The sequence below is a fragment of the Gallibacterium genomosp. 2 genome, assembly GCF_000771895.1.
Classification (GTDB): domain Bacteria; phylum Pseudomonadota; class Gammaproteobacteria; order Enterobacterales; family Pasteurellaceae; genus Gallibacterium.
Genome location: NZ_JPXY01000017.1, coordinates 1 through 57,671, shown reverse-complemented (window position 1 = coordinate 57,671; position 57,671 = coordinate 1). Strand labels below are relative to the sequence as shown.

At 38.0% G+C, this 57,671-nt stretch carries 52 protein-coding genes (1 of these 52 running past the window's edge); 33 read left to right on the top strand and 19 right to left on the bottom strand.

All coding sequences use genetic code 11. From position 1 onward, the window contains the following. The 3 genes in view from rlmM to P375_RS03905 are tightly spaced (at most 27 nt apart) and all read right to left on the bottom strand, a layout consistent with a single transcriptional unit that may run on beyond the window. On the bottom strand, positions 1-738 hold the 5' portion of the coding sequence (gene rlmM / locus P375_RS03915) for a 23S rRNA (cytidine(2498)-2'-O)-methyltransferase RlmM (protein ID WP_039134577.1). Its footprint begins 354 nt before the window's first position; the window shows 738 of its 1,092 coding nt (coding positions 1-738); its start codon is at positions 736-738; the stop codon falls past the left edge of the window. A 27-nt stretch (positions 739-765) separates the two neighbouring features. Continuing rightward, complete coding sequence (locus tag P375_RS03910) at positions 766-1,161, bottom strand: DUF423 domain-containing protein (RefSeq protein WP_039134574.1); 396 nt, start codon at positions 1,159-1,161, stop codon at positions 766-768. After that, positions 1,161-2,048: a transcriptional regulator GcvA gene (locus P375_RS03905; protein WP_039134571.1), complete on the bottom strand. Its 888-nt coding sequence runs from the start codon at positions 2,046-2,048 to the stop codon at positions 1,161-1,163. The genes P375_RS03910 and P375_RS03905 overlap by 1 nt, the downstream gene beginning before the upstream one ends. A gap of 538 nt (positions 2,049-2,586) precedes the next feature. Here P375_RS03905 and argG point away from each other — a divergent pair. The 15 genes from argG (at position 2,587) to artM (ending at position 20,511) form a co-directional block, all read left to right on the top strand. Then, a complete protein-coding gene (argG, locus tag P375_RS03900; protein ID WP_039134568.1) occupies positions 2,587-3,918 on the top strand; it encodes an argininosuccinate synthase in 1,332 nt (443 codons plus the stop codon). A 145-nt stretch (positions 3,919-4,063) separates the two neighbouring features. Then, positions 4,064-5,512 carry a replicative DNA helicase gene (dnaB, locus tag P375_RS03895; protein ID WP_039134566.1) on the top strand — a complete coding sequence of 483 codons (1,449 nt, stop codon included), beginning with the start codon at positions 4,064-4,066 and terminating at the stop codon, positions 5,510-5,512. 12 nt (positions 5,513-5,524) lie between these two features. Beyond that, complete coding sequence (gene alr, locus P375_RS03890) at positions 5,525-6,598, top strand: alanine racemase (RefSeq protein ID WP_018346843.1); 1,074 nt, start codon at positions 5,525-5,527, stop codon at positions 6,596-6,598. Between the two features lie 23 nt (positions 6,599-6,621). After that, entirely contained in the window at positions 6,622-8,268 is a 1,647-nt protein-coding gene (gene pgi, locus P375_RS03885) for a glucose-6-phosphate isomerase (protein WP_039134562.1), read from the top strand. 14 nt (positions 8,269-8,282) lie between these two features. Then, positions 8,283-10,013, top strand: a complete 1,731-nt coding sequence (locus P375_RS03880) for a phosphoethanolamine transferase (protein ID WP_230588735.1) — start codon at positions 8,283-8,285, stop codon at positions 10,011-10,013. Between the two features lie 127 nt (positions 10,014-10,140). Next, complete coding sequence (locus tag P375_RS03875; protein WP_013745512.1) at positions 10,141-10,539, top strand: YhcB family protein; 399 nt, start codon at positions 10,141-10,143, stop codon at positions 10,537-10,539. 163 nt (positions 10,540-10,702) lie between these two features. Beyond that, on the top strand, positions 10,703-12,304 hold the full coding sequence (gene purH, locus P375_RS03870; protein WP_039134559.1) for a bifunctional phosphoribosylaminoimidazolecarboxamide formyltransferase/IMP cyclohydrolase: 1,602 nt from the start codon (positions 10,703-10,705) through the stop codon (positions 12,302-12,304). A gap of 14 nt (positions 12,305-12,318) precedes the next feature. Beyond that, a complete protein-coding gene (gene purD / locus P375_RS03865) occupies positions 12,319-13,605 on the top strand; it encodes a phosphoribosylamine--glycine ligase (protein WP_039134557.1) in 1,287 nt (428 codons plus the stop codon). Positions 13,606-13,775: 170 nt separating this feature from the next. Continuing rightward, positions 13,776-15,038: a serine hydroxymethyltransferase gene (glyA, locus tag P375_RS03860; protein WP_039134555.1), complete on the top strand. Its 1,263-nt coding sequence runs from the start codon at positions 13,776-13,778 to the stop codon at positions 15,036-15,038. A gap of 217 nt (positions 15,039-15,255) precedes the next feature. Next, entirely contained in the window at positions 15,256-16,395 is a 1,140-nt protein-coding gene (locus P375_RS03855; RefSeq protein WP_039134553.1) for a hypothetical protein, read from the top strand. Next, a complete protein-coding gene (locus tag P375_RS03850; RefSeq protein ID WP_052121787.1) occupies positions 16,388-17,608 on the top strand; it encodes an ATP-grasp domain-containing protein in 1,221 nt (406 codons plus the stop codon). The genes P375_RS03855 and P375_RS03850 overlap by 8 nt, the downstream gene beginning before the upstream one ends. Positions 17,609-17,681: 73 nt before the next feature. After that, positions 17,682-18,410, top strand: coding sequence for an arginine ABC transporter ATP-binding protein ArtP (gene artP / locus P375_RS03845; RefSeq protein ID WP_039134742.1), 729 nt, complete (start codon positions 17,682-17,684; stop codon positions 18,408-18,410). A 21-nt stretch (positions 18,411-18,431) separates the two neighbouring features. Then, a complete protein-coding gene (locus P375_RS03840) occupies positions 18,432-19,154 on the top strand; it encodes an arginine ABC transporter substrate-binding protein (RefSeq protein WP_039134550.1) in 723 nt (240 codons plus the stop codon). A gap of 5 nt (positions 19,155-19,159) precedes the next feature. Further along, complete coding sequence (artQ, locus tag P375_RS03835) at positions 19,160-19,831, top strand: arginine ABC transporter permease ArtQ (protein ID WP_013745503.1); 672 nt, start codon at positions 19,160-19,162, stop codon at positions 19,829-19,831. Next, positions 19,831-20,511, top strand: a complete 681-nt coding sequence (artM, locus tag P375_RS03830; protein WP_013745502.1) for an arginine ABC transporter permease ArtM — start codon at positions 19,831-19,833, stop codon at positions 20,509-20,511. The genes artQ and artM overlap by 1 nt, the downstream gene beginning before the upstream one ends. Positions 20,512-20,570: 59 nt before the next feature. Here the strand turns inward: artM and ruvX are convergent, their stop codons facing one another. From ruvX to rsmE, 3 genes are read right to left on the bottom strand one after another with little or no spacing between them, the layout of a single operon-like run. Then, positions 20,571-20,990, bottom strand: coding sequence for a Holliday junction resolvase RuvX (gene ruvX / locus P375_RS03825; RefSeq protein ID WP_013745501.1), 420 nt, complete (start codon positions 20,988-20,990; stop codon positions 20,571-20,573). Next, entirely contained in the window at positions 20,990-21,550 is a 561-nt protein-coding gene (locus P375_RS03820; protein WP_039134546.1) for a YqgE/AlgH family protein, read from the bottom strand. Before P375_RS03820 ends, ruvX begins: the two co-directional genes overlap by 1 nt. A 19-nt stretch (positions 21,551-21,569) precedes the next feature. Continuing rightward, entirely contained in the window at positions 21,570-22,301 is a 732-nt protein-coding gene (gene rsmE / locus P375_RS03815; RefSeq protein WP_039134544.1) for a 16S rRNA (uracil(1498)-N(3))-methyltransferase, read from the bottom strand. Positions 22,302-22,460: 159 nt separating this feature from the next. Here rsmE and tpiA point away from each other — a divergent pair, with 159 nt between their 5' ends. Together tpiA and gshAB are read left to right on the top strand one after the other, a co-directional pair. Continuing rightward, positions 22,461-23,228 (top strand): triose-phosphate isomerase, encoded by a 768-nt coding sequence (gene tpiA, locus P375_RS03810; protein ID WP_039134541.1) that lies wholly within the window; start codon positions 22,461-22,463, stop codon positions 23,226-23,228. Between the two features lie 183 nt (positions 23,229-23,411). Continuing rightward, entirely contained in the window at positions 23,412-25,685 is a 2,274-nt protein-coding gene (gene gshAB, locus P375_RS03805; protein ID WP_039134540.1) for a bifunctional glutamate--cysteine ligase GshA/glutathione synthetase GshB, read from the top strand. Between the two features lie 207 nt (positions 25,686-25,892). On the opposite strand, the gene P375_RS03800 is transcribed toward gshAB, so the two are convergent. Next, the gene (locus P375_RS03800) at positions 25,893-26,492 is read right to left on the bottom strand and encodes a protein-methionine-sulfoxide reductase heme-binding subunit MsrQ (protein WP_039083182.1); all 600 of its coding nucleotides are present in this window, start codon (positions 26,490-26,492) and stop codon (positions 25,893-25,895) included. 1 nt (position 26,493) lies between these two features. Beyond that, positions 26,494-27,447: a protein-methionine-sulfoxide reductase catalytic subunit MsrP gene (gene msrP, locus P375_RS03795; RefSeq protein WP_039083184.1), complete on the bottom strand. Its 954-nt coding sequence runs from the start codon at positions 27,445-27,447 to the stop codon at positions 26,494-26,496. 186 nt (positions 27,448-27,633) lie between these two features. Between msrP and P375_RS03790 the strand changes: the two genes are divergently transcribed. The 8 genes from P375_RS03790 to glnE all read left to right on the top strand — a co-directional run bounded on the left by P375_RS03790 (position 27,634) and on the right by glnE (position 39,478). Next, positions 27,634-28,722, top strand: a complete 1,089-nt coding sequence (locus tag P375_RS03790; RefSeq protein ID WP_039134538.1) for a PhoH family protein — start codon at positions 27,634-27,636, stop codon at positions 28,720-28,722. Then, positions 28,712-29,188 (top strand): rRNA maturation RNase YbeY, encoded by a 477-nt coding sequence (gene ybeY, locus P375_RS03785; RefSeq protein WP_245176416.1) that lies wholly within the window; start codon positions 28,712-28,714, stop codon positions 29,186-29,188. Before P375_RS03790 ends, ybeY begins: the two co-directional genes overlap by 11 nt. Beyond that, positions 29,189-31,141 carry a GNAT family N-acetyltransferase gene (locus P375_RS03780; protein WP_039134537.1) on the top strand — a complete coding sequence of 651 codons (1,953 nt, stop codon included), beginning with the start codon at positions 29,189-29,191 and terminating at the stop codon, positions 31,139-31,141. It begins immediately after the preceding gene. Positions 31,142-31,516: 375 nt separating this feature from the next. Continuing rightward, positions 31,517-33,070, top strand: coding sequence for a 2-isopropylmalate synthase (gene leuA, locus P375_RS03775; RefSeq protein WP_039134536.1), 1,554 nt, complete (start codon positions 31,517-31,519; stop codon positions 33,068-33,070). Positions 33,071-33,081: 11 nt separating this feature from the next. Next, positions 33,082-34,158, top strand: a complete 1,077-nt coding sequence (gene leuB, locus P375_RS03770) for a 3-isopropylmalate dehydrogenase (protein WP_039134535.1) — start codon at positions 33,082-33,084, stop codon at positions 34,156-34,158. A gap of 295 nt (positions 34,159-34,453) precedes the next feature. Continuing rightward, entirely contained in the window at positions 34,454-35,866 is a 1,413-nt protein-coding gene (gene leuC / locus P375_RS03765) for a 3-isopropylmalate dehydratase large subunit (protein WP_039134534.1), read from the top strand. A 9-nt stretch (positions 35,867-35,875) separates the two neighbouring features. Further along, positions 35,876-36,478, top strand: a complete 603-nt coding sequence (gene leuD / locus P375_RS03760) for a 3-isopropylmalate dehydratase small subunit (protein WP_039134533.1) — start codon at positions 35,876-35,878, stop codon at positions 36,476-36,478. A 93-nt stretch (positions 36,479-36,571) separates the two neighbouring features. Continuing rightward, entirely contained in the window at positions 36,572-39,478 is a 2,907-nt protein-coding gene (gene glnE, locus P375_RS03755; RefSeq protein ID WP_039134532.1) for a bifunctional [glutamate--ammonia ligase]-adenylyl-L-tyrosine phosphorylase/[glutamate--ammonia-ligase] adenylyltransferase, read from the top strand. 14 nt (positions 39,479-39,492) lie between these two features. On the opposite strand, the gene folK is transcribed toward glnE, so the two are convergent. The 3 genes from folK to dksA all read right to left on the bottom strand — a co-directional run bounded on the left by folK (position 39,493) and on the right by dksA (position 42,082). Then, positions 39,493-39,975, bottom strand: a complete 483-nt coding sequence (gene folK / locus P375_RS03750; protein WP_039134736.1) for a 2-amino-4-hydroxy-6-hydroxymethyldihydropteridine diphosphokinase — start codon at positions 39,973-39,975, stop codon at positions 39,493-39,495. After that, positions 39,975-41,453 (bottom strand): polynucleotide adenylyltransferase PcnB, encoded by a 1,479-nt coding sequence (gene pcnB / locus P375_RS03745; RefSeq protein WP_432430740.1) that lies wholly within the window; start codon positions 41,451-41,453, stop codon positions 39,975-39,977. The genes folK and pcnB overlap by 1 nt, the downstream gene beginning before the upstream one ends. Before the next feature lie 179 nt (positions 41,454-41,632). Beyond that, positions 41,633-42,082, bottom strand: a complete 450-nt coding sequence (gene dksA, locus P375_RS03740) for an RNA polymerase-binding protein DksA (protein WP_039134528.1) — start codon at positions 42,080-42,082, stop codon at positions 41,633-41,635. A gap of 329 nt (positions 42,083-42,411) precedes the next feature. Between dksA and P375_RS03735 the strand changes: the two genes are divergently transcribed. From P375_RS03735 to pgsA, 7 genes are all read left to right on the top strand, one after another. After that, positions 42,412-44,796 carry a DNA internalization-related competence protein ComEC/Rec2 gene (locus P375_RS03735; protein WP_039134527.1) on the top strand — a complete coding sequence of 795 codons (2,385 nt, stop codon included), beginning with the start codon at positions 42,412-42,414 and terminating at the stop codon, positions 44,794-44,796. A gap of 72 nt (positions 44,797-44,868) precedes the next feature. Then, on the top strand, positions 44,869-46,617 hold the full coding sequence (msbA, locus tag P375_RS03730; RefSeq protein WP_039134526.1) for a lipid A ABC transporter ATP-binding protein/permease MsbA: 1,749 nt from the start codon (positions 44,869-44,871) through the stop codon (positions 46,615-46,617). A 21-nt stretch (positions 46,618-46,638) separates the two neighbouring features. Next, on the top strand, positions 46,639-47,616 hold the full coding sequence (gene lpxK, locus P375_RS03725; RefSeq protein WP_039134525.1) for a tetraacyldisaccharide 4'-kinase: 978 nt from the start codon (positions 46,639-46,641) through the stop codon (positions 47,614-47,616). Continuing rightward, complete coding sequence (locus P375_RS03720) at positions 47,613-47,810, top strand: Trm112 family protein (protein WP_039089278.1); 198 nt, start codon at positions 47,613-47,615, stop codon at positions 47,808-47,810. The genes lpxK and P375_RS03720 overlap by 4 nt, the downstream gene beginning before the upstream one ends. 1 nt (position 47,811) lies before the next feature. Then, positions 47,812-48,588, top strand: a complete 777-nt coding sequence (kdsB, locus tag P375_RS03715; protein ID WP_039134524.1) for a 3-deoxy-manno-octulosonate cytidylyltransferase — start codon at positions 47,812-47,814, stop codon at positions 48,586-48,588. Between the two features lie 3 nt (positions 48,589-48,591). Beyond that, positions 48,592-50,415, top strand: a complete 1,824-nt coding sequence (gene uvrC / locus P375_RS03710) for an excinuclease ABC subunit UvrC (protein ID WP_039134523.1) — start codon at positions 48,592-48,594, stop codon at positions 50,413-50,415. A 75-nt stretch (positions 50,416-50,490) separates the two neighbouring features. Then, the gene (pgsA, locus tag P375_RS03705; protein WP_021461080.1) at positions 50,491-51,039 is read left to right on the top strand and encodes a CDP-diacylglycerol--glycerol-3-phosphate 3-phosphatidyltransferase; all 549 of its coding nucleotides are present in this window, start codon (positions 50,491-50,493) and stop codon (positions 51,037-51,039) included. Positions 51,040-51,099: 60 nt separating this feature from the next. On the opposite strand, the gene fabR is transcribed toward pgsA, so the two are convergent. The 8 genes from fabR to metN all read right to left on the bottom strand — a co-directional run bounded on the left by fabR (position 51,100) and on the right by metN (position 56,792). After that, positions 51,100-51,717 (bottom strand): HTH-type transcriptional repressor FabR, encoded by a 618-nt coding sequence (fabR, locus tag P375_RS03700; RefSeq protein ID WP_018346415.1) that lies wholly within the window; start codon positions 51,715-51,717, stop codon positions 51,100-51,102. A gap of 2 nt (positions 51,718-51,719) precedes the next feature. Next, positions 51,720-52,634, bottom strand: a complete 915-nt coding sequence (gene oxyR, locus P375_RS03695) for a DNA-binding transcriptional regulator OxyR (RefSeq protein WP_039134520.1) — start codon at positions 52,632-52,634, stop codon at positions 51,720-51,722. A gap of 65 nt (positions 52,635-52,699) precedes the next feature. Then, on the bottom strand, positions 52,700-53,128 hold the full coding sequence (locus tag P375_RS03690) for a DUF2251 domain-containing protein (protein WP_039084056.1): 429 nt from the start codon (positions 53,126-53,128) through the stop codon (positions 52,700-52,702). A gap of 11 nt (positions 53,129-53,139) precedes the next feature. After that, positions 53,140-53,616: a GAF domain-containing protein gene (locus P375_RS03685; RefSeq protein ID WP_039134518.1), complete on the bottom strand. Its 477-nt coding sequence runs from the start codon at positions 53,614-53,616 to the stop codon at positions 53,140-53,142. A gap of 85 nt (positions 53,617-53,701) precedes the next feature. Next, positions 53,702-53,785, bottom strand: coding sequence for an IS3 family transposase (locus P375_RS12970; protein ID WP_156962329.1), 84 nt, complete (start codon positions 53,783-53,785; stop codon positions 53,702-53,704). Positions 53,786-54,278: 493 nt separating this feature from the next. After that, complete coding sequence (locus tag P375_RS03680) at positions 54,279-55,079, bottom strand: MetQ/NlpA family lipoprotein (RefSeq protein ID WP_039134516.1); 801 nt, start codon at positions 55,077-55,079, stop codon at positions 54,279-54,281. A 20-nt stretch (positions 55,080-55,099) separates the two neighbouring features. Further along, complete coding sequence (locus tag P375_RS03675; RefSeq protein ID WP_039134513.1) at positions 55,100-55,765, bottom strand: methionine ABC transporter permease; 666 nt, start codon at positions 55,763-55,765, stop codon at positions 55,100-55,102. Further along, on the bottom strand, positions 55,758-56,792 hold the full coding sequence (gene metN, locus P375_RS03670) for a methionine ABC transporter ATP-binding protein MetN (protein WP_039134511.1): 1,035 nt from the start codon (positions 56,790-56,792) through the stop codon (positions 55,758-55,760). The genes P375_RS03675 and metN overlap by 8 nt, the downstream gene beginning before the upstream one ends. A 174-nt stretch (positions 56,793-56,966) precedes the next feature. Here metN and gmhB point away from each other — a divergent pair, with 174 nt between their 5' ends. Next, positions 56,967-57,530 (top strand): D-glycero-beta-D-manno-heptose 1,7-bisphosphate 7-phosphatase, encoded by a 564-nt coding sequence (gene gmhB, locus P375_RS03665; protein WP_039134510.1) that lies wholly within the window; start codon positions 56,967-56,969, stop codon positions 57,528-57,530. The last annotated feature ends 141 nt before the right edge of the window (positions 57,531-57,671 follow it).

Genomic DNA, 57,671 nt, shown 5'->3' with positions numbered 1-57,671 from the left:
GTGATCAACTGCATAGACAAAGAGTCCACGGCGCACAAGCTGATAGGTCCATCCACCCGGACAAGCTCCTAAATCGACTGCATAGTGATGATCTGTTAGACGTTCCGATTGCTCCTTCGGAGAGAGGAATGTCTTAATTGCTTCTTCCAATTTTAAGGTAGAACGACTAGGTGCAGAATGTGGGAAGCGTAAGCGTTTAATACCCATAAAATCAGGAGAGTGGTTGTTGTTATAAGAGTAACCGAGATAACAATTTTCTGAATCCGTAAAGAAGAGATGAAGTGTAATATTTTCCCAATGTTTGGCAGTATCGATATTGAAATAGCCTAGCGTTTTCATTTTTTGTCGTAGCGGTACGGTAAATTTGCGGCAGAATGTGAGCAATTCTTTTGCTTTATTGGTGTCCGCTGTTTCCACCCAAAGATCAGTAAATTGTTCCAATTTCAACGAAGACTCTTTCAGTGTTTTGATAATCGGTGTGATTCGATCTGAATTTTCTGTGAAATTCAATTTTTGAATAGCAGCAAACCATTGACGACAGAAAATCATAGAATGGAATGGAATTTCTCTTATTAATGTTTGTGCATCTTCTTTGTTATTACACTCAAAGATAACAAAGGCACTTTTATCTTCTGTTTTAGCAAATCCATAAATACCCAAATTAGCCGCTTTATCAGTGATTTCCGCAGCCAATTCTTTTTCAAAACCGGCACGACAATAGAGTATGATTTGATTCATAGCACTTTCCTGTAAGTTAGAACGATGTTATTTACTAAAAGGATAACGTATCCCAGTATAGATTAAATTACCCCATCCCAATAAAAAGCAGAGACCGCCGAATGGCGTAAGATGCGCTAAACTTTTATTACCAGTAATAGCTAAACAATATAAGCTAAAACAGAATAATACAATACCATAAAGCCAACAATAACCGCTAAAAGCAATTTTTTTGGTTAATTTTTTATCATTAAGAGGTAGTAATGAGAATATGGTAACACCGAATAAAGCGAGTGTATGAAAAACTTGATAATCCCATCCTATTTCTATCCACAGTAATGCTTGTTCGGAGAGTTGTGTACTTAGTATGTGAGACGAAAATGCACCAAAGGCAACACAAAAAAAGCCATTTAGTGCGGTGAAGATTAAAAAACGTTTAAACATTATTTTTCTTGCTCCATTACTGAAATCAACCAATCACGGAATGCCTTTACTTTATCATCATTTTCACGATCCGGGTGATAAACAACATAAAATGATTTCGGATCTTGGAGTTGTAGCTGCAATACTTCATGCAGGTTGCCCTGCTGAATTTCCTGTTCTGCTAATAATTCATTAGCTAAAACAACACCCTGTCCGTGAATGGCGGCCTGTAACGCCATAAATGTGTGGCTGAACACCGGATTATGCTGCAATTCAATATTTTCTAATTTCAATGTTTTCAATGCCATCTGCCAATTATCTCGGTTATGTACGTGTAATAAAGTGTGTTGTCGCAGATCTTCAGCCTGATTAATCGGATGAGAATGGAGCAGATCTGGCGAGGCGAGAATCAGTAATCTAGCCTCTTTCAATCGTTTAACGATTAAACTGTTCCAATCACCTTTACCATAATAAACAGCAATATCAATTTCTTGAGTCAATAAGCCCTCATCTTGATCAACGCCATTAATGCGTACATCAATATCGGGATAAAGTTGATTAAATTTGCTAAGTCTAGGAACCAACCATTGCATACCAAATGTTTGAGGAATATTGATCGAAATCACGTTTTGCTCTTTATTTCTTGTAAGGCGTTCGGTTGCATCCATTAATTTTTTTAATATATTAGCAACATCAAAAAAATAAATTTTGCCTGCTTCTGTAAGTTCAAGTGTGCGATTTTTGCGCAAGAAAAGAGCAGTACCTAAAAAATCTTCTAAAATTTTTATTTGGTGACTAATGGCGGCTTGAGTAACAAATAGCTCTTCTGCAGCTTTGGTGAAACTTAAATGTCTAGCAGCGGCATCAAAGGCTTTCAGGGCATTTAAGGGAGGCAAACGTTTAACCATAATTTCCAATCCATTATAAAAATTTTTCGTTAGTATTTATTTTATTTGTTATTAGTTTTTTTTATGCTAAAGATAAAAAAAAATTGTTTGTCTATTGTTAGGTTGACCCCTAGAATGGCGTCATACTTAATGATTGGTCATTCCTTACTAGTTAATGAGTTTCAGATTCTTAAGTATGATGTTGTGTTTGCATATTAGTCTAGATTTTCTAGACTGAGTAACTGAGAAGTTACTCATTTCACTTCCTGTATATTTTTATAAACTCTATTTAGTTTATATGCCACTTAAACTTTTAAGTGGCATTTTTTTCATTCGGATTTTAGCATAGCCGGATCATCTTCTCTATAATGTTTTTCTTGAATCGCACGGCTTTCGTTTAAAAAGATATTTTTATTCAAATAAATGAATTTTTATGCACATTTGCTGCATTTTTATTTTTAAATTTTATAGACAGTTGTCTGATTTTAGGGAATAATACCGACTCGGTAAATGTTCGTTTTATCACACTATCAAACACATCTCATTAATAGGAATTAATATGTCAACAACAATTCTCGAATCACTTCCAGTAGGTCAAAAGGTTGGTATTGCTTTCTCTGGCGGATTAGATACTAGCGCAGCATTGCTTTGGATGCGTCAAAAAGGTGCGGTTCCTTATGCTTATACCGCAAATTTAGGACAACCTGATGAAGATGACTACGATGCTATTCCGCGTAAAGCGAAAGAATACGGTGCGGAAAATGCTCGTTTAATTGACTGTCGTAGCCAATTAGCAAATGAAGGTATTGCGGCAATTCAATGTGGCGCATTCCATATTAGCACGGGTGGAGTGACTTATTTCAACACTACTCCGCTTGGACGTGCGGTAACAGGTACAATGTTAGTTACTGCAATGAAAGAGGATGATGTCAATATTTGGGGTGACGGCAGTACCTTTAAAGGCAATGACATTGAACGTTTCTACCGTTATGGTTTATTGACTAATCCAAAATTGAAAATTTATAAACCGTGGTTAGATCAACAATTTATTAATGAACTTGGCGGTCGTCACGAGATGTCCGAATTCTTAATTGCAAATGGCTTTAATTATAAAATGTCGGTAGAAAAAGCTTACTCTACTGATTCAAATATGCTTGGGGCAACTCACGAAGCAAAAGATCTGGAGTTTTTAAACAGTGGAATTCGTATCGTAAATCCTATTATGGGTGTTGCTTTCTGGAAAGATGACGTGGCAATTAAAGCGGAAGAAGTTACTATTCGTTTTGAAGAGGGGATTCCGGTAGCGTTAAACGGCAAAACTTTTGCTAATGCAGTTGATCTTTTCTTAGAAGCGAATCGTATCGGTGGACGCCACGGCTTAGGAATGTCGGATCAAATTGAAAACCGTATTATCGAAGCGAAAAGTCGCGGTATTTATGAAGCACCGGGAATGGCATTGTTGCATATCGCTTATGAACGTTTGGTCACAGGAATTCATAATGAAGATACTATTGAACAATATCGTATCAATGGTTTACGTTTAGGTCGCTTGCTTTATCAAGGTCGTTGGTTCGATCCACAGGCATTAATGTTGAGAGAAACTGCTCAGCGTTGGGTTGCTCGTGCTATTACTGGTGAAGTGACACTTGAATTACGTCGTGGTAATGATTATTCAATCCTTAACACTGAATCACCAAACTTAACTTATCAGCCGGAACGCTTAAGTATGGAAAAAATTGAAAATGCACCGTTTGATCCGAAAGACCGTATTGGGCAATTAACAATGCGTAATTTGGATATTACCGATACTCGTGACAAGCTAGGCATTTACACCGAAACAGGTTTGTTATTGAACAATTCTGCATTTCCTCAATTAGGTAAAAAAGAGTAATTTTTTAATCCCTACCAATCGCTAAAAATCGTTAAGGTTTTTAGCGATTTATTTCTTTAATCACGCTTTTGCGCTATTTTTGATCCACGTTTTATCGTTATTTTTGCTATACTTCTGCGCTTAGTACAGTTAAATGGTGAATAGTATGGCGTGGACTCCGACTCGAACATCTCAGCTTAAAAACTCAACGACAACATTGGCAAAAAATAACAAAGATTTAGAACAATTTACGCCACCACACTCATTGGAAGCGGAACAGTCAGTATTAGGAGCACTATTGTTGGATAACTCTTTATGGGACAGTGTTGCTGAAGCCGTGATAGCACAAGATTTTTACACTTATGCTCATCGTATTATTTTCCAAGAGATTGAAGCCTTATTAAGTTACGGCAAACCAGCAGATTTAATTACTTTAGAGCAGTCATTAAATAGTAAAGATTTAAGTGATTCAGTCGGTGGTTTTTCCTATTTGGTTGAGTTATCGCAGAAGACTCCGAATAGCGCTAATGCCTTAGCATATGCCAATATTATTCGAGAAAAAGCGATTTTGCGTGAGTTAATCGCTGCTAGCAATACCATATCTGAAAACTGTTATTCCACTAATGGGCAGGCTGTGAAAGATATTTTAGACACTGCTGAAAGTAAAATTTTGCAGATTTCTGAACAACGAATGGTAGGCACAGAAAGTGGACCGCAAAATGTGAATAAAATTCTTAAAGATACGGTCAATAAAATTGAGCTGTTGGCACAAAATCCGAATGGCGGTGTGACCGGAATTTCCACCGGCTTTACTGATTTGGATAAAAAAACGGCAGGTTTGCAACCCGGCGATTTGATTATTGTGGCTGCACGACCTTCAATGGGGAAAACCACTTTTGCGATGAATTTATGTGAAAATGCGGCATTACCGGCGGATCAGGATAAAGCGGTGTTGATCTTTAGCTTGGAAATGCCGGCGGAACAATTAATGATGAGGATGTTGGCTTCATTGGCAAGGGTGGATCAAACCAAATTGCGTACCGGTCAGATCGAATTTGACGGTGCGGAAGGCGATGCGTTGGCAAGCTGTATCGGGATGCTTAAACAAAAACAGAATATTTATATTGATGATACTTCCGGTTTGACCCCGACAGAATTACGTTCGCGTGCCAGACGTATTCATCGAGAAAGTCCGAACGGTTTGGCATTAATTATGGTCGATTATTTGCAGTTAATGCGAGTGCCAGGTTATGCTGAAAACAGAACATTAGAAATTGCAGAAATTTCACGTTCATTAAAGGCGCTGGCGAAAGAGTTGAAAGTGCCAGTGATCGCACTGTCACAGCTAAACCGAAGTTTGGAACAACGTGCCGATAAACGTCCGGTCAATTCGGATTTGCGTGAATCAGGTGCGATTGAGCAGGATGCGGACTTGATTATGTTTATTTATCGAGATGAGGTTTATAATCCTAATTCTGAATTTAAAGGTACGGCAGAGATTATTATCGGTAAACAGCGTAATGGGCCGATTGGTAGTGTTCGTTTGGCTTTCCAAGGTAATTTCTCTAAATTTACCAATCTTCAATATGATTCAGGATATGAAGATCATTATTAATAAGGCAGTTATATGAAAGCAGCAACGGCAAAGATTAGCTCTCTTGCCCTTAAACATAATATAGAAAAAATTCATTCGCTTGCGCCGAACAGTAAAATTATTGCGGTGGTGAAAGCGAATGCTTACGGACACGGTGTTGAGTTTGTTTCTCAGACTGTACAAGACAATGTAGATTGTTTCGGTGTCGCTCGCTTAGGTGAAGCGTTGCGTTTGCGCTCCAATGGAATTACCAAGCCTATCTTGTTATTAGAAGGCTTTTTTTCCGCCTCCGATTTGCCGATTTTGTCGGTTAATAATTTGGAAACAGTGGTACATTGTGATGAGCAGTTGGAAGCATTATTAGCGGCTAAATTACCGAATCCGATCAATGTTTGGATTAAAATTGATACCGGAATGCATCGTTTAGGGGTGCAGTTGGATGAAGTCGATCGTTATTATCAAGCGTTATCCGCTTCGCAAAATGTTAATCAAATCCGCTTTATCAGCCATTTCAGTCGTGCCGATGAGTTGGACAGCGATTACACCTTAAAACAGCTGGATCGTTTCCTAACCGCTTGCGCCGGTAAAGTGGGAGAAAAAAGTATTGCTGCGTCAGGTGGTATCTTGTTCTGGAAAGATTCCCATCTGGATTGGATTCGTCCGGGCATTATTATGTACGGCATTTCCGCCAATAACACACCGAGCAGTGCTTATGATTTAATTCCGGTGATGACGTTAACCTCATCATTGATTGCAGTGCGTAATCATAAAAAAGGCGAGCCGGTCGGCTATGGCGGTCGTTGGGTAAGCGAAAAAGATACTAAAATCGGCGTGGTGGCAATCGGTTATGGCGACGGTTACCCACGTGATGTGCCAACAGGAACACCTGTTTATATTAACGGCAGACGTGTGCCTATCGTTGGCAAAGTTTCAATGGATATGTTAACGGTTGATCTCGGTGCGGATGCACAGGACAAGGTCGGAGATGAAGTCATTTTATGGGGTAAAGAATTGCCGATAGAAGAAATAGCTGAAATTATTGGCGTAATCAGTTATGAATTAGTAACGAAACTTACTCCACGAGTATTAGTAGAATATATTGATTAATTTTTAATTAAGGGAAATTATGTATGAAAAATATTAATCCAACTTCAACAAAAGCGTGGCAAGCATTGTTGCAACATCAAAAAGCACAAAAAGATGTCACTATTCAACAATTGTTTGCACAGCAACCGGATCGTTTTGATCGTTATTCATTAAAATTCAATGATGATATTTTAGTCGATTTTTCTAAGAACCGTTTCACTGATGAAACTTTAACTTTATTGCGCCAACTTATTGATGAAACTGCTGTTAAAGACGCAATTGAAAGTATGTTCAACGGTGAAAAGATCAACCGTACTGAAAATCGTGCGGTGTTGCATACTGCATTGCGTAACCGTAGCAATACCCCGGTTTATGTGGATGGCAAAGATGTGATGCCGGAGGTAAATGCAGTATTGGCAAAAATGAAATCTTTCTGTGAGCGTGTGATTTCTGGAGAATGGAAAGGTTATAGCGGTAAAGCGATCACAGATGTGATTAATATCGGGATCGGCGGTTCAGATTTAGGGCCTTATATGGTCACTGAAGCGTTAAGACCATATAAAAATCACCTTACAATGCACTTTGTTTCCAATGTTGACGGCACTCATATTGCTGAAACATTGAAGAAAGTTGATCCGGAAACCACCTTAGTGTTGGTGGCATCAAAAACCTTTACCACACAGGAAACAATGACCAACGCACATTCGGCGCGTGAATGGTTTTTGGCAAAAGCGAAAGATGAAGCGCATATCGCAAAACATTTCGCAGCATTATCGACCAATGCAAAAGCGGTAGCGGAATTTGGTATTGATATCGACAATATGTTTGAGTTCTGGGATTGGGTTGGCGGACGTTATTCTCTTTGGTCTGCCATCGGTTTATCGATCGCACTTTCTATTGGTTTTGATAATTTTGAAGCGTTATTAAGCGGCGCACACGAAATGGATAAACATTTCAGAAATACAGCGGTAGAGAAAAATATTCCAATGACATTAGCGTTAATCGGTTTATGGAATACTAATTTCTTAGGCGCGCAGACAGAGGCGATCTTGCCATATGATCAGTATATGCACCGCTTTGCTGCCTATTTCCAACAAGGCAATATGGAATCTAACGGTAAATATGTCGATCGCAACGGCAATCCGGTCGATTATCAAACCGGTCCGATTATTTGGGGTGAACCGGGTACTAACGGTCAACACGCGTTTTATCAATTAATTCACCAAGGAACAACCTTGATTCCTTGTGATTTTATTGCTCCAGCAAAAACACATAATCCGTTAGGCGATCATCATCTTAAATTGCTTTCTAACTTCTTTGCACAAACCGAAGCATTGGCTTTTGGTAAAACAAAAGAAGAAGTGGAAGCGGAATTTGTGAAAGCGGGTAAAAACCTTGCAGATGTACAGCACATTGTGCCGTTTAAAGTCTTTACCGGCAACAAACCGACAAACTCTATTTTGGTGAGTGAAATTACACCATTTACATTAGGTGCATTGATTGCGATGTATGAACACAAAATCTTTGTACAAGGTGTTATCTTTAATATCTTCACTTTCGACCAATGGGGTGTGGAATTGGGTAAACAGTTGGCAAACCGTATTCTTCCGGAATTGGTGGGCGATGAAAAAGTGTCTTCCCACGACAGTTCAACCAATGGCTTAATTAATCAATATAAAGCGTGGCGTTAATATAGTCAGGCAGATTGAAGATTCGGAAAAGGCTTCGTCAAATTGGCGAAGCTTTTTTGTTTCTATTGACAGTCGTTTCTGATACACTTCGGCAATTTATAATAAAGCTTAGAATGAGCCGGGCTAATATGAACTTATCTGTTAAGAACAATTTAAAAAATTTTTTATTAATTGGAATATATAGTGTTATTTTACTTTTTAGCGAAATTTTATATAGAAATATATTTTCTATTCCCTCATTAACACGCTATTTTGAAAGTTATATTATTATATTTATTTTAGTATCTCTATTTTTCTTTTCTAAATATAGAATAACAAAGTTCTTAATCGCTTTTTTCTATTTTTTATGTGTTGTTGTTAATAATGTCCATTTTCAAATATATCAAAGTTGGATCAATGGAACTAATTATTTTTTAATGCTAAAAGAACTTTCTGAAGTCACTCATGCAGGTATGGGGATGTATGAGAAATGGTTTGGAAGTATGATCTGGGGAGTGGTTGATGTTTCTATATTTATCTCAATTTCCTATTTTAGAAAGAATAAGAGTAAATATGCAATTACCGATATTTTATTTTTGTTATCGATGATTTATATTTTTATTCGTTCTTTCTATACTAGTCAGGAACTGGGGATTTCTCCAAGCTCTAATTATTCAAGGATTAAAGCAAATTACTTTTCATTTGGCTATTTTATAGGTAGGGTATTACCGTATAATGTTCTTAAATTATCAGATATTCCGGAATATATTTACCCACAACCACCTATTAGCACAGAACCTAAAATTAAAAATATTGTGTTTATTATGGGAGAAAGTGAAGCCGCTTCTCACCTCTCTTATTTTGGTTATGATAGGGATACCACGCCATTTTTGAAAGAGTTGTCAAAACAACATCCAGATGCGGTTATTATGAAAACTTATTCAGCTGCATTTATGACAGCAGTTTCATTGCCAATATTATTTAATGCAATTCCTCATCCAAACGGAATGAACCAAATTATGAGAGGAGATACTAATTTATTTAATTTAGCCAAACAACAAAATTATCAAACTTATTTTTATTCTAGTCAGCCTGAGAATCAGATGATGATTATGAATTTAATTGGCAGAAAATGGATTGATATATTACGTTTCCCTACAGATGAAGGTTATAAAATCTCTGAATTAATGCCTGATAAAAATTTATTACCTCATTTATTTTCCTTAAATTTAGATAAAGGTAATAATTTTGTAGTATTACACCAGCGAGGTTCTCACAGTGTATATGGTGAAGCATTAACAGAAGATGAAAAAATATTTAAGGGAAAAACTCAGTTAGATGAGTATGATAATACAATTTTTAATACTGATAAAATTATTCAACAAACATATCATTATTTAAGTCAACGTGAAAAAGATGATTGGATATTAATTTATACTTCCGATCATGGACAAAATGTCACATCAAAAATACAAAATCAAGGAACACAAGCGACAGATAATTATGTTGTTCCATTGGTGATTTATTCTCCAAATAGAGAGATACAACAAAAGGTAAAAACAGTTTTCCAAAAATGTGAAATTGCTTTCCATCAACAGTTAGCTACTTTATTGATAGATTTGATGGGATATGATATGCCGATAGCCGGTTGTTCTTATGGCACAGTGACCGGAAACTTTATCACTGGGGATGTGGGGTATTTAAATATTAATGCGGATGGTCGTTCAGAGTATGTTTATCCTAAGCGAGGAGGGATTAAAAATTAAGCAACTCTTCTTTTTTAACAAAATTTTGTGAACTACAACAAATAATTGAAGATTGCTGCAAGACAAATTATGGTGAAGACATTATGATTAGAACATTGTTAATCATCGCTGCTATTAAGGAGTTTGTATGCAAAACTGGAGTGAAGAAATGTGGCACATTTTGTTAATTGGTTTGATTGCCGGCTTTTTTATTGGTTATTTGGTGGCTCGTTTTACCAACGGTAGCGTACGCAAACAAAAACAGGTCGAGCAGCAACTGCAACAAGCGAATGAAACCATCGCTGAACAGAAACAACAGCTTGAACAGCATTTCACTGAAGCGTCTGATTTAATGAAAAATTTAGCGCAAGATTATCACAAGTTGTATCAACATTTTGCGGCGACCTCTACCGCGTTGTTACCAAATTTGGATAAGGCGGTATTTACAGCAGTTGAAGAGGAGTCTTCAGTAAAAAATCTCAATCTCAAGGAACAACCGAAAGATTATTCTGAAGGTTCATCCGGTCTTTTTAAGCAAGAGAGTTAAATTTTTGTTTTAACCGTTTTAAATTTTTGGTTTAACGGTTTTAAAGTTTAGGTTTACTTTTTTTAAGAAAACCTAAACTTTTAATTTATAAAAGCAAACGTTTGCTTTATACTTATGCCCTCAAAAAATCTCATCTTTTTAATCATTAACAAAGGAAAAAATGATGCAACAACAACGTCCTATTCAACGTGCGTTAATTAGTGTTTCGGATAAAACCGGTATTGTCGAATTTGCCAAAGGTTTGATTGATCGTGGCGTACAAATTTTATCAACAGGCGGTACAGCAAAATTATTAGAAAAAAACGGTTTGGCAGTGACGGAAGTTTCTGATTATACACAGTTTCCTGAAATGATGGATGGACGTGTTAAAACATTACATCCAAAGGTTCACGGCGGTATTTTAGGGCGTCGCGGCATTGATGATGAAGTGATGGCGCAACATCAAATTGATCCGATTGATATGGTGGTGGTTAATTTATATCCATTTGCACAAACAGTTGCCAGAGCAGACTGCACTTTAGAATTAGCAGTAGAAAATATTGATATTGGTGGGCCGACAATGGTTCGTTCCGCCGCGAAGAATCATAAAGATGTTGCGATTGTTGTGAATAATAGCGATTTTGATGCGATCTTGGCGGAAATGGATCAAAATCAAAATAGTTTAACGTTTGAAACCCGTTTTGATTTAGCGATTAAAGCATTTGAACATACCGCACAATATGATGCGATGATTGCAAATTATTTTGGTCGTTTAGTCAAACCTTACCAAGCCGCAGATGAACAGGAATTAGCAGAACCTTGTGGGCAGTTTCCTCGCACATTAAATCTTAACTTTATTCGTAAGCAAACAATGCGCTACGGCGAAAACTCGCATCAAAACGCCGCTTTTTATGTGGAAAAAGAGTTGAAAGAGGCAAGTGTTTCGACAGCAACGCAATTACAAGGAAAAGCGCTTTCTTATAATAATATTGCAGATACTGATGCGGCATTGGAATGTGTAAAAGAGTTTTCAGAACCAGCCTGTGTTATTGTAAAACACGCTAATCCATGTGGCGTGGCTTTAGGCAAAGATTTATTAGAAGCCTATAATCGTGCGTATCAAACCGATCCAACTTCTGCTTTTGGAGGCATTATTGCATTTAATCGCGAGTTAGATGCAGAAACTGCGAAAGCGATTATTGATCGTCAATTTGTAGAAGTTATTATTGCGCCGATTATTTCTGCTACAGCAAAAGAAGTGCTTAAATCGAAGAAAAATGTTCGTGTTTTAGAATGTGGGGAATGGCAGCAACGTCAGCCACGTTTAGATTTTAAACGTGTAAATGGTGGTTTATTAGTTCAAGAAGCTGATCTGGGTATGGTTGAGTTAGCTGATTTGAAAGTTGTAAGTAAACGTCAACCAACACCACAAGAATTGCAAGATCTCTTATTCTGCTGGAAAGTAGCTAAATATGTGAAATCAAATGCGATTGTTTATGCGAAGAATAATCAAACAATTGGTATTGGGGCTGGTCAAATGAGCCGTGTTTATTCTGCAAAAATAGCTGGCATTAAAGCAGAAGATGAAGGATTAGAAGTTAAAGGCACTGTAATGGCATCCGATGCGTTCTTCCCATTCCGTGATGGTATTGATGCTGCTGCGAAAGTCGGTGTAACTTGTGTTATTCACCCAGGTGGTTCAATCCGTGATCAAGAAGTGATTGATGCCGCGGATGAACATAATATGGTGATGGTATTAACAGGTATGCGTCATTTTAGACACTAATTGAGGATTGCTAGATGAAAATTTTAATTATTGGAAATGGCGGACGTGAACACGCTTTAACCTGGAAAGTAGCACAATCACCATTAGTGGATAAGGTTTATGTTGCCCCTGGAAATGTTGGTACGGCACAAGAAGCAAAAGTTGAAAATGTTGCTATTAGTACAACCGATATTACGGCGTTAGTGGAGTTTGCTAAACAGCACCAAATTGATTTAACGATTGTTGGTCCAGAAGCACCATTAGTTATTGGCGTGGTTGATGCATTTCGTGCGGAAGGTTTAAAGATTTTTGGCCCAACCAAAGCAGCAGCACAATTAGAAGGTTCAAAAGCTTTTACTAAGAATTTTTTAGCTCGTCATCATATTCCAACAGCAGAATATCAAACTTTTACTCAAGTTGAACCTGCATTAGCTTATTTGCAAAAAAAAGGTGCACCAATCGTGATTAAAGCAGATGGTTTAGCAGCTGGTAAAGGCGTAATTGTTGCTATGACATTAGCTGAAGCGGAAGCTGCAGTGAAAGATATGCTTTCTGGCAATGCGTTTGGTGAAGCGGGAAGTCGTGTGGTAATTGAAGAGTACCTTGACGGTGAAGAAGCTAGTTTTATTGTGATGGTCGATGGTAAAAATGTTGAACCAATGGCAACTAGTCAGGATCACAAACGGGTCGGTGAAGGTGATACCGGTTTGAATACTGGCGGTATGGGGGCATATTCTCCAGCACCAGTGGTAACGCCAGAAATACATCAACGTATTATGCAGGAAGTGATCTATCCTACGGTAAATGGAATGGCATCTGAAAATAATGTCTACACCGGTTTTCTTTATGCCGGTTTGATGATTATGCCTAATGGTCAACCTAAAGTGATCGAGTTTAATTGCCGTTTTGGTGATCCGGAAACGCAACCGATTATGATGCGTTTGCAATCAGATCTAGTAGAACTATGTTTGGCAGCGTGTGATGGAAAATTAGATCAAGTGAAATCAAAATGGTGTGAACAAGTGGCGCTAGGTATTGTGTTGGCAGCGGAGGGCTATCCTAGTACACCAAGAAAAGGAGATGTGATTCGTGGTTTGGATGTGCCAACAGAATCGGACAAAAAAGTTTTCTATGCAGGCGTTGTTAAACAGGAGAATGAAATTGTTACCAATGGAGGTCGTGTTTTATGTGTGACTGCATTGGGTGATACAGTGCTTGAATCACAGCAAAAAGCAGTATGTTTAGCAGAATCTATTCATTGGAGTGGGCGTTTTTATCGCCATGATATTGGTTGGCGTGCTATTAAACGAGAACAGGTCTAATGTATTGGTTAAATGATCAAATTTAACCATATTTTATTTTTCGCTGATCAATATGAATAAAATTCATCAAAGAAATGAAAAAATTAATTTTAGATTTTTATGACAATAGTATCGATAAAAAGCTAAACTAAACGGGATGAGACCACCATTTAATTTAAGAGGAAATTTAAATGCTTAAAAGAAGTATGAACATCGCAGATTATGATAAAGAGTTATGGGATGCTATTTGTAACGAAGATCGTCGTCAGGAAGAACATATTGAATTAATTGCTTCCGAAAACTATGCGAGCCCACGTGTGATGCAAGCGCAAGGTTCGCAACTTACTAACAAATATGCAGAAGGTTATCCGGGTAAACGTTATTATGGTGGCTGTGAGTATGTTGATATTGTTGAACAATTAGCAATTGATCGTGCTAAAGCATTATTTGGTGCGGATTATGCCAACGTGCAGCCACACTCAGGTTCACAGGCAAATGCTGCGGTTTACATGGCATTGGCTGAACCGGGTGATACTATTTTAGGAATGAGCTTGGCTCATGGTGGTCACTTAACTCACGGTGCGGCGGTGAGCTTTTCAGGTAAGATTTATCACGCAGAACAATACGGTATTACCGATGACGGTGTAATTGATTATGACGCATTACGTGAACAAGCATTGCGCGTTAAACCGAAAGTGATTGTTGGCGGTTTTTCAGCCTATTCTCAAGTTGTTGATTGGAAAAAAATGCGTGAAATCGCCGATGAAGTCGGTGCTTATCTTTTTGTTGATATGGCACACGTTGCAGGATTAATTGCTGCTGGTGTCTATCCAAATCCATTGGAATATGCACACGTTGTTACTACTACTACTCATAAAACATTGGCAGGTCCACGTGGAGGTTTGATTTTAGCTAAAGGCGGTAACGAAGAGTTATATAAAAAATTAAACAGTGCTGTATTTCCAGCAGGGCAAGGTGGTCCATTAATGCACGTAATTGCAGCGAAAGCTGTTTGTTTTAAAGAGGCAATGGAACCCGAATTTAAAGCTTATCAACAACAAGTAGTGAAAAATGCGAAAGCAATGGTAGAAGTGTTTAAACAGCGTGGCTATAACGTGGTATCTAATGGTACAGAAAACCATTTATTCCTTGTTGATTTAGTTAGTCACGGTTTAACCGGTAAAGCTGCCGATGCTGCATTAGGCAAAGCCAATATTACTGTTAATAAAAATGCAGTGCCAAATGATCCTAAGAGTCCATTCGTCACTTCCGGTATTCGTGTCGGTACACCTTCCGTCACTCGTCGTGGCTTCCAAGAAGAAGATGTTAAAGCATTGGCAGGTTGGATGTGTGATGTACTTGATGCCGTAGGCAAAGAAAACGAAGAAGAAGTTATTGCTGCAACAAAAGAAAAAGTGCTGGAAATCTGTAAACGTTTACCGGTTTATGCATAAGTCTTAGAAAATCTAGTATTAAAAAATCCTTTTTCTTTATGAAAAAGGATTTTTATTAACGTTTTGTTTTATTTATGTTTTATTTTTGTTTAATTTTTGATATTTTATAGGTGAACAATAGTTAATAGGAGAGTTTATGTTAATTTTTTAAGATTTTCTCCTAATATAAAGTCCGCTTTTCTTTGTATTTCATTGCAATGTACCTTGAGGTTCAAAAATGATAAATAAAACTTTATTATTATTTTATAGCAACCTTATTTTTTTCTATTTCAGTGATATGGCGTTGCTTATGATTATTTTGTGGTTTTCTTATCAAGTAACGCAATCTTCTTTATTATTGGCAGTTATTTTAGCGATCAGTGCAATTTTCCCATTAATCATTAGAAAGTTCATTAAAAAATGGGATTTATTGCATCTTTCATTGAGATCATTACTTAAACTTCGTATTCTGGTTTATCTTGCGATTGCACTTATTGTACCATTTTTTAGTCAACATATTTTTACTTTTCTTCTTATTTCTTTATGTTTTGGGCTGCTTAGTTTGACGTTATTAAGTACTTATGAGAGTGAAAATACAAAATTGGTTTTACGGGGAACGTTGAGTGCGGCTTTAGCAGCCAGATTAATGCAGACTGTTATTCAGGTCGGGGCATTTGCCGGAGCAATGATAGGCACAGTTTTATTAGATAAATTTTCTTTTGTGTCAACGATGTTATTAATTGCCATTCTGGATATTTCAATATGTTCCATTTATTATTTTTTAGTAAAACCTACTAACGGAAATATAGAAAAAAACTTACTGATACATAGTGAAAAAATAACTGCTAAACAAATTGTTTTGATTTGTATTACTTTGGGGGTTATCGGTTTACATATTTCAACGTTTAATCTTACTGCGCCGATATTTTTTCAGGAAGTTCATCATTGGCTGGCAAGCGATTTCGGCAGAGCAAGCGGTTTTGCCGGTATAGGGGCTTTTCTGGCAGTTTTTGTTCCTACCATAAGACAAAGATGGATTTTGCCTATTGGATTAATCTTTTTTGACCTTTTGTTCGTAATGAATACGACACTTTATTTAATGCCGATTTTCTGTTTTTTGCTAGGATTTCATATTAATAGTTTACGTATTTTTCTGCGTGAGAAATTAATTCTTTTAGCAGAGAATGATCAGCAAGCATCTTATTTAGGTGGATTAAGTGCGTCTTATTATACTTTATTTCAATCAATTGGTAGTTTAATTATCGGTATTGTCATCAGTAAACAATTTGGTTTGGTGAGCTTGGCACAATGGGGGTTACCGTTTGTAGCGGTATTACTGTTAATTTCTTTTTTAATAATGGGAGCTTATGATGAATAATGTCATTTTAATTGTTGATCCATTTTCTACTGGGAAATTATACGCCCCTATTTTTAAGCAGAAAGGATTTGACTGTTATGCGGTCTTTTCCGGTGAAAATATTGCTTCATTTTATTTATCCTCTTTCAATATGAGAGATTTTAGTAATCAACAGCCACTTACACCACAACAGGCAAAACAGCAGTTTTCTCCATCGCAAATTCGAGCAGTGGTGATTGGATCTGAAAGTGGTGTAATTGTCGGCGAAGCGTTGGCAGACTATTTTGGTGTGAATAGCAATGATATATCCGATTCGGAGCTGAGAAGAAATAAATTTAAAATGCAACAGGCGTTATCTCAAGCAAATTTAAATGCAATAAAAACAATAAAAATAACCGAAAATAATAAAAATGTATCATTATTTGACAGTGAAAAAGGATATATTGTTAAACCTTTAAATTCGGCTGGCTCTGAAGATGTCGTATATTTAGTCAATAAAAATAAGGTTTTATTTGAAATCACGACTTTGAATTGGCATAAAAGAAATATTACTGGTGAAGTGAATAGTCACTATTTAATTCAAGAATATTTGGAAGGTATTGAATTTGTGGTGGATATGGTTGCATATCAAGGCAGTTACTTTGTTCTTTCATTATGTAGATATAAAAAGGGAATACACAATGGTAGTCGTTTTGTATATGAAAATATGACAATGTTATATTCGCAAGAAGGGGTATATCAAAATATTATTCAATATGCTAAAGCTGCCGCTGAGGCATTAGATTTTAAATTTGGACCTATTCATATGGAAATTATGTTGACAGCACGAGGTCCTGTTATGATTGAAGTAGGGGCAAGGTTACACGGAGGAATGGCCCCACAAATTTTTTCTCGTTGTTATCAACCACATTTGTTGGAAAGTGCTGTTTCAGCTTATTTAAGTCATCCAATATTGGAAGATGGTCATTTAATAAAACAGGCAAGAATTGTTTTTTTAATTAATGAAAAAATAAATTATAGGTTAGATAATGAAAAGTTTTTGCAAAAAATTTCGTTATGTCCCTCCTTTGTTGATGCCATATTTCCATACAAATCAGCTTCACCATTACCATTAACCGTTGATCTATTAAGTTGTGTCGGCTATATCAGTTTGGTTTCGGATAATTTATTACAAATTGAACGAGACGAGCGTTTAATTCGTCAGTTATTCAATGAGTTATTATATATAGAGTAAAACTTTATTGCATAAATATGCAGAAAATATTAATATATTTGCATTTTTAGCGTATCAAGTAGAGTTTAGCTCAATGACCATCAGCATTAAAAATGTAAACTTTTTTTATGGTTCCACCCAAGCATTATTCGATATCAATTTAACCGCAGAACAGGGCGACATTGTGGTATTGTTAGGTCCTAGTGGCGCAGGAAAAAGTACTTTTATTCGTACATTAAATTTATTGGAAGTTCCTAAAAGCGGTGAGTTGGTGATTGCCAATAATCGATTTGATCTTTCCACTAACAATGATCCTAAACAGATTCGTCAGTTACGGCAGGATGTTGGAATGGTATTTCAACAATACAATTTGTGGCCACATATGACAGTAATGCAGAATCTAATTGAAGCCCCGATGAAAGTGCTTAATCTGAATGAAGCAGAGGCAAAAGAGCAAGCATTTGGGTTGTTAAAGCGTTTACGTTTAGAGGCTCAAGCAGATCGCTTTCCACTTCATTTGTCTGGTGGACAGCAGCAACGTGTTGCCATTGCCAGAGCATTAATGATGAAGCCACAGGTTTTATTATTTGATGAACCAACAGCAGCATTGGATCCGGAAATTACCGCTCAAGTGGTTTCAATTATTCAAGAATTGCAACAAACTGGTATTACCCAGTTTATTGTGACTCATGAAGTAAATGTGGCGCGTAAAACCGCGACTAAAGTCGTGTATATGGAGCAAGGACACATTATTGAAGTTGGTGATGCCTCTTGTTTTGAAAATCCGAAAACACAACAATTTAAACAATATTTATCACACTAAATCCCATACAGGAGAAACAGAATGAAAAAAGTTTTATTAGCCAGTTTATTATTTGGTACAGCAGTAGCAGCAAATGCACAAACCATTACTTTTGCGATGGAACCGACTTATCCACCGTTTGAAAATACCAATGAAAAAGGTGAGATTGTTGGTTTTGATGTTGATGTTGCCAATGCGATTTGTAAAGAGATCAAGGCGGATTGCAAATTCAGCAGCCAATCTTTTGATAGTTTAATTGCAGGTCTAAAATTTAAACGTTTTGATGCTGCTATTTCGGCAATAGACATTACACCAGAACGTGCAAAACAGGTGAGTTTTTCTGATCCGTACTATGATAGTTCTGCTAGCTTTGTGGCAGCAAAAGAGGGCATTACTTTAGAAAATGCGAAAAACGTAGGTGTACAGAATGGAACAACATTCCAACAATATGTTGCTGCAAAAGCAAAACAGTACGATAGTAAACCGTATTCCACCTTGCAAAATGCGATTCTTGATTTAAAAAATGGCCGTATTGATATTATCTTTGGTGATACTGCAGTATTGGCTGAATGGATTAAAAGTGATAAAGCGGTGCATTTTGTAGGCGATAAAGTGACTGATCCGGAATATTTCGGTACAGGTTTAGGCATTGCCGTTAATAAGAAAAATACTGAATTATTGGGTCAACTTAATCAAGGCTTGAAAGCGATTAAAGCAAACGGTGAATACCAAAAAATTTATGACAAATGGATGTCTGGTAAATAATTAATATGTTTTCAGATTTTATCAATTTAATGTTTTCCGCTACCCTGGTTACGCTGGGGTTAGCGGTTTGTTCTTTGATACTCGGATTGATTTTAGCCATTATTTTTGTGGTGTTGGAAACCAATAAAATCCGTTGTATCCGACAACCTACATCAATAATCGTAACCCTATTGCGCGGTTTACCTGAAATTCTGGTGGTGTTATTGATTTTCTTCGGTTCAACGCAAGTATTGTTTTTGTTGACGGAAGAGTATATCGAATTCAGTGCATTTTGGTGTGGATCAGTAGCGTTAGCGATTATTTTTGCCGCTTATGCTTCGCAGTCGTTGCGTGGTGCAATTCAGGCAATTCCGGTGGGGCAATGGGAATCCGGTGCGGCATTGGGGTTAAGTCGTGCCCAAACTTTTGTCCGTATTATTATGCCGCAAGTGTGGCGACACGCATTGCCGGGTTTGAGCAACCAGTGGTTGGTTCTGTTGAAAGATACTGCGTTGGTATCATTAATCGGTGTCGATGATTTAATGCGTCAGGCGGAATTGGTCAACGCCAGTACACACCAACCGTTCACTTGGTATGGCATCGCGGCGTTGCTTTATTTGGTGATTACACTAATCAGCCAAGCGGGTATTAGAAAATTGGATCTCTATTTTACGCGTTTTGAACGGGAGAAAAGCTAATGGTTCAAGAGTATTTTGTAACTATTGCTCAAGGGATTCCTACCAGTTTATTGCTAACCGTAGTTGCACTGGTTATCGCTTTCTTTTTAGCAATTTTATTTACGTTCCTATTGGCGTTGGGCAATCCAATTATTAAAAAAATCATTGGTGTCTACATTACTTTATTTACCGGAACACCGCTGTTGGTGCAAATTTTCCTAATTTATAGCGGTCCTGGTCAATTTCAATGGATTGTAGATGGTCCATTGTGGAGTCTGTTATCAAATGCTTGGTTCTGTGCGATGTTGGCATTGGCATTAAATAGTGCCGCCTATTCAACACAGCTCTTTTATGGTGCAGTCAAAGCGATTTCCAAAGGGCAGTGGGAAAGTTGTGCCGCCTTGGGGTTATCGCGTGCGCAAACGTTGAAGATCTTGATTCCATATGCCCTTAAACGCGCATTGCCGTCTTATACCAATGAAATTATTTTAGTTTTCAAAGGGACTTCGTTGGCATCCACCATTACCATTATGGATATTATGGGTTATGCGCGTCAGCTATACGGCACCGAATATAATGCACTGTTGATTTACGGCTTGGCAGGGGTGATATATCTAGTGATTACCGGTGTTGCCACCTATTTCTTGCGTAAGCTGGAGCAACGTGTGTTGGTATTTGAGCGTTTGGAAGTGGCCAAATAGAAATCAAAGCAAGTGAGATAAAAAACTTGGGTTCTGCCCAAGTTTTTTATTATCTGTGGTTAAAGTTGATTTTCAAACCAGCTTTCCAGAATAAGACAAGCTGAAATAGAATCGATTTTTCCTTTGTTTAATGCTCGGTAGCCGCCACGAGAAAAAATTTCGGCGCGCGCTTCAGTGGTGGTTAAACGTTCATCCTGCAAGGCAATTTTGACACCGAAACGACCGTTTAAACGGTTAGCGAATTTTCGCGCTCTTTGTGTAATTTCCTGTTCCGTGCCGTCCATATTCAGTGGTAAGCCGACAACTACCAAATCCGGTTTCCATTCATCAAGGCATTTTTTTATCGCATCCCAATTTGGAATGCCGTCTTGTGCTTTGAATGCCGGCAAGGCTTGAGCAGTTTGTGTAATGCTTTGTCCTACGGCACAGCCAATACTTTGTGTGCCGAAATCAAAAGCGATAACGGTTAAATTGGACATTATGCTCTCCCCATTTCGTGGCTTAATTCATAGCTTTGATTAATACCTAAAAGTTTATTTGCTGCTTGCCAACGTTGATCAAAAGGGAGCTTAAACAAAATATTGTAATCTGCCGGCACGGTTAACCAGTCGTTATTCTTGATTTCATCAGCGAGTTGTTCCGGTTGCCATAAAGCACAACCAAGAGCAATAAAATAATTTTTCGGCGCGTCTTCACTGTTTAATGACAATAAAATATCGGACGATGTTGTCAGCATTAAATCATCATTGATGGCAAACGAGTAGCGATAGTTTTTATTAGTGATGGTATGTAGTACAAACCCTTGTTCAATATTGACTGGACCGCCGGCGAAGATCATCTTTTCCGGATATTGAGGCTCGGTTGGCATTAGATGATTCATTTTTGCCATCATCTCTGCCAGGCTTAAATCGGTCGGCTGATTAATCACTAATCCCATTGAACCCTGCTCGTTATCTTCACAGATATAAACCACAGAGCGTTGGAAAAAAGGATCGTCTAAATCGGGCATTGCTACAAGAAATTGATTTTGTAATGTCATACTGTTCCTTAAAACTAAACTACAAATCACCAAAACAGATCTGTAATGCACTGATTGCAACGAGCGAAGCAGTTTCGGTACGCAAAACACGTTTGCCGAGCAACACTTCGGTGAAGCCTTGTTGAACAGTTTGTTCAATCTCCTGTTCAGATAAGCCACCCTCTGAGCCGATTAATAAACGCACACCAGCTGCAGGTGGTGGAGGCAGTTGCTTAATTGATTGTGAGGCACGCGGATGGAGATTTAATTTCAACATTCCATCATTTTCTGCGCACCAATCTTGCAATTTCATCAATGGGCGAATTTCCGGAATGATATTACGTCCGCACTGTTCACACGCTGCAATGGCGATTTTTCTCCACTGTTGTATCTTTTTTTCCATTCTCTCTGCATCTAATTTTACACCGCAACGTTCAGACCATAATGGTGTAATTGTTGTTACACCGAGTTCTACTGATTTTTGAATGGTAAACTCCATTCGTTCGCCACGTGAGATGACTTGCCCAAGCTGAATATTTAACGGTGATTCACGATCGTCAAGAATTGAATGTTGTAGTGCAACCGAAATCTGTTTTTTGTTGATTTCCGTAATTATGGCAGGATAAATATGATTACTGCCATCAAATAATTCAAGGGCTTCCCCCACTTTCATTCTTAAAACTCGCCCTACGTGGTGCATCGCCTCTTCAGTTAATTGGCATTGAGAGAGATGAGCTAAGGATGTTGGATGATAGATTCGCGGTATTCTCATAATCTGTTTTGATTTGTTGATAATAAAAACTGGGTTAATTATTAAATTAACGGTTATTGTAAAAAATTATCGCTTTTTTTGATATATCTCTAATGATTTTTAGTGATTTTTGCTATAGTAAGCGCCGTTATTTTTTTGAATATAATCAAGGAGAAAATTATGGCTCGTCGTCCTTTAGTTATGGGCAACTGGAAATTAAACGGTAGCAAGGTATTTACTAAGGAATTGATCAATGGTTTGAAAGCTGAATTAGCAGGCGTTGAAGGCTGTGATGTGGCAATTGCTCCACCAGTAATGTATTTAGCAGAAGCGGAAGCAGCATTAGCTGGTAGCAAAATTGCACTAGGTTCACAAAATGTTGATCTTAAACAGTCTGGTGCGTTTACCGGTGATATTTCTGCAACAATGTTAAAAGATTTCGGTGCAAAATATATTATTATCGGTCACTCTGAACGCCGCGCATATCACCACGAAAGCGATGAATTTATTGCGCAAAAATTTGCAGTATTAAAAGAGCAAGGGTTGGTGCCTGTACTTTGTATTGGTGAAAGCGAAGCTGAGAATGAAGCAGGAAAAACAGAAGAAGTTTGTGCAAGACAAATTGATGCAGTATTAAATACATTAGGTGCGGAAGCCTTTTTAGGTGCAGTTATTGCTTATGAACCAATTTGGGCAATTGGTACAGGAAAATCTGCTACTCCGGCACAGGCTCAAGCGGTGCACGCTTTTATTCGTAGCCATATTGCGAAGAAAGATGCAAAAGTTGCAGAACAAGTGATTTTACAATACGGCGGTTCTGTTAATGACGGTAATGCGGCAGAATTATTTGCAATGCAGGATATCGATGGCGCATTGGTTGGTGGTGCATCATTAAAAGCACCTGCATTTGCTACTATTGTTAAAGCAGCGGCAAAAGCAAAAAATTAATTGATTTTAGTATAAAAATTTGAATAGACCCTTTCACCAAGTAGAAGGGTCTTTTTGTTGCTTGTTTTTCATAACAAAAGATTACTGAATCTATATAACATATAGTTAAAAGTTATTTGCATTTCTTGATGAAATTTCATATTAATGCTCGGTAAATTTAGAACTCGAGAAAGGCTAATAAATATGAATATCCAGCAACTGATTACACAACACCACCTTGAATTGTTATTCCAACAGGGTACGTTTGGCATTGAGAAAGAGAGCCAACGTATTGATGAAAAAGGAAAAATTGTTACCACACCACATCCTAAAGTTTTTGGAAACCGCTCCTATCACCCTTATATTCAGACTGATTTTGCAGAAAGTCAGTTAGAATTAATTACGCCGCCACAGCATAGTGTTAAAGATGCTTATCGTTGGTTGTCTGCGATTCACGAAGTAGTGTTGCGATCTTTGCCGGAAAATGAATATCTTTCACCGTTCAGTATGCCGTTGGCGTTACCGCCGGAAAGTGAAATTAAAGTGGCGCAGCTGGATAATGCGGATGATGTCGCTTATCGTGAGCATTTAGTCGAGAGTTACGGTAAATACAAACAGATGATCAGCGGTATTCACTACAATTTCCAATTGGCGGATGATCTGATCGAAAAATTGTTCCAATTACAAAAAACATATCAGGATCCAATCATTTTTCGTAATGATCTTTATCTAAAACTAGGAAAAAATTTCTTACGTTATCAATGGCTGTTGCTCTATTTATTTGCCGCTTCACCCAGTGTTGAAAATGCTTTCTTTAGAAAAGGACAACAAATCCCTCAACAATTTGTTCGTAGCTTACGCTCTAGCTATTATGGTTATGTTAATCACGAAGAAATTAAAGTTTCCTATGAAAACTTGCATCAATATGTAGAAACGTTGGAACATTGGGTAAACAATGGGAAATTGATTGCAGAAAAAGAGTTTTATTCCAATATCCGTTTCCGTGGTGCGAAAAAACAGGTGAGAGAATTATTGGAAAAAGGTATTCGTTACCTAGAATTCCGTTTATTTGATCTTAATCCTTTTGCTCAATATGGCATTGAATTGGAAGACGCGGAATTTATTCACTATTTTATATTATTAATGTTATGGCTGGAAAATACAGCAGATCAACGTGATGTTGAAAAAGGACGGGAAATGCTAGCGGAAGTGGCATTGGAACATCCTCTATCAATTACAGCTTATCAACAAGAAGGATTGGCTTTACTTGATCAATTTGAGCAGATGTTAGCACAGTTAAACGCACCTGAATCGGTGAAACAAACTTTAAAACAAAAACAGCAGCAATTATTATCGCCAGAAATGACACTTTGTGGACGCCTAGTGCAAAATATGCAAAAACCGACAGACTATCATCAGTTAGGATTGGCATTAGCAAAACAGAATAAGGCAGCAGCGACAGCACGTTATTATGCATTAACTGCTTTTGACAATATGGAACTTTCAACGCAAGCACTGATATTTGACCTAATCCAACAGGGTATTAAAACTGAGATCTTAGATGAAAATGATCAGTTCCTCTGTTTACAAGTCGGTGATCATATTGAATATGTGAAAAACGGCAATATGACCTCAAAAGATAGCTATATTTCACCATTAATTATGGAAAATAAAGTGGTGACGAAAAAGGTGTTGGCGAAAGCCGGTTTTAATGTGCCACAAAGCCTTGAGTTTAGAAATGTTGAAGATGCGGTGCGTGCCTATCCGTTATTTGAACATCGTGCGGTGGTGATTAAACCAAAATCAACCAATTTCGGTTTGGGAATTACCATTTTTAAACAAGGCGTAGAAAATCGGGAAGATTTCCGCCAAGCGGTAGAAATCGCTTTCCGAGAAGATAAAGAGGTTATGATTGAAGATTATTTAGTCGGTACCGAATATCGTTTCTTTGTATTAGGCGATGAAACTTTAGCGGTATTGTTGCGTGAACCGGCAAATGTGCTTGGTGATGGACAACATACCGTTGCTGAATTGGTTGCAGCAAAAAATGAACACCCATTGCGCGGTGACGGCAGCCGTACGCCATTGAAGAAGATTACATTAGGCGATATTGAAAAATTACAGTTAAAAGAGCAGGGATTAACGGTTGATTCAGTACCGGAAAAGGGAAGAAAAGTGCAATTACGGGCGAACTCCAATATCAGCACCGGCGGTGACTCAATCGATATGACCGACTTAATGCATCCAAGTTATAAAGCGTTGGCGGTAGGCATTACCAAAGCAATGGGCGCAGCGGTTTGCGGCGTGGATTTGATTGTGCCTGATTACACTAAACCGGCAGAGCCTAAATTAAGTTCTTGGGGCGTGATTGAAGCCAATTTTAACCCAATGATGATGATGCACATTTTCCCCTATCAAGGGACTTCAAGACGCGTCACAAAAAATGTGATTAAGATGTTATTTCCAGAGTTGTTTTAATTGAGAATTAGGAATTGGGCATCAAGGCAAGATTGCAGATTGGTCTCAATTTGGTCACAAATTTAATAAATGCTTAATCTATTCCCTCTCACACTTGTAAAAAATCTTATTAGAATGAGGATTAGCAAGTGTGCGAGGGGCGTGAAACCTAAATAACTGTTAACAGAAAAATGCGCTAACAAAATCTAAAATTAGGCTCACTTAATATTAACGGTAACACCAAGCCAAAACCCGCCTTGCAAAGGTTTTCCATAACACAAATACTCCACAAAGCGCTAAAAACAGTAACGAATCAATGTTATAGGCTTTTAGTGATAGGTAATAATGAATTGCTGCTAAAACAACGACCAATAAGGATAATTGGTGTAGCGAAAACCAACGCTTACCTAATCTTCTTTTGATATAAGGAATTGAAGATAAGGCAATCAAAACCAACAGAATCATTGCAATAAAGCCAATTTGTAGATAGGTTCTACTCACGATTTCGCTAATAAAAAGTTGGAAATCAAAGCCTAGTTCTAACGCAAGATAACCAACAATGTGCAACGATAACCAAAATAATCCCCATAGCCCCAAACTGCGGTGTAGTGGGAGTAATATTGGTTGCCGTAAGCACTGCGTAATAATCCTAAAACTAAATAAGATTAATAAAAATAATAAGGCGGTATAGCCTAGAAAATGAATAATCTCTTTAATTGGATCAGTACCAAAGCTACTTACCAAATTAAAATTGATCGCATAGATAAGCCAAAGGAGAGGGATAACTCCTCCCAAATGAATACAATAACGCAAAATTTTAAATAACATCTTAGTAATTCTTGCTTAAATCCAGGTGAGAATATAAGTGAGCAACTTGTTCTTCATAACCATTAAACATTAATGTTGGCTGTCTTTTAATATCAAATAATCCACCAGACCCAATTACGCGTTCGGAGGCTTGTGACCAACGAGGATGATCTACTTTTGGATTGACATTGGCATAAAAACCATATTCATGTGGAGCGAGTTTTACCCAAGTGGTTAATGGGCGAGTTTCACTTAAGGTAATTTTGACAATGGATTTAATACTCTTAAACCCGTATTTCCAAGGTACAACTAAGCGAATCGGCGCGCCACTTTGTGGTGCTAAGGTTTTACCATATAGCCCGACAGACATCAGCGTTAGTGGATTCATTGCTTCTTCAATCGTCAATCCCTCGATATAAGGGTAATCAATATTACCACCGAAGAAAGGATTTTTTTGCCCTGGCATCTGCTCTGGATCATACAGCGTTTCGAAGACAACATATTTTGCTTTACTAGTAGGAGCAACAGCTTTTAATAAAGAGGAGAGTGGGAAACCAATCCAAGGAATAACCATTGACCAAGCCTCGACACAACGGAAACGGTAGATTCGCTCTTCTAATGGAAATTTAGTGAGGAGATCTTGGTGATCTAAGATAAGTGGTTTCTCAACTTCACCACCAATTTCTAATTGCCAAGGATCCGTTTTGAAATCTTTTGCGTAGTGTGCGGGCGATCCTTTTTCAACACCAAATTCATAAAAATTATTATAACCAATCACTTTTTCTTCAGGCGTTAATGGCAATGTATTTTCTGCTTGGGTAGAAAAATCTAATGCGATACGGCGATCGATTTTATCTTCTGCATAACTTAGTTTAGGCAGTAATGGCGTAATACTTGCTCCCCCTAATAAAGCAATTAGTTGGCGACGTTTTTTAAAAATATGTTCAGGAGTAACATCGTGTTCAGTGAGTTTCATATACTATCCTTAATAATAAATAAAAGTAATTAATTAACCGATATTCAGATTGGCATTTTTAGTAGAAGTTCCTGATGAATTGGAAAAGTTTATAGATTGCTGTAATAGGTAAGATAAAAGGGAATTTATTGCTCACCAGAAAAACGCTATACTACCAACACTTTTATGTAACCACTGAGGTGGAACTTGACCACAACAATTTCAGAAGTTTTTACGTTAGAACCACAAGATAATGCACGATTGCAATCACTTTGTGGACCATTTGATGAACATATCTCATTAATTGAAAAGCAGTTTAACCTAATTATCTCTCGCCGTAATTTTACGTTTACCTTAGAGTCAGCAGACGAAGAAAGTAAACCTCATCACGCACAGTTGTTGAAAAATGTGGCAAAGCTCATTCAACGTTTATATGTCGAAACGGCAATGGTAAAAGGCAAAGTGAATGAACTCGATCTTGAGCAAATTCATTTAGCAATCCAGGAAAGCAGAATGTTGCTGCAACAGGTTGATACCGTTGAAGATGATGAAGCTAAAGTCTTTAGTACCACGATCAAAACTAAGCGTGGTGTGATCAAACCACGTGGCAAAAATCAGATCCAATATTTACATAATATTTTGCGTCATGATATTAGCTTTGGGATTGGACCTGCGGGAACGGGGAAAACCTTTTTAGCGGTGGCTGCAGCAGTTGAAGCACTAGAAAAACAGCAAGTACGCCGTTTATTATTAACTCGTCCAGCGGTGGAAGCAGGTGAAAAATTGGGTTTTTTACCAGGGGATTTAACACAAAAAATCGATCCTTATTTGCGACCATTATATGATGCACTTTTTGAAATGCTTGGTTTTGAAAAAGTGCAGAAGTTGATGGAACGTAATGTGATTGAAATCGCACCGTTGGCATATATGCGTGGCCGTACTTTGAATGATGCTTTTATTATTTTAGATGAAAGTCAAAACACGACTATTGAACAGATGAAAATGTTTTTGACTCGTATCGGGTTTAATTCTAAAGCGGTGATCACCGGCGATATTACTCAGGTTGATTTACCTCGTGGACAAAAATCCGGTTTACGGCACGCTATTGAAGTGTTAAGCAATGTAGACGATTTAAGTTTTAATTATTTTAAGAGTGAAGATATTGTGCGTCATCCAGTGGTGGCAAAAGTAGTACAGGCGTATGAAAAATGGGATGAGGAGGAACAATTACGCCGTAAAGAGATTGCGGAACAACGTCGTCAGGCAAAATTAGAGGAACAACAAAATGACGAATAATGCTGAAATGCTAGTAGATCTACAAATTGCCAGTGAAGATCAAAGCAATTTACCGACATTACAACAATTCACTTATTGGGCAACACAGGCGGTTAAACCGCAGCAAAATAATGTAGAAATAACAATTCGGATCGTGGATGAGGAAGAAAGCCATCATTTGAATTTTACTTATCGAAACAAAGATCGTCCGACTAATGTGCTTTCGTTCCCGTTTGAAGTGCCAGAAGGCATTGAGTTGCCGTTATTGGGAGATTTGGTGATTTGTCGTCAAGTGGTTGAAAAAGAAGCACAGGAACAGCAAATTTCTTTAGAAGCTCATTATGCACATTTGACCGTACACGGCTGTTTACACCTGTTGGGCTATGATCATATTGAAGATGATGAAGCTGAAGAAATGGAAAATTTGGAAACAGAGATTATGCTGTCAATGGGATATGCTGATCCTTATGTAAGTGAGAAAATCTAAGTGCAAGATTTTTCTCGTCAAATTATTATTTTTTCCGGGTCATCACACTGGAAAATAGAACAACAGCTCAAGATTATTCAACATTATCAACATTATCACGGTGTATATTGCGGTTATCAGCTACCGCAATATACTCAGGATTCTCTTTCTTGTTATGCTTTTCAACAAAGTCGCAATATATTAGGACAAGAATTTCAATTTGCTATTTTTGATGCGACAGTGGAAAAAGATATTGCATTCCATTTGGATAGTTTATTGATCTTATCAGCAACATTACAGGCTGGCGGTGCTTTATTTCTTTTCATACCTGAATGGCACAAGCTGGATGAATGTATCGATTTTGATAGTGAACGTTGGAACAACGGTCAACGACCGCATACCGTGCCACATTTTATGAATTGGTTTAAACAAACTGTTGCTTGGCAACAAATTGTTGTTTATCAAGAAAATGGAAGTGAAATCATACTTCCACAGCTGACTTCCGCTAATTGGCATATACCACCTTCTGCTATAAAGCATCAACAAGCAGTATTGATGCAGCTAGCTCAACGACCCAATGGCATTCTATTATTATCTGCTCGCCGTGGACGAGGTAAATCAGCTTTGCTTGGTCAATTAATTCAGCAACAGTCACAAACAGCAAATATTTTAATTACTGCTGCGAATAAAAAAGCAGTAACAACTGTTGCCAAATTTGCTTTACCTCAGAAATTGAATTTTATTGCACCAGATGAGCTACTACAAAAAATTAAACAAAAACAGTTCAATAATAACGCATTTTTAATTGTTGACGAGGCTGCAATGTTGCCATTGTCAAGTCTTGCATTATTTTCCAATGCCTTCAGCAAAGTGCTGTTGACAAGCACCAGTGAAGGTTATGAGGGATCAGGCAAAGGCTTTATCTTGAAGTTACAAGGATATTTAAAGCGAAAAATTCACTTTTTTGATTTAGACATTCCGTTACGCTGGCAGCAGAATGATCGACTTGAACAATGGATGGATCAATTAGCATTAGTAGCTCAAAACATCTCCAATATCCCTTATCAAAATAGTAAACCGAAATTTAATGTTTATAATACTTTGCCGATCAATTTTCCATTTGCTGAACTATATCAATTACTCAACTTGTCTCATTACCGCACTTCACCTACTGATTTACGTCGTTTAATGGATGGTACTAATCAATATTTTATAACGGTAGAAATAGCGGAACATATTATTGGTGCAGTATGGTGTTTAGAAGAGGGGGGTTTTTGTGATGAAAAACTAGTTGAACAAATTCGGTTAGGTTATCGTCGTCCAAAAGGAAATTTGGTTGCTCAAGCTTTGTGTTTTCAAACCAATTTATCACAAGCCTTAACATTACGTTCAGTACGTATTTCGCGGATTGCGGTGCTACCTCAATATCAACGGCAAACCTTAGGAACGCAGTTGATTCAGCAATGTGTCCAGAAGTATTGCCATAACTTTGATTATCTTTCCGTCAGTTTCGGTTTTGAAAGGTCATTATTGCGATTTTGGAAAGAATTAGGTTTTCAATTAAGTGCTGTTAGTGTTAAGCCGGAAGCAAGCAGTGGTAATTACAGCGTAATGATGATTTATCCGTTATCTACTGCTGGTACAGTTTTTTGTCAACAGGCAGTGAATCGTTTCCAACGCGATTTTATATTAAGTGAACATCCATTATTAACAAAACTTGATTCACAAGTAGAAACAGATTGGCATTTAAATTCAGAAGATTGGCAGTTTATTGATGAATTTATTCAATATCAACGCACTTTAGCAGTAAGTTATGCTGCTTTACGTCGATTATTTCACCATTATCCAAATGACAATCTAGAAAAACAGTTGAAACAATTTAAAAGCTTATTTTTTACACAAAAAAAACTAAAATCAACAATTTTTAAACAACAACTTGAGCATTTTTTAGCTAATAAAAATAAAAAAATTTAGTTTTATATTAAGAAGAAAAGCTAGAGAATAAAATTAATCTTTTTATATTTATTAGTTAAAAATAGCTGTTTTTTATATTTTTTTAGGTTTTAACACTATATTCTGTATTTTAAAAAAGCAAAATAAGCCATTATTTAGCATAAAATGCTATTGACTTAAAATACTCTTTTCGGCAAAATCGATCACGTTTTTCAGTTTTATAAGGTTTTGAACAATGTTTTCTCCTATTTCTTTATCTCTGATTCTGTTACTCACAAATTAACAATTTGTGCGGTAAGGCGTGGATAAAGAAAAAATTGAATTTAAGCAAACACACATCTGCCCGCACTTAGCGGGCTTTTTTTTAACTCTTTTTTATGTTGACGACGGTGGAGTATGAGTAATCAAGTTATTATTTTCGATACAACCTTAAGAGATGGTGAACAAGCGTTAAAAGCCAGTTTAACAGTAAAAGAAAAGTTGCAAATCGCACTTGCCCTTGAGCGTCTTGGCGTTGATGTGATGGAAGTGGGCTTCCCTGTATCTTCAGAGGGGGATTTTGAATCTGTCCGAACCATTGCACAACAGGTTAAAAATAGTCGCGTTTGTGCCTTATCTCGTGCGGTGGATAAAGACATTGATGTGGCTGCGGAAGCTTTGAAAGTGGCTGAAGCCTTTCGTATTCATACTTTTATCGCCACCTCCGCCTTGCACGTTGAAGCCAAATTACGCCGCACTTTTGACGATGTGGTAGAAATGGCGATCAACGCGGTGAAACGTGCCAGACGTTATACCGATGATGTGGAATTTTCTTGCGAGGACGCAGGGCGTACGGGGATTGACAATATTTGCCGTATCGTAGAAGCGGCGATTAATGCGGGGGCAACCACCGTGAACATTCCCGACACCGTGGGCTATTGCTTACCGATGGAATACGGCAACATTATCGCCAATGTGATGAACCGCGTGCCAAACATTGATAAAGCCATTATTTCCGTGCATTGCCATAACGATTTGGGTATGGCGACTGCCAATTCTTTAACCGCCGTGCAAAATGGGGCAAGACAGATTGAATGTACCATCAACGGTATCGGCGAGCGTGCTGGTAACACGGCATTAGAAGAAGTGGTGATGGCGATCAAAACCCGCCAAGCCTTGTTTGGCGTGGACACTCGCATTAATACGCAAGAAATCCACCGCGTCAGCCAAATGGTGAGCCAATTATGCAATATGCCGATTCAGCCGAATAAAGCCATTGTGGGATCAAACGCCTTCGCCCATTCTTCAGGAATCCACCAAGATGGTATGGTGAAAAATAAAAACACCTATGAAATTATGTCGCCAGAAACTATCGGCTTGAAAAAAGAAAAATTAAATTTGACTGCCCGTTCTGGTCGTGCGGCGGTGAAAAACCATATGGATTCAATGGGTTATCAAGAAAATGAATATGATTTGGATAAATTATACGAAGCTTTCTTGAAATTAGCGGACAAAAAAGGGCAAGTGTTCGATTATGACTTAGAAGCCCTTGCCTTTATTGATATGCAACAGGGTGATGAAGATCGCTTAACCCTTGATGTGATCACCTCGCAAATGATTAGCCATTTGCCTGCTTCCGCTTTCGTGCAAGTGGAATTGGACGGCGAGAAATTAAGCCAAGTGTCGAGTGGTGGGAATGGACCTGTTGATGCGGTGTTCAATGCCATTTTGAAAATCACAGGCATTGAATTAAAAATGTTGAACTACAACTTAACCGCCAAAGGCGAGGGGGCGGAAGCACTCGGACAAGTGGATATTGTGGTGGAGCATAAAGGTCGCCGCTTCCACGGTGTGGGCTTGGCAACGGATATTGTGGAATCCTCTGCACGGGCGTTAATCCACGCGATCAATGCGATCTACCGTTCGCATAAAGTAGAAAATTTAAAATTACATAAAAATTCGGTGAATTAAGGAGTGTTGTGATGAAAAATTATAATGTTGCCGTGTTGAGCGGCGATGGCATCGGCCCTGAAGTAATGGCAGAAGCCTTAAAAGTGTTAAGTGCGGTGCAAAAAAAGTATGATTTTCAATTAACTTATCGTCATTTTGATATTGGCGGAATTGCCATTGACAATCACGGCACGCCTCTGCCAGCGGAAACCTTAAAAGGTTGCGAAGAAAGCGATGCGATTTTGTTCGGCTCTGTGGGCGGGCCAAAATGGGAGCATTTACCGCCAAATCAACAGCCTGAGCGTGGGGCATTGTTGCCTTTGCGTAAACATTTTTCTTTATTCTGTAATCTTCGTCCAGCGACCCTGTATAAAGGGTTAGAAAAATTCTGTCCATTGCGTGCGGACATCGCTGCGAAAGGCTTCGACATCGTTACCGTGCGTGAATTAACAGGCGGGATTTATTTCGGACAGCCGAAAGGGCGTGAGGGCGAGGGGGCGAGCGAAAAAGCCTTTGATACCGAAGTGTATCACCGCTATGAAATTGAACGCATTGCCAGAGTGGCTTTTGAAACGGCGATGAAACGCAAAAAACATCTCACTTCAGTGGATAAAGCCAATGTGTTGATGAGTTCTGTGCTATGGCGTGAAGTGGTGGAAGAAATGGCGAAAGCCTACCCTGAAGTCAAGGTGGATCATATTTATATCGACAACGCCACAATGCAACTGATTAAACAACCTGAGTTTTTTGACGTGCTACTTTGCTCAAATATTTTTGGCGATATTATTTCTGATGAATGTGCGATGATCACAGGATCAATGGGAATGTTACCGTCTGCTAGCCTTAACGAACAAGGCTTCGGTTTATACGAACCCGCTGGCGGTTCAGCTCCAGACATTGCGGGCAAAGGCATTGCTAACCCAATCGCCCAAATTTTGTCTGCGGCAATGATGTTGCGTTACAGCTTCAACCTCAACGAGGCTGCCCGTGAAATTGAAAGTGCGGTGCAAAAAGTGCTTGAAAATGGCTATCGCACGGCAGATTTAGCTGATGAAAACAAACCTGTTTCTACTAAGGAAATGGGGGATCTTATCACAAAAGCGATTTAAATCTCCCCCTATCCCCCTCTTTGTTAAAGAGGGGGGATTGATTAGTAGGAAAAATAGTAGAGCTGCCTTATTTCCCTATCTTTCTCAAAAAAGGGGAAATGGAATAGTAGAAATAACGAAGTCTCTTTCTTATTCCTCCTCTTTAACAAAGAGGAGAAATTGATAAGTGAAATAGCTTAGTTATTTTCTATCAATAAGGGATAAATAAGAGAAACTGATAATGAAATCTCTCACAAAATCCCCCCTCTTTAACAAAGAGGGGGTTAGGGGGAGATTCTAAACAAGAGATTATAAAATGACGAAAAAAACCCTATACGACAAATTATTCGATGCTCACATCGTTTACGAATCAGAAGGCGAAACGCCGATTTTATACATCAATCGCCACTTAATTCACGAAGTAACCAGCCCACAAGCTTTTGACGGATTGCGTGTCGCCAATCGCCAAGTGCGTCAAGTGGGTAAAACTTTTGGCACAATGGATCACAGCATTTCAACACAAGTGCGTGATGTGAATAAATTAGAAGGACAAGCCAAAATCCAAGTATTAGAACTTGCCAAAAACTGCGCCAATACCGGCATTAAGTTATTTGATATGAGCACTAAACAACAAGGGATTGTGCACGTTGTCGGACCTGAACAGGGTTTAACCTTGCCGGGAATGACCATCGTCTGTGGTGACTCCCACACTGCAACGCACGGTGCATTTGGCGCATTAGCGTTTGGGATTGGTACATCAGAAGTGGAACACGTTCTTGCCACTCAAACCTTAAAACAGAGCCGTGCTAAAAATATGAAAATTGAAGTGCGAGGCAAAGTCGCCCCAGGAATTACGGCAAAAGACATTGTGCTTGCTATTATCGGCAAAACCACAATGGCAGGCGGCACGGGACACGTTGTGGAATTTTGCGGTGAAGCCATTCGTGATCTTTCAATGGAAGGGCGTATGACCGTGTGCAATATGGCGATCGAACTCGGTGCGAAAGCAGGATTAATCGCCCCTGACGAAACGACTTTCGAATATTTGAAAGGTCGTCCTTATGCCCCGAAAGGCAAAGATTGGGACGATGCAGTGGCTTATTGGAAAACCTTAAAAACCGATGATGATGCCCATTTTGATACCGTAGTGGTGTTAGACGCGAAAGAGATTTCGCCGCAAGTAACTTGGGGAACGAATCCAGGACAGGTGATTGGTATTGATCAAACCGTGCCAAATCCTGGGGAAATAAGCGATCCGGTGGTGCGAGCTTCCGCTGAAAAAGCACTGGCTTATATTGGCTTAGCCGCCAACACCGATTTAACCCAAGTACCTGTAGATCAAGTGTTTATCGGCTCTTGTACCAACTCCCGCATTGAAGATTTGCGTGCGGCAGCAGCGGTAATGAAAGGACGTAAAGTTGCCGATAACGTAAAACGCGTATTGGTCGTTCCGGGGTCAGGTCTTGTTAAAGAGCAAGCAGAAAAAGAGGGCTTAGATAAAATCTTTATCGAAGCAGGGGCGCAGTGGCGTAACCCAGGTTGTTCAATGTGCCTAGGAATGAACGACGATCAACTTGGTGAGTGGGAACGCTGTGCCTCCACCAGTAACCGCAACTTTGAAGGTCGCCAAGGACGTAACGGACGCACGCATTTAGTCAGCCCCGCAATGGCAGCGGCGGCGGCAGTGTTCGGCAAATTTGTTGATATTCGTCAAGTGGAATTACTTTAAGGAGAAATTATGGCAGGCTTTAAACAGCATTCAGGCATTGTCGTGCCTTTAGATGTGGCAAATGTAGATACCGATGCCATTATCCCAAAACAATTTTTGCAAGCTATCACCCGCGTAGGGTTTGGCAAACATTTATTCCACGAATGGCGTTATCTTGATGCGGCAGGCACACAGCCTAATCCTGATTTCGTGCTGAACTATCCGCAATATCAAGGGGCAAGCATTTTATTGGCACGCAAAAATCTTGGCTGTGGTTCTTCCCGTGAACACGCTCCTTGGGCATTGGCAGATTATGGCTTCAAAGTGATGATTGCGCCAAGTTTCGCGGATATTTTCTATAACAACAGCTTAAATAATCATATGTTGCCAATTCGTTTAAGCGAAGAAGAAGTCGAAGAAATCTTCCAATGGGTGTGGGCAAACCCGGGGAAAGCGATTGATGTCGATTTAGAAAAAATGACGGTAACTGTAGGTGAAAAAGTCTATCCTTTTGAACTGGACGAATTTCGCCGTCATTGCCTATTAAACGGCTTAGACAACATCGGCTTAACCCTACAGCACGAAAACGCCATTGCGGAATATGAGAAAAATATTCCTAACTTCTTAAAATAAACAGGAGGTAGGGTAAAAAATCTCGAATAAATTTCCAAAATCGTGCAAAAAGCGTGTATTCTTTTTGCAAAGAAAAACAAAAAGGATACCGCTATGCAACTTTCCTCAATGCAACAACAGCGTCTATTTGATCTGTTACAAAATTCAACCTTAAAAGATCATTATCAACTTCCAATTATCTTGGAAAATTTACCGAAAAATCTTCGCCAAATTGCAACCGCTATCTATTTTTCTGATTTTGTCGCAGAAATTTTACAGAAATACCCAACTATTTTCGAACAATGGTTACTACAATTACCGCAGTTTACAGATTGTGGTTTGTATCAACAGCATTTACTCGTACAGCTGGAAAATGTAGATGATGAAAACAAGCTGTATCAAATTTTACGCCGTTTCCGCCATTGTGAAATGGCAAAATTGAGCTTTTGTCAAAGTTTAAATCTTGCCAGTGTTGAGCAGATCTTTCATCAGCTTTCCGAATTAGCGGAAGCGATTATTGTGGTGACCAAAGATTGGCTTTATAAAAAGCTCTGTGTTGAATTAGGTACACCGACTAATGCTGAAGGAGAAGCTCAACCACTCATTATTTTGGGAATGGGGAAATTGGGTGGCAGAGAGTTAAATTTCTCTTCTGATATTGATCTGATTTTCACTTATCCGGATCACGGTGCAACGGTAGGTTCCAGAAGAAGTATCGATAATGGACAATTTTTTATCCGTTTGGGGCAACGTTTTATTAAAGCGTTGGATCAAGCTACCATTGATGGCTTTGTTTATCGCGTTGATATGCGCCTGCGTCCTTTCGGCGAAGCCGGCGCATTAGCATTAAGTTTTGCCTCGATTGAGGATTATTATCAAGAACAAGGGCGTGATTGGGAACGTTATGCGATGATTAAAGCGCGCATTATGGGTGAAGATGCCAATGATCCGAATCACCGTTATTTAAGCCAGTTGCTACGCCCATTTGTTTATCGGCGTTATATTGATTTTAGTGCCATTCAATCGCTGCGTGATATGAAGCAGAAAATCAATGCTGAAGTAAGACGACGGGGCTTAGTGGATAATATTAAACTTGGTGCTGGCGGTATTCGTGAAATTGAGTTTATCGTACAAGTATTCCAACTGATTCGTGGTGGTCGAGAAAAGGCATTACAACAAAGAGAGTTACTCCGAATTTTACCGAAATTGGTTGAATTAAATTTACTACAGCCACTTGAAGCAACACATCTATCTCAGGCTTATCTTTTTTTGCGTCGAGTGGAAAATATTCTACAAGCGATTAACGATCAACAGACACAATTATTACCAACCAATGAACAGGATAAACAGCGTTTAATTGATGCCTGTCGAGTTTTTACCTATTTTAACCAGCAGCATCAATTAGTTACTATTGAATACCCGATTTATGACTGGGACAGTTTTTATCAAGTGTTAAGTCAGCATCAACAAAATGTACGTCAGGTGTTCAGCTACTTAATTGGTGAAGAGGATGAAAAAAGTGAGGAATATCAAAGTGATTGGCAAGATTTTCTAGGCATCAATTTTAATCATCAGGATGTGATGACACTATTAGACAAATTAAATTTATCTCATCAGCAAGAAATTGCCGATCATATGTGGCAGTTCAAACAAGAAATGTTACGTAAATCAATTGGTGTGCGTGGTCGAGATGTGTTGGAACAATTACTTCCAATTTTATTTGATGAGATGTTGGCTATGAAAGATGCAGCAGTATTGCTTCCTCGTATTTTAGAAATTATTGCCAAAATTGCGACCAGAACGACTTATCTTGAATTATTGTATGAGAATCCAAATTCACGCGTATTATTAATGAATTTATGTGGCGCATCACCTTTTGTTGCTCGACAAATTGCTGATTATCCATTGTTATTGGATGAGTTATTAAATCCTAATACGTTATTATCTCCACCTCCATTTAGTCAATACCAAGCAGAATTAGAACATTATTTGATACGAATTCCTCAAGAAGATGAAGAACAATTAATTGATGTTTTGCGTCAGTTTAAATTAGCAACGCAGTTACGAGTAGCTGCTGCTGATATTCTAGGTGCTTTGCCAGTGATGAAAGTAAGCGATCATTTAACTTATTTAGCGGAAGCGATTATTGCCAGTGTAGTTAATCTTGCTTGGCGTCAGGTTACACAACGTTTTGGTACACCTAACCACTTACAAAATAATGACAAAGGTTTTTTAGTGGTTGGTTACGGCAAATTGGGGGGTATCGAATTAGGCTATAAATCAGATTTGGACTTAGTTTTCCTCTATGATGCACCAGCAAATAGCGAAACAGTCGGTGGTAAAAGAAATATTGATAGCGGACAGTTCTATTTACGTTTAGCACAAAAAATAAATAGTATTTTCAGTATTCATACAAATTCAGGAATTTTATATGAAATAGATATGCGTTTACGACCTTCCGGTAGTTCAGGCTTATTGGTCAGTTCGATAAAGGCCTTTCACGATTATCAATTAAATGAAGCTTGGACGTGGGAAAAACAGGCTTTGGTGCGAGCAAGACCAGTTTTTGGTGAAACCACTATGAGACAACAATTTACACAGATTCGTCACGATGTGTTATCTACAGAAAAAGAGATAAATCAACTGAAGATTGATGTACGAGAAATGCGAGAAAAAATGTATCAACATTTATCACACACGGAAGCGGGCTATTTTGATATTAAAAAAGATCGTGGTGGTATTACCGATATTGAGTTTATCGCACAGTTTTTAATGCTAGCAAACGCTCCAAAGATACCAGAATTAACAACTTGGTCTGATAATGTACGTATTTTTGAGGATATGGTGAAATATCAAGTTATCACGCCGGAAATTGGTGAAAAACTAACCAAAAGTTATGTTGAATTGCGTAATCATATTCACCATCTAAACCTTGCCGGCAAGAATTCAGTGGTGGAGGCTGAACCGTTTTCTGCAATAAGAGCTTTTATCACTCAAGTATGGCGACAGTTATTTTATTAATAGCAAGATTGTTTTCAATTTGATAGTTTCCACATTTGATGTGGCCTAAATTTTTTAACCGTTTCGGATAGAAGTTCCCCATCCGGAAAGACTAAATTGGGTGCAATATCAAATAAAGGAATAATCACGAACTCCCGATTTTTCATTTCACAATGAGGAACAATTAAGCGAGGATGCAAAATAACTTCTTGATTAAACAGTAAAATATCGAGATCAAGTGTACGCTCTCCCCAACGACGTAATCTGACCCGACCTTGATCGTTTTCGATTGATTGTAATAAATCCAGCAGTGCTAATGGTTCAAGTTCAGTTTCTATTTGTACAACTGCATTAATGTAATCAGGCTGATCTTGAGGCCCTAACGGCTTGCTACCATAAAAAGGGCTAACTGATTTTATTTTCAGCTCCGGATGTTGATTTAAAGTCTGCACAGCACGTGTTAATTGTGCTAAAGGATCACCTAAGTTACTACCTAATGCAATATAAACGTTATTTATCAACTAGTTATCCTCATTTTAGTGGTATTCATTTTCTTTTGGTTGTTTGCCGGATGATAGCGTCGGCGAGATTTACGTTTCCGTTTCTTTTCTTGATGCGGGTGTAATTCCTGCTGTACCTTGATTAATTCTTCACGTTGCATACTGTTGCTTTGTTGATATTCATACCACCAAGCTGCCAATTCAATAGATTCGCCCTGTTCGATTTCGGCACGCATTGCTAATAGATCATAAGCAGCACGAAACTTAGGATGCTCCAATGTAACTTGTGGCTTCTTACCAGTACGTTTAGTGAAAAGTAACTGCAATGACCAAATATCACGGATGGTAGCAGTATGGCGACGTAAAATGGCAACACGTTGACAAATTAGCGTCAATAAATCATTACTAGCAAGAGAATAGGCATCAAAGTTATTTAAACCACCTTCATTCTTCAATATTTCAATACGCTCACGTAACGGATACCAAAAAAAAGCGGCAAACAAAAATGCTGGATTAATACGTAAATGATCGGCAATACGCTCATCAGTGGAACGTAATGCGGTAATAATCATTTTTTCTGTAAATGAGTCATTATTCGCGGTAAAAAATGGAATTAATGCCGGAAAAAGTTGATGAAATAATTGATATTTATAGAGTAATTGATATGTTTTCTCACCCTTCCCAGTTTGTAATAGTTTTAATGACTCATCAAATAAACGTGCCGCTGGAATGTTTTGCAATAAAGATGCCAATTGATAAATCGGTTTTTCACATTGTTTATCAAGAAACATATCCAGTTTTGCCATAAAACGGATAGCTCGCAACATTCTGACTGGATCTTCCTGATAACGTTGAGTTGGATCACCAATCAACATCAATCGACCTGCGCGCAAATCTTTAATACCATTGAAGAAATCATAGAGTTTATCTTTACGGGGATCGTAATAAAATGCATTGACAGTAAAATCACGACGAGCAGCATCATCTTCCAAACTGCCATAAACATTATCACGTAATAACATTCCTTCTGCACTTTGTTTAGCTAATTTATCATTATTAATTTCATCGTGAGCAGCGCGGAATGTTGCAACTTCAATGATTTCTCTACCGAATAAAATATGTGCCAACCTGAAACGGCGTCCAACTAAACGACATTGACGTTGAAATATTCTTTGAATCTGTTCTGGACGCGCACTAGTTGCAACATCGAAATCTTTAGGCATTTTGTTCAATAAAATATCGCGTAAACAACCGCCTACCACATAAGCCTCAAAACCATTACTCTGCAATTTTTCAACAACCTGTAATGCTTGACGGCTAATAAGATGAGGATAAATACCATATTCAGAAGCTTTTAAGTATGGTAATGCTGCTCGTTTAGATTTGTTTTTCACAGAGGAAAATTTCTGCTTAGTTTTTTTCTGACTAACAACAGGAGCAGATGTATGTTTTGTTGAGAAAGTGTTTTGCTGTTCTTCCGTTTTTTGCGGAAACAGTTTTCGAATAAATTTAAAAATAAGACCACCTCAATCTACTTTTAAAAAATATGTAAAAAGTGATATTTTTTATCTATTTTTAAAATAGAAAACTCTCCCTAAACTGGATTAGGGAGAGAAATTTGGCTAATTTCCGCTGTAAACAGCGGTAATTCAATCACTTGGGTATTTTGATGAATTTACCCACCAATCTGTTTTTCGCGAATTTCTGCTAATGTTTTACAATCAATACAAAGATCAGCTGTCGGACGAGCCTCTAAACGCTTTATCCCAATTTCAACACCACAAGATTCACAGTAACCGAAATCTTCAGATTCAATCTTTTTGATAGTACGTTCAATTTTCTTTAATAATTTTCGTTCACGATCACGATTACGTAGTTCTAAACTGAACTCTTCTTCCTGTGTAGCACGATCGGATGGATCCGGAAAATTAGAAGCTTCATCACGCATAAGTGCGACAGTTCTATTTGCTTCTTCCATGATTTGATCATGCCAAGCAGTTAAAATCTTTTTAAAATGAAGAAGTTGCGCTTCATTCATATATTCTTCGCCGACTTTCTCTTGATAAGGTTGCACACCGGCAAGAGCTAAAACACTTAGTGATGATTTTGGCGTAGTTGCCGTCATATTTAAATCTCTCCTAGACACCAAAAAATAAATAACGACTAATAAAACACTCCATATGAAATACTTTTATCAAAAATAGAGCCTTTTTTATACAATTTTCCGTCGATTTTCATACACTTTGGAGTGAGCTATTCCAAAGGACGGTTATAAATATCAGAACTTATACTTTTTAGCAAACAGAATTTTTTAAAATGATGATTATTTAAACGAAGAAATACAGAAAAACAGATATTTTTTGTAAATTTTCGATGAAGCTCACATTTTTACTGCTTATCTTTTGCACATTAATACAGATCTATTATTTTACTCCAGAATAAAAAGGAGGATATGTGGAGCGAATTGCCATTGCTTGTATTGTCAGTTGTTTGGTGATGATGTATTTGCCGTTTGAATGGATTTTTTTAACTAAATTTTGGGGTATTTTTTTCGCTATTACTTCGTCACTGACCGTATTGTTAATAAGAAAGAAAAGTCCGTGGAGTAATGTGATTATTGCAATAATATTTTCGTGTTGTTGGTGTTTATTTTTGATCCAACAACTAATAACTCAAGCGCAATATTTGCATACATTGCCGAAGAAACAGCGTGCGGAAATTTTGATTGAAAAGGTTTTGCACCAACGCGATTATCAAACGGCAATTGCATCATTGAAATTTTCACATAAAGATGAAAAGTATCGGTTTTATTTAAATTGGCAAACACCGCAACAGCTAGCTGCCGGACAGTCTTGGCAAGGAGAGGTGACATTAAAACCTTTAGCATCAAGAGTAAATTTTGGTGGTTTTCAGCGTCAAAAATGGCTGTATGCAAATCATATCGTTGGTTATGCCGTTATTAAAAAAGCAGTTTTTATTGCAGATAATCCCGATTTGCGCGAGCGATTATTGCGGCATAATTTGGATTTATGGCAACAGCAACCACAGTCGGAATTATTTCTTGCATTAGGGTTTGGTGATAAACGTTTTTTAAGCAAGGAAATGCTACAACTGTTTCAACAGACTGGAACAGCGCATTTAATTGCGATTTCAGGATTGCATATCGGTTTGGTAATGTTATTGGGGGTTGCTTTAGCTCGTTGTGTGCAATATTTATTGCCTACTCATCGTATTACACCGTTTTTCCCATTACTATTCGGTGGAATATGCGCTTTGTTATACAGTTATTTAGCCGATTTTTCAATCCCAACTGTCAGAGCAATTATTGCATTGATTTTTCTATTGTGGCTAAGATTTTTTCGAGGTCATTTAAATTGGTGGCAATGTTATGTACGTTGTATCACTATCTTTGTGTTATTAGATCCATTTATTCTATTAAGTGATAGTTTTTGGCTATCTGCATTAGCAGTTTTATGTCTATTGATTTGGAATCACCTATTTCCCCTATCAATTTGGTCAATTCGGGGGAAAAAGCCACACCAATTCGGTAAAATAGTTTATTACATTTTTACTCTTATTCATCTGCAAATCGGGCTTTCCCTACTATTTACACCGATTACAATTTTCTTTTTTTCAGGTTTTAATTTCTTTAATCTATGGATTAATTTGTGGATTGTTCCTATTTTCAGCTTTGTACTCATCCCATTAATTCTATTTTCCATTTTAACATTCAATTACTTCCACAGTTGGACGTTATGCCAGTTTATTGCGCAACAATGTGTTGAAGGCTTAAAGATATTTAAAATTGGCTGGCATCCTATTTCAGAGGTGGAAAATCTCTGGATTAGCTTGGTTTTTCTAGGCTTGTGTTTGATTTGGGGAATGTTCTGTATTCACTATGCTAAATATCAACGAACTAAAGCGGATGAACATCATTGGTTGCCGGCACCAACTTTATTACGTTTAGAGGTGTCTACTTTGGTTGATCGTACCGATTTTCAAACTATTTTGAAAATAATAGGAATGATTTTAGGCATAATGCTATGGCAATTAGGCTTCTATTATTATCAACAATATCGCACCTTATGGATGCTGGAAATGTTGGATGTCGGGCAAGGAATGTCTATTCTGATACAACAAAATGGTAAGGGCGTTTTGTATGATACCGCTGCTTCGTGGCGTGGTGGTAGTATGGCTGAATTAGAAATTATTCCTTATTTACAAAGGCGAGGCATTGTATTGGAAACGATTATTCTAAGTCACGATGATAATGATCATAGTGGCGGTGCTGAAACGCTACTTAACTATTATCCGAACGCAACATTAATCACATCTTCTAAAAAAACATATGCCGAGAGAATCCCTTTGCCGTGTTATAAAGGGATTCAATGGTATTGGCAAAATTTAAATTGGCAAGTAATTGCGCCGTATAAAATAGAGAAAACAGCTAAAAATCATCAATCCTGCGTTATATTACTTAATGATGGAGAACATAATGTACTATTAACAGGTGATCTGGATAAAACTGCAGAATTACTGTATTTAGCTGATTTCCCGATGATTGATATTTTGCAGGTTGCTCATCACGGTAGCCGTACTTCAACCAGTACTGCATTTTTGCAAAAAACACAACCTAAAATAGCATTAATTTCCGCTGGCATAGGCAATCAATGGCATTTTCCACATCAGGAGATTATTTCACGATTACAGCAATTTCAGGTAGATACGCTAGTAACAGCAACAGTAGGACAAATTCTATTACGTTTTACCAAACACGGAGAAATTGAAGTTGAAACAGCGAGAACCTTCTTACAACCTTGGTTTAAGCAGTTACTTTAAGGGCTGATTTGATAAATAACAGAATAAAGGTAGAATAGCGTTTTAAATTTATTTACGGTACAACGCCATTTTATGAATGATAAAGATTTTTCAACAAAAGCGACATTTAAACGTTTATGGCCAATGATTTGGCAATATCGATTAGGTATTTTAATTGCAATTATTGCCTTGGTTTTTAACGCATTAACCGAAGCTGGATTAATCTATTTATTGAAGCCATTACTAGATAAAGGATTCGGTGAGGCAGATCTGTCATTCCTAAAATGGTTGCCAATCATCGTTATCCTGCTTATTTTTTTACGAGGTATTACCAGTTTTGTTTCCGATTATTGTCTTTCGTGGGTGTCGGGCAATGTAGTAATGGTAATGCGCAGAATGTTATTTAAACATTTAATGTATATGCCGGTCAGTTTTTTTGACCATCAAGCGGCAGGGAAACTGCTTTCACGCATCACTTATGATTCCGAACAGGTCGCGAACTCCTCTTCCAACGCCTTGATTACTATCGTGAAAGAGAGTGCTACCGTGGTTTCATTGCTGGGGTTAATGCTTTATACCAGTTGGCAGTTGTCGTTGGTGCTTTTCGTGGTCGGGCCTATTATTGCAGTATTAATCAGTGTGGTATCCAAGCATTTTCGCCGTTTAAGTAAAAATATGCAGAATTCAATGGGCGAATTGACGGCAAGTGCAGAACAGATGCTGAAAGGGCATCGTGTCGTGCTTTCTTTTGGTGGTCAACAAGTTGAAGAACAACGTTTTGATTTAGTCAGTGATGATATGCGTCGTAAAAGCCTGAAAATGATGGCAATGAGTGCCATTTCAGATCCTATTGTGCAAATTATTGCCTCTTTTGCATTGGCGGTAGTGCTATATTTGGCAACAATACCAACAATGATGGGGGGACAACTTACCGCTGGTGATTTTACGCTTGTTTTTTCATCAATGTTTGCTTTATTAAGACCTTTAAAATCTTTAACCAATGTGAATGCACAATTCCAACGTGGAATGGCAGCTTGCCAGACTTTATTCTCTATTTTGGATTTGGAAACAGAACAAGATAATGGCAAATTTGTAAGTGAAAAAGTTAGTGGTGATATTGCTTTTAAAGATGTCAGTTTTTACTATCAAGGCAAGGATGAACCGGCACTTTCTCATATTTCGCTTAATATTCCTGCTGGAAAAACAGTGGCATTAGTAGGGCGTTCAGGTTCAGGTAAATCAACAATAGCCAATCTCATTACACGCTTTTACGATGTCCAACAAGGTGAAATTACACTTGATGGGCGTAATATTAAAGATTATACCTTAGCGAATTTGCGTCAGCACTGTGCCATTGTTTCGCAACAGGTTCATCTTTTTAATGATACTATCGCAAATAATATTGCTTATGCGGCAACAGAAAAATATAGTAGAGAACAAATTATTGCGGCAGCAAAAGCAGCTCACGCAATGGAATTTATTGAAAAAATGGAACACGGTTTGGACACTATGATCGGAGAAAACGGTGTTTCACTTTCGGGCGGACAACGCCAACGTTTAGCAATTGCAAGAGCATTATTAAGAAATGCTGCAGTATTAATTTTAGATGAAGCTACCTCTGCCTTAGATACGGAGTCTGAACGTGCGATCCAAAATGCATTGGATGGTTTGCATCAACATAAAACATTGTTGGTAATAGCACACCGTTTATCAACGATTGAACGAGCAGATGAAATTATTGTCATTGATCAAGGAGAGATTGTTGAAAGGGGAACGCATCAACAGTTGCTGCAATATGGGCAAATCTATGCTCAATTGCACAAAATGCAATTTGAAGGTTAAGAGGTTTATAAAAGAAACAGTATGAAATTCTGGTATCAACAATCGTGGTTGCAATGGTTATTATTACCTTTCTCTTGGGTATTCCAATTGGCGACATATTTACGACGGAAAGCCTATCAAAAAGGTATTTTTACCTCTTGGAAAGCACCTTGCACGGTTGTAGTGGTTGGTAATTTATCGGTAGGCGGAAATGGGAAAACCCCATTGGTGATTACATTAGTGGAACAATTACAACGACAGGGAATCCGTGTTGGTGTGATTTCTCGCGGATATGGCGGTGAAAGCACTGAATATCCGTTTTTGGTTTGTGCCTCTTCCGATGCTAAAAAAGTGGGCGATGAACCGGTATTGATTGCACAACGTACATCTGCGCCGGTTGCGATTTCACCTGATCGCCGACAAAGTATCGAACTGTTGCATAAAGCGTACCATCCACAAGTGATTATTAGTGATGATGGTTTGCAGAATTATAAATTACAGCGTGATCTTGAATTGGTGGTGGTGGATGGTGAGCGTCGTTTCGGTAATGGGTTATTATTGCCGGCTGGTCCGTTACGAGAGTTGCCAAAGCAACGATTAAAAACGGTTGATGCGGTGATTTGTAATGGCGGTACTGCACAAGATAATGAAATTTTGATGACATTGCGCAGTGGCGAAGCGGTCAATTTGCTCACCAATGAGAGAAGAGCATTAACTCAATTTACGCAAGTAAATGCTGTTGCCGGAATTGGTTACCCACCACGTTTTTTCACCAGTTTGGAACATCAAGGAATCACGCTGTTATCAAGTACTGCCTTCCCGGATCACTACTCTTTTCAACCATCGGATTTTTCTGCATTTGATCAAAGTGATATTCCTCTGTTGATGACCGAAAAAGACGCAGTGAAATGTCGTAAATTTGCACAAAAGCATTGGTGGTATGTGGAAGTTACGGCGGAAATTAAGAAAGAGCAATTAGAAAATTTAATTGCAAAGATTATTGCTAAGGTAAATAAATGAAACAAAAAGTGATTAGTATGTTGGCGTGCCCACACTGCCATCAACCGCTGTTGCTTGATGAGCAACAACAACGTTTAATTTGCGAAAATGAACAATTTGCCTATCCAATTATGAACGGTATTCCAGCACTGTTGCCAGAAAATGCAGTGTCGTTAAAGCAAGATAATCAAAACCAAACAGTGAAGGAGATATAAAATGAGATTCAGTGTCATTATTCCGTCACGGTATGCCTCTAGTCGTTTACCGGGTAAACCACTGAAAGATATTGCAGGTAAACCTATGATTCAACACGTTTGGGAAAAAGCGCAATTAGCTGGAGCAACAAGGGTAATTGTTGCGACTGATCATCCCGAAATAGAGCAAGTAGTGAAAGCCTTTGGTGGAGAAGTTTGCCTCACTTCAGATAAACATAATTCCGGCACTGAACGGTTAGCAGAAGTAGTGACAAAATTGGCATTGCCTGATGATGAAATCGTGGTCAATATTCAAGGAGATGAACCTTTGATTCCACCGGTAATTGTAAAACAGGTAGCTGAAAATTTAGATAAATATCAAGTAAATATGGCAACTTTATCAGTGAAAATTGATGAAGCTCAGGAGCTATTTAATCCGAATGTAGTGAAAGTATTAACTGATAAAAACGGTTATGTGCTTTATTTCTCTAGAGCGGTAATTCCGTGGCATCGGGATCAATTTGCTGGCGTATATCAACAACCACAAGAAATTAAACATTTTGAATTACTTACTAATTTGTATCAACGTCATATCGGCATTTATGCCTATAGAGCAGGCTTTATTCGCCAATATGTGACGTGGCAACCGACAGCATTAGAACAATGCGAATCATTAGAACAACTGAGAGTCTTATGGAACAGTGAAAAAATTCATTGTGAACTTGCGTTGGAAATTCCGGCAGTAGGTGTAGATACTGAAGAAGATTTATTAAAAGTTCGTGCAATTTTGTCCTGTTAAACGATGTTTGATGCAAAAAAATTTCTTGCCGATGTTTCGGAAAATCCTGGCGTTTATAGGATGTATGATCGGAATAACACTGTTATTTATGTCGGCAAGGCAAAAAATCTCAAAAAACGGCTTTCCAGTTATTTCCGCAAAAATGTTAATAGCAAAAAAACGGAAGCACTGGTTGCTTCGATCGATCATATCGATACAACGATTACCCATTCGGAAACGGAAGCATTGCTGCTTGAACATAATTTCATCAAGCAGTATCAGCCTCGTTACAATGTGTTGTTACGAGATGATAAATCCTATCCCTATATTTTATTAACTCACGAGCGTCATCCACGAATTACCTCATATCGTGGTGCAAAAAAAATCGCCGGTGAGTATTTTGGGCCTTATCCGCACTCTTCCGCTGTGCGAGAAACCTTATCATTGATGCAGAAGTTATTCCCGATTCGTCAGTGTGAGAACAGTGTTTATAACAACCGTTCCCGTCCTTGCTTGCAGTATCAAATTAAACGCTGTTTGGCACCTTGTGTTGCCGGATATGTAACGGATGAAGAGTATCAGCAACAGGTGGAGTTGGCTCGCCTGTTTTTGCAAGGTAAAGATCAGCAGGTGGTGACCCATCTGATTGAAAAAATGGAGCAGGCGAGCAACAGATTAGATTTTGAAGCGGCGGCACGTTATCGCGATCAGATTCAGGCGGTGCGATCTGTAATGGAAAAACAGTTCGTCAGTAATGATCGTTTGGATGACATCGATATTATCGCGATTGCGTACAAATCCGGATTGGCTTGTGTGCAAGTGTTGTTTATTCGTCACGGAAAAATATTGGGAAATCGTAGTTATTTCCCGAAAATTCCGGCAAATACGCAGATTGCTGAAGTTATTGAAACTTTTTTAGGGCAATTTTATTTACAGGCACATCAAGGGCGGAGTATTCCCGATTCGATTGTGATTGATCACTCTTTAGCCGGAAAAGAGATGTTACAAACGTTATTGAGTGAACAGGCAGGGCGTCAAGTTCAGATTCAAGATAAAGTAAAAGGCGAGAAAAACCGTTATTTACAGTTGGCGCAAACTAATGCTTCGGTGGCATTAACAACGCAATTAAAACAACAAGGCAGAATAGAAGAGCGTTATCAAGCGTTGCAACAGTTGCTGCATATGGACAAAATCCAACGAATGGAGTGTTTCGATATTAGCCATACAATGGGTGAAAATACGATTGCTTCCTGTGTTGTTTTTGGTTCGGAAGGGCCGTTAAAGTCGGATTATCGCCGTTTTAATATTGAAGGTACACACGGTGATGATTATGCGGCGATGGAGCAGGCATTGAAGAAAAGATACGATAAAGATCTCACGGCAGAGAAGATCCCTGATATTATTTTTATTGACGGTGGCAAAGGGCAGCTTAATCGTGCTTTGGCAGTGTTTGAAAATCTGAATGTGAGTTGGAATAAACACAAGCCGTTATTAATCGGCGTGGCGAAAGGGGTTGATCGTAAAGCCGGTTTGGAAACCTTGTTAATCGGTAACAGTGAACGGGAGATTCATTTAGAACCGGATAATTTAGCACTACATTTGATCCAGCATATTCGAGATGAATCACATAATCACGCTATTTCCGGACACCGTAAAAAACGGCAGAAAGCATTTATTCAGAGCGGTTTGGAGAGTATTGAGGGCGTTGGTGCAAAACGACGTCAAGCACTGTTGAAATATCTTGGCGGTTTGCAGGGGGGTCGTGCCGCTACGATAGATGAATTGGCTTCCGTACCCGGAATTTCACGTTCATTAGCTGAAAAAATCTTTGAAACACTAAAACATTGATATTGAATATAGGCAATTTAACTCAATATGCTTTACAATAGTCACGTTTGGTATTAAATCGATCTGGTGATCAAGATGAAATTGAATATTCCCACTTTTTTGACCTTTTTTCGTGTTATTTTAATCCCGTTTTTTATCGTTCTGTTTTATTTTCCATTTAGTTGGGCGCCGTTTTGGACTGCACTTATTTTTACCATAGCCTCTGTGACCGATTGGTTAGATGGTTATTTAGCGCGTAAATGGAAACAAACAACCCGTTTTGGCGCATTTCTTGATCCGGTAGCAGATAAAGTTATGGTTGCCGCTGCATTGGTGTTAGTGGTTGAACATTATCATACTTTTTGGATTACGATTCCGGCGATTATTATGATCTCTCGTGAAATTATTATTTCAGCTTTGCGAGAATGGATGGCGGAATTGGGTGATAGAAATAAAGTGGCAGTGTCTTGGTTAGGAAAAGTGAAAACCACATCACAGATGATTGCGCTTATCGGATTGTTATGGCGTTATAATCCGACAATGGAAATTATTGCTACAATTGCGTTGTATGTTGCGGTTATCTTGACAGTTTGGTCGATGTGGCAATATTTGACTTTAGCGAAAGAAAGTTTATTGCAGGAATAACGATTTATTCGATGAAAATAAAACCTAGTGTTTGTCGCACTAGGTTTTTTTGATCCTAAATTAGCTTGATTTATGTTCCAGTAACAGCGTTGCACCTTTTGCGATCATTCTGAGTTGTAGAATGACGCGTTGTTTCAATGCCTCTCGTTCTTGATTATTCATATCCAAAGCGTGCGAACCGGCGGTAAAAACAATAGTAACCATCCCTTCGGATTGCGCTTTGGCAATATCAGCGGGGATATCCTTATCTTTGTTCATAATATATTCTGCCAGTTCAGCAACAAAATGATTGATTTCTCGTGAGGCTGCCGTTCTGAACTCTTGAGATGTACCGGAGCTTTCACGCAACAGAAGGCGGAAAACATTAGGACGGTTGGCAATAAATTCAAAAAATGTTTCAACGGAAATAGCAATAACACTCCCGCCATCCTCAATCCGTTTTCTAGCTTGGCGCATCAGTTGCCGTAGAATTAAGCCGGCTTCATCGACCATACTTAATCCTAATTCATCCATATCCTTAAAATGGCGATAGAATGAAGTTGGCGCAATGCCGGCTTCTCGACTGACTTCACGGAGACTTAAATTGGAAAAACTTTTTTCAGCACTGAGCTGATCAAACGCGGCATCGATTAACGCACGTCTGGTTTTCTCTTTTTGTTTGGCTCTGATTCCGCTCATTTTTAAGCATCTTTAGTTGCTGTAACAAGTAACGGTTTAATATTGTTGCCGATTAACTCCGCAACTCGTTGATAACGGGCTTTCAATGGTGAACCGGGACGATAAATTAAGCCGATGGTGCGATAAGGTCTAGGATTGGTACAAGGAATATATTTAACACCCTCGCGCGAACGTTCATTTAAAATTGCCAACTCCGGCATAAAGGTAATACCGGCATTAGCGGCAACCATATTGCGTAATGTTTCTAAACTTGTTGCTTGATAGTGAGTATTCTCTTTTGCACCGGCGACAAAACAGTAACCTAATGCTTGATCGCGGAAGCAATGACCATCGTCCAACATTAGAATTTCATATTGTTTGAGTTTTTCAAGCGGAATTTCATCCTCTTTAGCGAGCGGATGTTGATCAGAAACCGCAATTAACATTGCTTCATCATAAATAGGAATTTCAATAAATGCAGAGGTATCTTTTACTAATGCGACAATTGCACAATCGATTTGACCTTTTTCAAGTTGCTCCAATAATTGATGTGTTTGCGCTTCATAAAGATAAACTTCCAATTCAGGGAAAGATTCACGCAACATCGGAATGACATAAGGCAATAAATAAGGTCCAATAGTTGGAATCATTCCCATATGGAGCGGACCTGTCATATCTTTACCTTGGTTACTTGCCATTTCCCTTAATAACTGAACCTCTTTTAGCACATTGCGTGCCTGATCAACTAATAATAATCCGGATTGAGTGAAAAGCACTTTACGGCTGGTTCTTTCTAATAGAAGAATACCCAATTCATCTTCCAATTTTCTAATTTGACCACTTAATGTCGGTTGGCTCACGTGGCAGGCATCGGCAGCCTTACGGAAATGTTTATGATCGGAAAGTGCCACTAAATATTCAAGATCCCTAAGATTCATAACGACTCCTTTATAGGTAGTAACGATTAAAAAATAAATTTTAATTGAAACAAACTATAACACAATTATTGGCGAGTACAACTGCTTTGTGGATTGCTTAACCACTGTTTTATCAGATCTTCGGTAATGAGTTTATGTGACCAAAGACTGGTAATATCCGGTTGTGGAAATTGATTATGGTTATAGGCAATTAATTGTTTAAAATCAAAAGCGGCGTGCGGGTAATCATTAATCAATAACAGGGCAAAATAGCCGTCTTCCGACCAGCAAATTTGTAATTTCCGTTCTATCTGTTTTTGTTCGACTGCGGCAACATTATAGATATGCAAACTATCGACAATCGCCTCTTTTTGTTGGGTATCTATGGCATAGAAATAACCACTATCACCATCATCTTCAAAAATCACAGCTAAATGTGGCTGTTGTGTGGAGTGTGTGCCAATTTGTTTAGATTGGCTAATTAATAATTTGTCTTCAAGAGTCAGATAAAGCATAAGTTCCTCAACTAAGGTAGTGTTGATAAGTGTTGTTCAAGTATCGTAATGCATTCGGCCAATATTGTTTGTTCTTGTTCAGTGAAACGCGCGAAATGAGGACTATCAATATCTAATACGCCGATAATTTCCCCATTTTTATGTAAAGGCAGAACAATTTCAGAATTGCTGGCATTATCACAAGCGATATGACCATCAAATTGATGTACATTATCAATTCTTAATATCCTATTTTGGGCAACGGCTTGACCGCAAACACCTTGACCGACAGCAATTCGATTGCAAGCAATTTTACCTTGAAAAGGGCCTAAAGTAAGAATATTTTGTGCATTTAACAAGTAAAACCCGACCCAATTAATATCAGCAAGTTGTTGATTTAATAGTGCAGAAGTATTGGCCAGCACACTGATTAAGTTATCATCATCAGCAATTAAAGATTGTAAATTATGCGGTAGATGTTGCAAATCGTTATCGGAAAACGAAAACATAAATTCTCCTTATAATAAAAAGACGAAAGATAAAATGATCCGTCCTCGAAAAGTTGGACTACTATTTTAAGGACTGAAGTCTGTATCAAACAGGACTCAGTTCATTTAATGTTAATTGTATTCTGTCCTCATTGTAATAACGAACATATTTTTTGATAACAAATTCCAGTTCTTAAATGCTTTCGAACGTTTTGCCATAAAAACATTCTACTTTTATCCGACTAAATAGCGTGATTTTTTCATCGCAGGTCGTCCTTTAGGTTTGGGGTGTAATCTTTCTATACCGGATTGTTGAACAATTACCAATCATTGTCTAATGACACCCGAATTAGCAATACTAAAATTTCTCTGTTTTGAATAGTTTGTATGACTTGATATTTAAAGTCTGGGGGTATGGTACGTTTGGTATGCAGCACGGCTAAACCATTTATACTAGAATATTGAGCAATTCAATGTCTTAATGTTCGTTTAGGTACTGTAAATGTACGACAGGTGAAAGAAAGACTTTCGTGGGTGTTGAAAGTAGAAATCAACAGCTTGTTGTTTAAATGTTTGGTTGTATTTGGTCATAAAAAATCTGCACCTCTATGTTGGATAATAAGTCCAATTTTTGGGGTGCAGATCAAAAACTCTTTTGGCTGTTTGAAATGTTAATAATTAAATTACCAACCTTTTACAACAGAATCTTTGAATTCCGTCATTGCTTTTTTATAAACTTCTTCCGTATTGTATGCCTTAACGAAGTTTTGAACATCCGGATCAGCTTTATTATCTTCACGTGCAACAATGATATTGACGTATGGAGAATCTTTATCTTCTACAAATACAGCGTCTTTACTTGGATATAAACCGGCAGCGCCTGCAAAGGTATTATTGATGATAGCGAGATCAACCTGACCTAAAGTACGAGGGATAAGGTTGGCATCAAGAGTTTTGATGTTTAAATTTTTTGGATTATCAACAATATCCAATGTGGTAGGTGTTAAACCAGTACCTTCTTTAAGTTTTAATAAACCCTGTGCTTGTAGTAATAACAAGGCACGGCCACCATTGGTAGGATCGTTAGGAATCGCTACAGTTGCACCGTCTTTTAATTCCTTAACATCTTTGATTTTTTTAGAATAAGCGGCAATAGGATAGACAAAAGTATTTCCTACGATAACTAAATCAGTCCAACCACGATCTTTCATTTGCGAATCTAAATATGGTTTATGTTGGAAAGCATTTGCATCAATAAGTTTATTTTCAAGTGCCGCATTTGGCGTTACGTAATCAGTAAATGGCACTAATTCCACGTCTAGACCATATTTATCTTTTGCGATTTGTTTTGCTGTTTCAGCAACACTCATTTCAGGGCCGACTTGAATGCCCACTTTGATTTTCCCATCTTTAGCGAAAGCAGAGGATGAAAATGCAATAGCTACAGATAATGCACTGATAGTTAAGATGTTTTTGATTTGCATAGAAATCTCCTTCAAGATATTTATTTATGATTAAAGTAACGAACAAGATGATCGCCAATAGTTTGGATAAGTTGCACCATAATGACAAGAATTACAATGGTTGCAACAAGAATCTCCGGCACATAAGTTTGGTAACCGTACTGAATGCCTACATAACCTAAGCCGCCACCGCCGACAGTACCTGCCATAGCAGAATAGTTCACTAAGGAAACCAGTGTTATTGTGAGAGAATTAATGATACTAGGTAATGCTTCAGGTAATAAGAATTTGGTAATAATTTGCAGATTATTTGCTCCCATCGCACGTGCTGCTTCGGTTAAGCCGGCAGGAATTTCCATCAAGGCACCCTCAACCAAACGAGCCATAAAAGGAATGGCAGAAATAGTTAAAGGTACAATAGCGGCGGTTGTCCCAATAAAAGTGCCTAAAATAAACATAGTAAATGGAATAATTGCTACAAGTAGAATGACAAATGGAATTGAACGACCAATATTGACAATAGCACTTAAAGCAAGATTTAGACTTTTATTTTCTTTAATTTGTCCTGGACGAGTAATAAATAGGATAACTCCGAGTGGAATACCAAAAACAGCAGAGAAAAAACCAGAAGCAAACACCATATAGAGTGTTTCTAAAGTAGCATTACCAATTAAAGTCCACACCTGTGGCGTTAAAACATCAAACATAACCCAATACCTCAACACGAACATTATGCTCGATTAAATAAATTTTAGCTTGTGTAATTGCATCTTCTTCACCTTCCACTTCGGCAATAACAAATCCGAATTTGACACCGCCGGCATAATCAATTTGTGACGTTAAAATACTGAGATCGATACCGAATTTTTTTGATGCTAATGACAACAATGGAGCATCAACGGAACGACCAGTAAATTCAAATTTTATCAATGGATAGGATTCTGGTGAACGAGGTGAATCGCTAAGTTGTGCCAAATATTCATCCGGTAAATTAATGTGAAAAGTAGAGTGGATAAAATCTTGTGCCAATTGTGTTTTTGGATTAGAAAAAATTTCACTGACAGACCCTTGCTCCACCAATGATCCTTTATCAATAATGGCTACGTGATCACAAATTTTTTTCACAACGTCCATTTCGTGTGTGATTAATAGAATAGTGATGCCTAAATTACGATTGATCTCTTTAAGCAATTTTAAGATAGATTGTGTAGTAGCAGGATCCAATGCACTTGTTGCCTCATCACAAAGTAACACTTTCGGATCGTTTGCTAATGCGCGAGCAATTGCAACACGCTGCTTTTGACCGCCGGATAGATTACTCGGATACATTTCTTTTTTATCAGATAATCCGACCATATCCAGTAAACTGTTTACTTTACTATGAATTTGTTCTTTTGGTGTGCCGTTCAACTCCAAGGGCAATGCAATATTGCCGAATACAGTACGAGAGTTTAACAAATTGAAATGTTGGAAAATCATTCCGATTTGACGGCGAGCTAACACTAATTGGCTTGATGTTAGCTGCATAAGATTTTGTCCATCAACAAGCACATTCCCACTAGTTGGGCGTTCAAGTAGATTAACACAGCGAATCAGTGTACTTTTACCTGCGCCGGATGCACCGATAACTCCGACAATTTTACCTTTAGGAATGTCCAATGAAACATTGTCTAAAGCCGTCAGCTGTTTATCTCCAAGCTGAAAAATTTTATAGATATTTTCTAATTTGATCATTTTGTACTTAAATTAAGTTAATGAAGAAAATTAGCGTTATTCTAGACGTCTAGATAGCTATGTCAATAAAATTTTTATAAGATTTAGCTATTAGATAGTAAAATTTAGTACATACAGTTAAGCTAAAAAGAGTAATGGTATTAAAAAAGATAAGTAAAATTAAAGGTAAATATGATGAAAAAAGCAATATTTTTAGATCGTGATGGCACTTTAAATATTGATTATGGCTATGTACACGACATTGATCATTTCCATTTTATTGAAGGAGGTATAGATGCATTAAAGGAATTACAAGATATGGGATATGCTTTAGTGATTGTTACCAATCAATCAGGAATTGCTAGAGGATATTTTACCGAAAAAGAGTTTAATCAATTAACAGAGTGGATGGATTGGTCACTAGAAGATAGAGGTGTGCATTTAGAAGGCATTTATTATTGTCCACATCATCCGAAGGGTATCGGTAAATACAAAAAAGAGTGCGATTGTCGTAAACCAAAAGCAGGCTTATTGTTGGAGGCAATTGCAGATTTGGACATAGATCCTCAAAAATCTATTATGATCGGTGATAAGTTGGATGATGTTATTGCCGGTAAAAAAGCAAATGTGGGAACAACTATTTTAGTAAAAACGGGAAAAACAATAACTGAAGAAATAGCAAGGCAGGCTGATTATCTAATTGATTCTATTGCTTATTTACCCGCATTAATCAAAGAGAAAATTTCCAATAAAGATTAAAAAATAGTCGCTTGAAATTTTTCTTAGAAAAAAGACTTGCACAAGGTTTTGAAATGCTTATAATACGCCACCGCAACGACGCTGAAGTGTGAAGTTAAAAAGAAAGCGTCGTTTTTTGTTCTTTAAAAAAACTATCAGACA

Coding starts and splice junctions, on each gene's coding strand:
- glnE (WP_039134532.1), top strand. CDS start 36,572: ATGCAACTTTCCTCAATGCAACAACAGCGTCTATTTGATCTGTTACAA.
- P375_RS03875 (WP_013745512.1), top strand. CDS start 10,141: ATGCAAAACTGGAGTGAAGAAATGTGGCACATTTTGTTAATTGGTTTG.
- purH (WP_039134559.1), top strand. CDS start 10,703: ATGCAACAACAACGTCCTATTCAACGTGCGTTAATTAGTGTTTCGGAT.
- leuA (WP_039134536.1), top strand. CDS start 31,517: ATGAGTAATCAAGTTATTATTTTCGATACAACCTTAAGAGATGGTGAA.
- artM (WP_013745502.1), top strand. CDS start 19,831: ATGGTTCAAGAGTATTTTGTAACTATTGCTCAAGGGATTCCTACCAGT.
- argG (WP_039134568.1), top strand. CDS start 2,587: ATGTCAACAACAATTCTCGAATCACTTCCAGTAGGTCAAAAGGTTGGT.
- purD (WP_039134557.1), top strand. CDS start 12,319: ATGAAAATTTTAATTATTGGAAATGGCGGACGTGAACACGCTTTAACC.
- msrP (WP_039083184.1), bottom strand. CDS start 27,447: ATGAAACTCACTGAACACGATGTTACTCCTGAACATATTTTTAAAAAA.
- P375_RS03850 (WP_052121787.1), top strand. CDS start 16,388: ATGAATAATGTCATTTTAATTGTTGATCCATTTTCTACTGGGAAATTA.
- P375_RS03910 (WP_039134574.1), bottom strand. CDS start 1,161: ATGTTTAAACGTTTTTTAATCTTCACCGCACTAAATGGCTTTTTTTGT.
- P375_RS03800 (WP_039083182.1), bottom strand. CDS start 26,492: ATGTTATTTAAAATTTTGCGTTATTGTATTCATTTGGGAGGAGTTATC.
- artP (WP_039134742.1), top strand. CDS start 17,682: ATGACCATCAGCATTAAAAATGTAAACTTTTTTTATGGTTCCACCCAA.
- leuC (WP_039134534.1), top strand. CDS start 34,454: ATGACGAAAAAAACCCTATACGACAAATTATTCGATGCTCACATCGTT.
- msbA (WP_039134526.1), top strand. CDS start 44,869: ATGAATGATAAAGATTTTTCAACAAAAGCGACATTTAAACGTTTATGG.
- P375_RS03855 (WP_039134553.1), top strand. CDS start 15,256: ATGATAAATAAAACTTTATTATTATTTTATAGCAACCTTATTTTTTTC.
- ruvX (WP_013745501.1), bottom strand. CDS start 20,990: ATGTCCAATTTAACCGTTATCGCTTTTGATTTCGGCACACAAAGTATT.
- leuD (WP_039134533.1), top strand. CDS start 35,876: ATGGCAGGCTTTAAACAGCATTCAGGCATTGTCGTGCCTTTAGATGTG.
- alr (WP_018346843.1), top strand. CDS start 5,525: ATGAAAGCAGCAACGGCAAAGATTAGCTCTCTTGCCCTTAAACATAAT.
- P375_RS03685 (WP_039134518.1), bottom strand. CDS start 53,616: ATGTTTTCGTTTTCCGATAACGATTTGCAACATCTACCGCATAATTTA.
- fabR (WP_018346415.1), bottom strand. CDS start 51,717: ATGAGCGGAATCAGAGCCAAACAAAAAGAGAAAACCAGACGTGCGTTA.
- uvrC (WP_039134523.1), top strand. CDS start 48,592: ATGTTTGATGCAAAAAAATTTCTTGCCGATGTTTCGGAAAATCCTGGC.
- rsmE (WP_039134544.1), bottom strand. CDS start 22,301: ATGAGAATACCGCGAATCTATCATCCAACATCCTTAGCTCATCTCTCT.
- dksA (WP_039134528.1), bottom strand. CDS start 42,082: ATGACGGCAACTACGCCAAAATCATCACTAAGTGTTTTAGCTCTTGCC.
- P375_RS03720 (WP_039089278.1), top strand. CDS start 47,613: ATGAAACAAAAAGTGATTAGTATGTTGGCGTGCCCACACTGCCATCAA.
- P375_RS03680 (WP_039134516.1), bottom strand. CDS start 55,079: ATGCAAATCAAAAACATCTTAACTATCAGTGCATTATCTGTAGCTATT.
- pgi (WP_039134562.1), top strand. CDS start 6,622: ATGAAAAATATTAATCCAACTTCAACAAAAGCGTGGCAAGCATTGTTG.
- oxyR (WP_039134520.1), bottom strand. CDS start 52,634: ATGAATCTTAGGGATCTTGAATATTTAGTGGCACTTTCCGATCATAAA.
- gshAB (WP_039134540.1), top strand. CDS start 23,412: ATGAATATCCAGCAACTGATTACACAACACCACCTTGAATTGTTATTC.
- gmhB (WP_039134510.1), top strand. CDS start 56,967: ATGAAAAAAGCAATATTTTTAGATCGTGATGGCACTTTAAATATTGAT.
- ybeY (WP_245176416.1), top strand. CDS start 28,712: ATGACGAATAATGCTGAAATGCTAGTAGATCTACAAATTGCCAGTGAA.
- tpiA (WP_039134541.1), top strand. CDS start 22,461: ATGGCTCGTCGTCCTTTAGTTATGGGCAACTGGAAATTAAACGGTAGC.
- leuB (WP_039134535.1), top strand. CDS start 33,082: ATGAAAAATTATAATGTTGCCGTGTTGAGCGGCGATGGCATCGGCCCT.
- dnaB (WP_039134566.1), top strand. CDS start 4,064: ATGGCGTGGACTCCGACTCGAACATCTCAGCTTAAAAACTCAACGACA.
- pgsA (WP_021461080.1), top strand. CDS start 50,491: ATGAAATTGAATATTCCCACTTTTTTGACCTTTTTTCGTGTTATTTTA.
- P375_RS03905 (WP_039134571.1), bottom strand. CDS start 2,048: ATGGTTAAACGTTTGCCTCCCTTAAATGCCCTGAAAGCCTTTGATGCC.
- metN (WP_039134511.1), bottom strand. CDS start 56,792: ATGATCAAATTAGAAAATATCTATAAAATTTTTCAGCTTGGAGATAAA.
- kdsB (WP_039134524.1), top strand. CDS start 47,812: ATGAGATTCAGTGTCATTATTCCGTCACGGTATGCCTCTAGTCGTTTA.
- glyA (WP_039134555.1), top strand. CDS start 13,776: ATGCTTAAAAGAAGTATGAACATCGCAGATTATGATAAAGAGTTATGG.
- P375_RS03820 (WP_039134546.1), bottom strand. CDS start 21,550: ATGACATTACAAAATCAATTTCTTGTAGCAATGCCCGATTTAGACGAT.
- P375_RS03690 (WP_039084056.1), bottom strand. CDS start 53,128: ATGCTTTATCTGACTCTTGAAGACAAATTATTAATTAGCCAATCTAAA.
- P375_RS03675 (WP_039134513.1), bottom strand. CDS start 55,765: ATGTTTGATGTTTTAACGCCACAGGTGTGGACTTTAATTGGTAATGCT.
- lpxK (WP_039134525.1), top strand. CDS start 46,639: ATGAAATTCTGGTATCAACAATCGTGGTTGCAATGGTTATTATTACCT.
- P375_RS03840 (WP_039134550.1), top strand. CDS start 18,432: ATGAAAAAAGTTTTATTAGCCAGTTTATTATTTGGTACAGCAGTAGCA.
- artQ (WP_013745503.1), top strand. CDS start 19,160: ATGTTTTCAGATTTTATCAATTTAATGTTTTCCGCTACCCTGGTTACG.